This window comes from Acinetobacter sp. (assembly GCF_050285345.1).
Lineage (GTDB): Bacteria > Pseudomonadota > Gammaproteobacteria > Pseudomonadales > Moraxellaceae > Acinetobacter.
This window is the reverse complement of the sequence record NZ_JBLZXR010000115.1, coordinates 1-57,671: the sequence shown is the minus strand read 5'-3', so window position 1 is coordinate 57,671 and position 57,671 is coordinate 1. Positions and strand designations below refer to the sequence as shown.

The 57,671-nt window shown below is 42.0% G+C and carries 50 protein-coding genes and 4 pseudogenes (1 of these 54 running past the window's edge); 18 read left to right on the top strand and 36 right to left on the bottom strand.

The features are described 5' to 3' along the window. The 11 genes in view from ACN6OV_RS09840 to ACN6OV_RS09790 are tightly spaced (at most 58 nt apart) and all read right to left on the bottom strand, a layout consistent with a single transcriptional unit that may run on beyond the window. Nucleotides 1-170, bottom strand: partial view of an outer membrane lipoprotein carrier protein LolA gene (locus ACN6OV_RS09840; protein WP_427952477.1) — the 5' end (the start) only. 475 nt of this gene lie to the left of the window's left edge; only the first 170 of its 645 coding nucleotides appear in the window; the start codon lies at nt 168-170; the stop codon falls past the left edge of the window. A 3-nt stretch (nt 171-173) separates the two neighbouring features. After that, on the bottom strand, nt 174-593 hold the full coding sequence (locus ACN6OV_RS09835) for an acyl-CoA thioesterase (protein ID WP_427952475.1): 420 nt from the start codon (nt 591-593) through the stop codon (nt 174-176). A 15-nt stretch (nt 594-608) separates the two neighbouring features. Further along, nucleotides 609-2,132, bottom strand: a complete 1,524-nt coding sequence (locus ACN6OV_RS09830; protein WP_427952473.1) for an HAL/PAL/TAL family ammonia-lyase — start codon at nt 2,130-2,132, stop codon at nt 609-611. A 5-nt stretch (nt 2,133-2,137) separates the two neighbouring features. After that, nucleotides 2,138-3,052, bottom strand: a complete 915-nt coding sequence (locus tag ACN6OV_RS09825) for an acyltransferase (protein WP_427952471.1) — start codon at nt 3,050-3,052, stop codon at nt 2,138-2,140. 17 nt (nt 3,053-3,069) lie between these two features. Next, the gene (locus ACN6OV_RS09820; RefSeq protein WP_427952469.1) at nt 3,070-3,804 is read right to left on the bottom strand and encodes a glycosyltransferase family 2 protein; all 735 of its coding nucleotides are present in this window, start codon (nt 3,802-3,804) and stop codon (nt 3,070-3,072) included. Continuing rightward, entirely contained in the window at nt 3,801-5,510 is a 1,710-nt protein-coding gene (locus tag ACN6OV_RS09815; protein WP_427952467.1) for an AMP-binding protein, read from the bottom strand. Before ACN6OV_RS09815 ends, ACN6OV_RS09820 begins: the two co-directional genes overlap by 4 nt. A 58-nt stretch (nt 5,511-5,568) precedes the next feature. Next, nucleotides 5,569-6,123 (bottom strand): septation protein IspZ, encoded by a 555-nt coding sequence (locus ACN6OV_RS09810; RefSeq protein ID WP_427952465.1) that lies wholly within the window; start codon nt 6,121-6,123, stop codon nt 5,569-5,571. Beyond that, complete coding sequence (locus ACN6OV_RS09805; protein ID WP_374664749.1) at nt 6,120-6,368, bottom strand: acyl carrier protein; 249 nt, start codon at nt 6,366-6,368, stop codon at nt 6,120-6,122. The genes ACN6OV_RS09810 and ACN6OV_RS09805 overlap by 4 nt, the downstream gene beginning before the upstream one ends. 9 nt (nt 6,369-6,377) lie before the next feature. Beyond that, the gene (locus tag ACN6OV_RS09800) at nt 6,378-6,638 is read right to left on the bottom strand and encodes a phosphopantetheine-binding protein (protein WP_427952462.1); all 261 of its coding nucleotides are present in this window, start codon (nt 6,636-6,638) and stop codon (nt 6,378-6,380) included. Beyond that, entirely contained in the window at nt 6,622-7,434 is an 813-nt protein-coding gene (locus tag ACN6OV_RS09795; protein WP_427952460.1) for a lysophospholipid acyltransferase family protein, read from the bottom strand. Before ACN6OV_RS09795 ends, ACN6OV_RS09800 begins: the two co-directional genes overlap by 17 nt. Beyond that, nucleotides 7,428-8,051: a beta-ketoacyl synthase chain length factor gene (locus tag ACN6OV_RS09790; protein ID WP_427952458.1), complete on the bottom strand. Its 624-nt coding sequence runs from the start codon at nt 8,049-8,051 to the stop codon at nt 7,428-7,430. The genes ACN6OV_RS09795 and ACN6OV_RS09790 overlap by 7 nt, the downstream gene beginning before the upstream one ends. A gap of 192 nt (nt 8,052-8,243) precedes the next feature. Here ACN6OV_RS09790 and ACN6OV_RS09785 point away from each other — a divergent pair. Next, a pseudogene (locus tag ACN6OV_RS09785) lies at nt 8,244-8,916 on the top strand (IS982 family transposase); the annotation flags it as partial. On the opposite strand, the pseudogene ACN6OV_RS09780 reads toward ACN6OV_RS09785, so the two are convergent. From ACN6OV_RS09780 to cysM, 6 genes and pseudogenes are all read right to left on the bottom strand, one after another. Beyond that, nucleotides 8,917-9,208: pseudogene (locus ACN6OV_RS09780) on the bottom strand (IS3 family transposase); the annotation flags it as partial. Between the two features lie 91 nt (nt 9,209-9,299). Further along, complete coding sequence (locus ACN6OV_RS09775) at nt 9,300-9,614, bottom strand: helix-turn-helix domain containing protein (RefSeq protein WP_427952456.1); 315 nt, start codon at nt 9,612-9,614, stop codon at nt 9,300-9,302. A 233-nt stretch (nt 9,615-9,847) separates the two neighbouring features. Beyond that, nucleotides 9,848-12,154: a RelA/SpoT family protein gene (locus ACN6OV_RS09770; RefSeq protein ID WP_427952454.1), complete on the bottom strand. Its 2,307-nt coding sequence runs from the start codon at nt 12,152-12,154 to the stop codon at nt 9,848-9,850. Nucleotides 12,155-12,205: 51 nt separating this feature from the next. After that, nucleotides 12,206-13,576, bottom strand: a complete 1,371-nt coding sequence (rlmD, locus tag ACN6OV_RS09765; RefSeq protein ID WP_427952452.1) for a 23S rRNA (uracil(1939)-C(5))-methyltransferase RlmD — start codon at nt 13,574-13,576, stop codon at nt 12,206-12,208. Between the two features lie 6 nt (nt 13,577-13,582). Beyond that, nucleotides 13,583-14,401 carry a 3'-5' exonuclease gene (locus tag ACN6OV_RS09760; protein WP_427952450.1) on the bottom strand — a complete coding sequence of 273 codons (819 nt, stop codon included), beginning with the start codon at nt 14,399-14,401 and terminating at the stop codon, nt 13,583-13,585. 32 nt (nt 14,402-14,433) lie between these two features. Continuing rightward, nucleotides 14,434-15,354: a cysteine synthase CysM gene (gene cysM, locus ACN6OV_RS09755; protein WP_427952448.1), complete on the bottom strand. Its 921-nt coding sequence runs from the start codon at nt 15,352-15,354 to the stop codon at nt 14,434-14,436. A gap of 153 nt (nt 15,355-15,507) precedes the next feature. On the opposite strand from cysM, the gene ACN6OV_RS09750 reads away from it, so the two are divergent. The 5 genes from ACN6OV_RS09750 to rsfS all read left to right on the top strand — a co-directional run bounded on the left by ACN6OV_RS09750 (nt 15,508) and on the right by rsfS (nt 21,434). Further along, nucleotides 15,508-18,315 carry a GacS-like sensor histidine kinase gene (locus tag ACN6OV_RS09750; protein ID WP_427952446.1) on the top strand — a complete coding sequence of 936 codons (2,808 nt, stop codon included), beginning with the start codon at nt 15,508-15,510 and terminating at the stop codon, nt 18,313-18,315. Between the two features lie 110 nt (nt 18,316-18,425). Continuing rightward, on the top strand, nt 18,426-19,214 hold the full coding sequence (locus ACN6OV_RS09745) for a crotonase/enoyl-CoA hydratase family protein (RefSeq protein ID WP_427952444.1): 789 nt from the start codon (nt 18,426-18,428) through the stop codon (nt 19,212-19,214). A gap of 33 nt (nt 19,215-19,247) precedes the next feature. After that, nucleotides 19,248-20,117 carry an NAD(P)-dependent oxidoreductase gene (locus ACN6OV_RS09740; RefSeq protein WP_427952442.1) on the top strand — a complete coding sequence of 290 codons (870 nt, stop codon included), beginning with the start codon at nt 19,248-19,250 and terminating at the stop codon, nt 20,115-20,117. 44 nt (nt 20,118-20,161) lie between these two features. After that, nucleotides 20,162-20,944, top strand: a complete 783-nt coding sequence (locus ACN6OV_RS09735; protein WP_427952440.1) for a hydroxypyruvate isomerase family protein — start codon at nt 20,162-20,164, stop codon at nt 20,942-20,944. Between the two features lie 88 nt (nt 20,945-21,032). After that, on the top strand, nt 21,033-21,434 hold the full coding sequence (gene rsfS / locus ACN6OV_RS09730; RefSeq protein ID WP_427952438.1) for a ribosome silencing factor: 402 nt from the start codon (nt 21,033-21,035) through the stop codon (nt 21,432-21,434). A gap of 324 nt (nt 21,435-21,758) precedes the next feature. Here rsfS and ACN6OV_RS09725 read toward each other — a convergent pair whose 3' ends face one another. Genes ACN6OV_RS09725 through ACN6OV_RS09715 form a run of 3 tightly spaced genes read right to left on the bottom strand, consistent with a single transcriptional unit; the run spans nt 21,759 to nt 24,676 of the window. After that, on the bottom strand, nt 21,759-23,213 hold the full coding sequence (locus tag ACN6OV_RS09725) for an NAD(P)(+) transhydrogenase (Re/Si-specific) subunit beta (protein ID WP_427952436.1): 1,455 nt from the start codon (nt 23,211-23,213) through the stop codon (nt 21,759-21,761). A gap of 3 nt (nt 23,214-23,216) precedes the next feature. After that, entirely contained in the window at nt 23,217-23,537 is a 321-nt protein-coding gene (locus ACN6OV_RS09720; RefSeq protein ID WP_409510829.1) for a proton-translocating transhydrogenase family protein, read from the bottom strand. Nucleotides 23,538-23,548: 11 nt separating this feature from the next. Next, nucleotides 23,549-24,676, bottom strand: coding sequence for a Re/Si-specific NAD(P)(+) transhydrogenase subunit alpha (locus tag ACN6OV_RS09715; RefSeq protein ID WP_427952434.1), 1,128 nt, complete (start codon nt 24,674-24,676; stop codon nt 23,549-23,551). A gap of 1,052 nt (nt 24,677-25,728) precedes the next feature. On the opposite strand from ACN6OV_RS09715, the gene ACN6OV_RS09710 reads away from it, so the two are divergent. Further along, the gene (locus tag ACN6OV_RS09710; RefSeq protein ID WP_427952497.1) at nt 25,729-26,922 is read left to right on the top strand and encodes an MFS transporter; all 1,194 of its coding nucleotides are present in this window, start codon (nt 25,729-25,731) and stop codon (nt 26,920-26,922) included. A 53-nt stretch (nt 26,923-26,975) separates the two neighbouring features. Here ACN6OV_RS09710 and ACN6OV_RS09705 read toward each other — a convergent pair whose 3' ends face one another. Beyond that, entirely contained in the window at nt 26,976-27,620 is a 645-nt protein-coding gene (locus ACN6OV_RS09705) for a hypothetical protein (protein WP_427952432.1), read from the bottom strand. A 337-nt stretch (nt 27,621-27,957) separates the two neighbouring features. On the opposite strand from ACN6OV_RS09705, the gene ACN6OV_RS09700 reads away from it, so the two are divergent. Then, nucleotides 27,958-28,659 (top strand): IS1 family transposase, encoded by a 702-nt coding sequence (locus tag ACN6OV_RS09700; protein WP_427952430.1) that lies wholly within the window; start codon nt 27,958-27,960, stop codon nt 28,657-28,659. Between the two features lie 132 nt (nt 28,660-28,791). Here ACN6OV_RS09700 and ACN6OV_RS09695 read toward each other — a convergent pair whose 3' ends face one another. The 10 genes from ACN6OV_RS09695 to ACN6OV_RS09650 all read right to left on the bottom strand — a co-directional run bounded on the left by ACN6OV_RS09695 (nt 28,792) and on the right by ACN6OV_RS09650 (nt 40,734). Next, nucleotides 28,792-29,202 carry a hypothetical protein gene (locus tag ACN6OV_RS09695; protein ID WP_427952428.1) on the bottom strand — a complete coding sequence of 137 codons (411 nt, stop codon included), beginning with the start codon at nt 29,200-29,202 and terminating at the stop codon, nt 28,792-28,794. 10 nt (nt 29,203-29,212) lie between these two features. Further along, nucleotides 29,213-31,519 carry a fimbria/pilus outer membrane usher protein gene (locus ACN6OV_RS09690; RefSeq protein ID WP_427952426.1) on the bottom strand — a complete coding sequence of 769 codons (2,307 nt, stop codon included), beginning with the start codon at nt 31,517-31,519 and terminating at the stop codon, nt 29,213-29,215. Nucleotides 31,520-31,536: 17 nt separating this feature from the next. Continuing rightward, nucleotides 31,537-32,241, bottom strand: a complete 705-nt coding sequence (locus ACN6OV_RS09685; protein WP_427952424.1) for a fimbrial biogenesis chaperone — start codon at nt 32,239-32,241, stop codon at nt 31,537-31,539. A gap of 123 nt (nt 32,242-32,364) precedes the next feature. Further along, a complete protein-coding gene (locus tag ACN6OV_RS09680) occupies nt 32,365-32,889 on the bottom strand; it encodes a hypothetical protein (protein ID WP_427952422.1) in 525 nt (174 codons plus the stop codon). A gap of 842 nt (nt 32,890-33,731) precedes the next feature. Further along, a complete protein-coding gene (locus ACN6OV_RS09675) occupies nt 33,732-34,544 on the bottom strand; it encodes an XAC2610-related protein (protein ID WP_427952420.1) in 813 nt (270 codons plus the stop codon). Nucleotides 34,545-34,954: 410 nt separating this feature from the next. Next, nucleotides 34,955-35,971 (bottom strand): ketol-acid reductoisomerase, encoded by a 1,017-nt coding sequence (ilvC, locus tag ACN6OV_RS09670; protein ID WP_427952418.1) that lies wholly within the window; start codon nt 35,969-35,971, stop codon nt 34,955-34,957. Nucleotides 35,972-36,080: 109 nt separating this feature from the next. Continuing rightward, the gene (gene ilvN, locus ACN6OV_RS09665) at nt 36,081-36,572 is read right to left on the bottom strand and encodes an acetolactate synthase small subunit (protein WP_427952416.1); all 492 of its coding nucleotides are present in this window, start codon (nt 36,570-36,572) and stop codon (nt 36,081-36,083) included. After that, a complete protein-coding gene (locus ACN6OV_RS09660; protein WP_427952414.1) occupies nt 36,569-38,296 on the bottom strand; it encodes an acetolactate synthase 3 large subunit in 1,728 nt (575 codons plus the stop codon). Before ACN6OV_RS09660 ends, ilvN begins: the two co-directional genes overlap by 4 nt. Nucleotides 38,297-38,968: 672 nt before the next feature. Further along, nucleotides 38,969-40,123, bottom strand: coding sequence for an RNA-guided endonuclease InsQ/TnpB family protein (locus ACN6OV_RS09655; protein ID WP_427952412.1), 1,155 nt, complete (start codon nt 40,121-40,123; stop codon nt 38,969-38,971). Next, the gene (locus ACN6OV_RS09650; RefSeq protein ID WP_427952410.1) at nt 40,120-40,734 is read right to left on the bottom strand and encodes an IS607 family transposase; all 615 of its coding nucleotides are present in this window, start codon (nt 40,732-40,734) and stop codon (nt 40,120-40,122) included. The genes ACN6OV_RS09655 and ACN6OV_RS09650 overlap by 4 nt, the downstream gene beginning before the upstream one ends. A gap of 222 nt (nt 40,735-40,956) precedes the next feature. Here ACN6OV_RS09650 and ACN6OV_RS09645 point away from each other — a divergent pair, with 222 nt between their 5' ends. From ACN6OV_RS09645 to ACN6OV_RS09615, 7 genes are all read left to right on the top strand, one after another. Next, complete coding sequence (locus ACN6OV_RS09645; RefSeq protein WP_427952408.1) at nt 40,957-41,286, top strand: DUF4124 domain-containing protein; 330 nt, start codon at nt 40,957-40,959, stop codon at nt 41,284-41,286. Between the two features lie 130 nt (nt 41,287-41,416). After that, nucleotides 41,417-44,053, top strand: a complete 2,637-nt coding sequence (leuS, locus tag ACN6OV_RS09640) for a leucine--tRNA ligase (RefSeq protein WP_427952406.1) — start codon at nt 41,417-41,419, stop codon at nt 44,051-44,053. A gap of 235 nt (nt 44,054-44,288) precedes the next feature. After that, nucleotides 44,289-44,822: an LPS assembly lipoprotein LptE gene (gene lptE, locus ACN6OV_RS09635; protein WP_427952404.1), complete on the top strand. Its 534-nt coding sequence runs from the start codon at nt 44,289-44,291 to the stop codon at nt 44,820-44,822. A gap of 9 nt (nt 44,823-44,831) precedes the next feature. After that, on the top strand, nt 44,832-45,818 hold the full coding sequence (gene holA / locus ACN6OV_RS09630) for a DNA polymerase III subunit delta (protein WP_427952402.1): 987 nt from the start codon (nt 44,832-44,834) through the stop codon (nt 45,816-45,818). A gap of 151 nt (nt 45,819-45,969) precedes the next feature. Next, nucleotides 45,970-47,304 carry a MacA family efflux pump subunit gene (locus ACN6OV_RS09625; RefSeq protein WP_427952400.1) on the top strand — a complete coding sequence of 445 codons (1,335 nt, stop codon included), beginning with the start codon at nt 45,970-45,972 and terminating at the stop codon, nt 47,302-47,304. A gap of 2 nt (nt 47,305-47,306) precedes the next feature. Continuing rightward, on the top strand, nt 47,307-49,286 hold the full coding sequence (locus ACN6OV_RS09620) for a MacB family efflux pump subunit (protein WP_427952398.1): 1,980 nt from the start codon (nt 47,307-47,309) through the stop codon (nt 49,284-49,286). A gap of 10 nt (nt 49,287-49,296) precedes the next feature. Continuing rightward, complete coding sequence (locus tag ACN6OV_RS09615; protein WP_427952495.1) at nt 49,297-50,700, top strand: efflux transporter outer membrane subunit; 1,404 nt, start codon at nt 49,297-49,299, stop codon at nt 50,698-50,700. A 61-nt stretch (nt 50,701-50,761) separates the two neighbouring features. On the opposite strand, the gene ACN6OV_RS09610 is transcribed toward ACN6OV_RS09615, so the two are convergent. The 4 genes from ACN6OV_RS09610 to ACN6OV_RS09595 all read right to left on the bottom strand — a co-directional run bounded on the left by ACN6OV_RS09610 (nt 50,762) and on the right by ACN6OV_RS09595 (nt 53,843). Further along, nucleotides 50,762-51,829: an RNA-guided endonuclease InsQ/TnpB family protein gene (locus ACN6OV_RS09610; protein WP_427952396.1), complete on the bottom strand. Its 1,068-nt coding sequence runs from the start codon at nt 51,827-51,829 to the stop codon at nt 50,762-50,764. Between the two features lie 246 nt (nt 51,830-52,075). Then, nucleotides 52,076-52,495 (bottom strand): acyl-CoA thioesterase, encoded by a 420-nt coding sequence (locus ACN6OV_RS09605; protein ID WP_427952394.1) that lies wholly within the window; start codon nt 52,493-52,495, stop codon nt 52,076-52,078. Between the two features lie 19 nt (nt 52,496-52,514). Continuing rightward, nucleotides 52,515-52,946, bottom strand: a complete 432-nt coding sequence (gene trxC / locus ACN6OV_RS09600) for a thioredoxin TrxC (RefSeq protein ID WP_427952392.1) — start codon at nt 52,944-52,946, stop codon at nt 52,515-52,517. Beyond that, complete coding sequence (locus ACN6OV_RS09595; protein WP_427952390.1) at nt 52,947-53,843, bottom strand: alpha/beta hydrolase; 897 nt, start codon at nt 53,841-53,843, stop codon at nt 52,947-52,949. Between the two features lie 124 nt (nt 53,844-53,967). Here ACN6OV_RS09595 and ACN6OV_RS09590 point away from each other — a divergent pair, with 124 nt between their 5' ends. Both ACN6OV_RS09590 and ACN6OV_RS09585 read left to right on the top strand, forming a co-directional pair. After that, nucleotides 53,968-54,303, top strand: coding sequence for a TIGR01244 family sulfur transferase (locus ACN6OV_RS09590; protein WP_427952388.1), 336 nt, complete (start codon nt 53,968-53,970; stop codon nt 54,301-54,303). Further along, nucleotides 54,296-54,718, top strand: coding sequence for a beta-lactamase hydrolase domain-containing protein (locus ACN6OV_RS09585; protein ID WP_427952386.1), 423 nt, complete (start codon nt 54,296-54,298; stop codon nt 54,716-54,718). Before ACN6OV_RS09590 ends, ACN6OV_RS09585 begins: the two co-directional genes overlap by 8 nt. A 158-nt stretch (nt 54,719-54,876) precedes the next feature. Here the strand turns inward: ACN6OV_RS09585 and ACN6OV_RS09580 are convergent. After that, nucleotides 54,877-57,528, bottom strand: a pseudogene (locus tag ACN6OV_RS09580) (hypothetical protein); the annotation flags it as partial. A gap of 47 nt (nt 57,529-57,575) precedes the next feature. Between ACN6OV_RS09580 and ACN6OV_RS09575 the strand changes: the two are divergent. Continuing rightward, nucleotides 57,576-57,671: pseudogene (locus tag ACN6OV_RS09575) on the top strand (IS1595 family transposase); the annotation flags it as partial.

The window sequence follows — 57,671 nt, the reverse complement described above, 5'->3', positions numbered from 1 at the left end:
AGTTTTTTCTGCTGTTCAAAATTGGCGCGCACCACGGGCACTGCGCCCAGTTGGCTGAAAATCTGCTTGAGTTCCATATTCTGCGCCTGTGCCGCCGGAGCAAACAGAGCTGCAGCCGTCACTGCGCAAAACAATAGCGATGAAATAGACCGATTGTGCTGAAGAAACATATTCTACTCCGCTTTAAATTCAGGCCATGCCTTCAGGCAATCGAACAGCACTTGCGGCGATTGATAGCACATCTCACGTGTTGCCATCTGCACCGCTACTTGCGTGGTATAGCCTTTGGTTAAACGTTTGCCGGACGCTGCATCAAAAATCTGATATTCAATTTTCAGGCGGTTTTCCCATTCTTTTAAAATTGCCCGCACACGGATTTTCTGCTCGAACTCAATGCCCTGCACATAGCGCACATGGCTTTCAATCACGGGCCACGCATAGCCGGAATCACGCATTTGCGTATAATTATAATGAAACTGATCCAGCAGCTTGCAGCGCGCAATTTCAAAATATTTTAAATAATGCCCATGCCATACCACATTCATGGTATCCACATCATGAAAGGGCACATCAATAATCACATCTGCATGCATCGCTCTATCCTTCGCTTATACAGCCATGCTGTTCAAAAGTTCTAAATCTTCAAAACGGTCCACCAGCGCCTTCAGTTCGTTTTGCAAAGGGCGATCTTCCTCTACATAGTTGAAGCTGCGAAGCACCCATTGTTGAAATGCTGTTAATACAGGACTGAGTTCTGTATCCAGGCCTTTCAGTTTGACCGCCTGTACCGCAGCGCAGCTTAAGGCCGCCATCACTTGTTCAGTCAAGGTGATCACGCGGCTGGCATCCCGGGCTGCAATGGTGCCCATGCTGACTTTGTCCTGATTGTGACATTCGGTCGAACGGGAAAAAATCGACGCCGATAAGGTCTGTTTCAGCGCTTCCGCCGTCCATGCCGACACCCCGATCTGCACGGCTTTAAAACCATGATTCAACGGCAGGCGTTCTGCGCTTGAACCGGTTAAATTGCGCGGCAGGCCATTATTCATTTTGTAGTCGACCAATTGCGCCAGCTGACGATCCATCAGGTCAGCAATATTGGCGATCATGATTTTCAGGCTATCCATGGCCTGCGCAATATGGCCGCCATAGAAATGCCCGCCATGCAGCACGCGCAAATTCACCGGATCAATCAATGGATTGTCATTGCTGGAATTCAGTTCATTTTCAATAAACTGGCGCAGCCACACTTTTGAATCTTCAAATACCCCAATAATATGCGGCGCGCAGCGCAGCGAATAGCGGTCCTGCAAACGCGAGCTTTGATGCTCGGTCTGCACTTGGCTATTCAGCCACACCCGCAATTGCGCGGCAATCCGCTGCTGGCCCAGATGCGGTTTTTGCGCAAACAGCACTTCATCAAAATGACTGGGATTGCCTTCCAGCGCCAGCACATTCAATGCCGTCACCATGGTGCTGGCAAACGAAATCTGCTCGGCTTTTTTATAGTTCAGGCAGGCAATAGCGGTCATAACTGCTGTGCCGTTCATCAGCGCCAAGCCTTCTTTTGGACGCATCACCAAGGGCTGCAGGCCTTTTTCGGCATACACTTCGGCAATCGGCACAATCCGGCCTTGGTAATACACATCACGCTCGCCCACCAAAGCGCCGGCAATATAAGACAAAGGCGTTAAATCGCCGCTGGCGCCGACTGAGCCTTCAGAAGGAATCACCGGGATCACATCTTCATTCAGCATCCACGCCAAACGCTGCAGCAAGGCATGCGATACACCCGAATACCCGCGCGCCAGTGAACACAAGCGCACAGCCACCACAGCGCGCGCGGTGATTAAATCCAGATTTTGCCCCATGCCGCAGCCGTGAAAGCGCGACAAATGCAAAGGCAGCTCATTCACCTGATGCGGCGGAATTTCCACTAGGCAGGAATCCCCATAACCCGTGGTCACGCCATAAATCACGCCTTCATCCTGCAATAACTGATCGAGAAAATCTGCACCGCGCTGGATCAATGCATTCCATTCATCAGACGCCGGCAGCGCCACTTGATGCTCTTTGTGCGCTACAGCCACAATCTCTTCAATGCTGAGCGGTGTTTCCCCAATCGTTAACACAAGACTTATCCTTTATTCCAAAAATTATAAAAATTAAACCATTGATACGGCGCACGCATACAGTGCTGTTCCAGCAATTGCACGTATTGCCGCGTGGTCTGCTGCATAGCCTGCATGCGCTCTTTGCGCGGCCAATTCAGCTGATCCACCACTTTATGGATATGCACTTCAAAATGTTCCTGCACCCGATAACAAAACACCGCCAATACAGGCGCTTTCAGCAGGCTCGCCAAGATCCATGCGCCTTGCGGCCACAGCGCCTGTTCACCTAAAAACTCGACTGACTGCACCCGGCCTGACTGCACCGGTACACGGTCGGCCGCCACAATCACCCATTCGCCTTGATCCAGCTTGTCCTGCAAAATCAGCGCGGTTTCGATGCCAAGCTCATCCACTGAAACCAGATTGACATCGGCATGCGCGTTCAGCTTTTTTAAAAACGCATTAAATTTTGTCGCGTGCTTTTGATAGACCAGCACATTGATTTTTTGTGCATGCTCCGACTTCACAGCGCGCAGCAGCTCAATATTGCCAAAATGCGACACCACAATCACTGCGCCTTTTTGGTAATGCGCGCGAAAATGTTCATGGCCATGCAATTGCAGCTCCTGTTCAACCACATTGCCCAGCCAGCCTTCAATTTTGTCCAGAATGCATTCGCCAAACTGCATCAGATGCGTATAGGTTTGGCCCATCTGCGGTTCAGAAGGAAATGGAGAGTTATGTACTGCAAAATGATGCAGCTTTTTCAGATACAGCAATGACGCTTGGCGCGCTGTATTGGAAAACAGCCAATACCATAAGATCACAAAATACAGCACCAGCCTGCACAGCCAGCGTCCGCCCAAGCGATAAAAGCCCAGCATCAGCATCAGCGGCAGCATGCCGCCGCGCTCTTTCACGGCGCTCCATTTCTGCATATGCTTCTCTATCCGCCTTAGCCTTTGACTTTCTGATAAATCAGTTTCGGGAAACGCAGCAGCATGCCGCCCAATAAGCGACTGTGCGCACGCGCCATGCCTAAATTATCCCGCCAAACATTGAAATGTGAAATGCCATTTTCAGGATAAATCACCCGTGTCGGCACATTCACAAAAGGTACATTCTCCCATTTCAAGCGCACCAAAATCTCGGAGTCAAAACCCATGCGCGGCTGGAATTGAGCGCTGTTCAGCACTTTCACAGTTTGCGCCAGCGGATAGACCCGAAAGCCGCACATGCTGTCTTTAATCTCAAACGATAGGCTGTTGATCCAGACCCAAATATGCGTGGCATAGCGGCCATACAGGCGCTTTTTCGGCACCGAGTCATCAAACACCGGCTGGCCAATCACCATCGCTTCGAGATGCATGGCTGATGTATCTAAAAACTGCTGAACGTCATTCCAATCATGCTGGCCATCTGAATCCAACTGCAAGGCATGGCTATAGCTCTGCTTAAAAGCATGCTGCAGGCCAGTCATCACGGCCCCGCCTTTGCCTCGGTTCACGTCATGCTCAACCAAATCGATCAATGGATTTTCGGCTGCGAGCTGGCGCAGCATGGCAGTACATTCAGCATTGCTGCCGTCATTCACCATAATGATCGGCAATTGAAAAGCATTCAGATGCGCTGTCAGCGCCGCCAAATAATGCGGATGGTTATACACGGGAATTACAAAGCACGGTTTCATTGCACGGCCTCACCTGATGCCTGCCTGGATGCCGCTGCAAACAGCAGCCGGCCTGAAGCTAAAGTCTTCTCTGCGCTTTTCAATTTAAAACTCACTTTATGCGCTTTGCGGCTTAAAGCCAATTCGACACATTGATAAGGCCGGATCAAGTCTTGAAATTTTAACTGCTCAAAACCATTGCACCATTGCAGATCTGCCCAATGCTGCTTGGCAAAATACTGAATGAAGGCGATTTGCCCGACCCCCGGATAAATAGGAAAATCCGGAAAATGTCCCTTAAAGCATTCCAGTTCCGGGCTAAATTCCAGATGGTACTGAATTTGTTCAGACGCGATTTGCACACCCAATACCACTGGCAGCTGCATCGGCTGAAACAGCGATTTGAGGTACTGCTTATTCAATTTGGACTGCGCATTTTGCGGCATTTGGGTCAAGAAACGCCATTGCCGCGGAACCGCAATGCTTTCCAATTTTTCACTCAGCTGTTTTTTCAACTGTGCCGTAAAGACTGCTTTACCCATCTGCTGCAAGCGCTGACGCGCTTCATCACTGAGCACGGCCACGGCAGCCAAAATTTGACGGTGTTCTTTTTCATAAACCAGCACATGGCACTGCAATACAGCATCCAGCTCTGCAATTTTGCTTTCAACCGCATCGAGGCTGAGGCGCTTTTCTTCCAGCTTGACAATCCGGTCTAAACGCCCCAGCAGGCGAAATGGACTCTTTGGATTTCCCGCTTCCATCAACTCAATTTTATCGCCGGTCAAAATCCAGTCCGTGCTGAACGCATGATTAGTTTTGACCGCCAGCTCCTGCTGCGCTGCGGCTTGAATATTCACATTGGCAAAAGGAATCCACAAGGCATCATCTTGCTGACGGTGCGCAATTCCGCCGGTTTCGGAGCTGCCGAACACCTCAGTAATCGAGCTGTTCAGGTAGGGCCGCACACCGGCCTCCAGCTTGCCGCCGGAAGAGTACACCGTGATGCAGTCCTGCAGGCGCACATCGTCCGTCCAGCGCTTCAATAAAGCCGGGCTAGAAATCACATAATTCGGCAGCTGCAAATGTGCGATGTTCTTTTGAATATCGGCTACGTCTTCCGGAAACGCCACTTGCTGCTGATAAAAACTGCGTCCACTAGCTAAAGGCCACAGCAGCTTGAACAGCAAGCCATAAATATGCTGATGGCTGACTGTAGCAATCGCAATGGCCTGTTCCGGCAAATCAAAACTGGCATGCAGGCCGCAGACTTCATTAAACAGCTGCTGCAAGGTGCGCGGAATTTTTTTCGGCTGGCCGGTCGAACCTGATGTATAAAAATACACCTGCGCTTGGCTTAAAAAAGCCTCATCCAAATGAAAAAACTCTTCCAGCGTTTTCTGCTGCAGCTCATTGTTATTTTCTGCAGTCCGCGGCTGACACTGCAGGAAATAGATCTGCTCAGCGGCCAGTTCTTTTTCCAAATCGCTGACCCGGTTCGGCGGCAGCAGCACTTGCTTGCCCGCCTGCAGCGCCGCAAGCAGCAGCACTAAAAACTCATAGCTGTCCTGTTCCCATAATGCCCAAACCGGCGTCTTCAGCTGGCTAATGTACAGCGACTGTTCAGCCACATCGCGCCAAAAATCCTGAAACGAAATTTGCTGCAAATCCGCCTGAATACACAGTATGCGGGAAGAATTTAAATGGTGCTGAAAATGACAAGACATAAAATTTGTTTCTAAACCGTATTTCTCATATCTGGAGTAAATGCTGCATTTGCAACGGCTATTCTTGCATCTGATGCAGCCGCTGCTGGCGCTTGCGCAAAACAAACTCTCCCAGCATCAATAAGCCCATCAGCACATAAGATAAAAAACCGTTATACAGCACCCAGATTTTCATGGGCGTAAAAAAAACCGTGATCAGCGCAATCGCGGCATTCATACAGAAAAATCCGCACCAGACTTTAGTGACCTGACGCGTCCACGCTACGCCTTCCGGCGGCAAATCCGGCTCCGCCAAACGCGCAAAGCGTTCAATCATGGACGGCGGCTTGATCAGCGTTCCCGCAAAAATAATGAAAGCGCCGATGCTCATAAATACCGGATACAATTTCAGCCAGGCATGATCTTTTAAAATCAAGCTAAGTCCGCCGCACAGAATAGCAAAGCCAGTCAAAGGCCACAGCAGCGCATTGCCTTTGCTGAACAAGCGGAGCACGCCCAGTCCAATCAAGACCGCACTGACCCAAATATACTGGCCGTGCGCCAAAGCATAGCCGACAAAAAAGGGATAAAGGATCAAACCGACCACTACTATCCCTTTGAATACTGCGTTCATTCAGCCGACATATGCTGAATGACGGCAACCACATCCTGCACGGTGCGAACATTCTTAAAATCTTCCGGATTGACCTGCTTGCCGGTGAGCTCTTTAATTTTCACGACCAAATCAATCGCATCAATACTATCGACATCGAGATCGGTGGCTAAATTGGACTCGAGCTGGACATCTTCCGGAGCAATTTCAAACAGCTCCTCCATCCATTCACGCAATTTTTCGAGTACTGTTTCTTGTGCAAGCATAGCAACCTCTTATGCTGTTTTCTGTGCTTCAACCAAAGCCGCCAAGCTTTGAATTGATTTAAAATGTTCTTTGGTATCTGCTGACTCGGCATTCAAATGAATGCCGTAGCGTTTCTTCAGCGCTAAACCCAATTCCAGGGCATCAATCGAATCTAAACCCAAACCATCGCCAAATAAAGGCGCTTCAGTATCAATATCGTCAATACTGATGTCTTCTAGGGCAAGCACATCAATAATCATTTGCTTTAATTCATCAGCAAGATTGCTCATTTAAGGATAACTCTTGGTTAAAAAACTGCTGTAATTGTTGATTTAACTGACGCACATTTTTCGGATTAGCAGTGACATCATCCAATACGTCTTCCACTCGGACCGCATCCAGCACCTTTACATGAATATGAAAAGGCTGTTCCGGGATGTGGTACCATTTTTCATTTTTCGTCAGGGTCGATGGCGTGCAAGTCATTAATACTGGCCGAATCGGCACGCCTGCGCGCAGCGCGATATTGGCCGCGCCGCGCTGAAAATCGTTCAACTGCACATTTTTTTCGGTGCGCGTCCCTTCAGGGAAAATCAGCAAAGAAGCGGCTTTGTCCTGCTGCAGCTTGTGCACGCAATCCTGAATAAACTGCTCAGACCCAGCATTCAGAATATAACCTGCACTCTGCACCGGCCCTTTGGTAAAGGGATTGGACCACAGCGCCTGCTTCACGACGCAGTTGGCCTGTTCCATTAAACCGATTAAAACCACCACGTCAATCAGCGTCGGATGATTGGCAATCACCAGCTCCTGCTGGCTGTGCTGCAGCTTGTCTAAGCCTTCCACCTCATAGCTCATAATGCCCAACTTCACCATCATTTCGGTAAAGCCTTTAAAACTATACTTGATCACCTTTTGCGCGCGCTGTGTACGCAGCGCTTCATCTTGGGTGCTGAGTTTCACCAAAGGCGCAATCAGGCCGCCAATCGCAACGCCGCCAATACCGAAACTGGCAAAACTGAATCCCGTCGCGCCGACGCGCCAAGCATAATGGGCTTTTTTCTTGATCTGACTAAGTTTCAGCATTTGCTCCACGCATCACATTCAGTTTGGCTGCTGTCGTGCCAAAATTTGTAAAAATTTAAGGCCTGCTGAAAATAAGCAGCCTCTTGCGCAGCATACCCAAGCTTCAGGGCTAAATTTTCTGGCTTTAACGTTACCATGGCCGCTATCGCAAAGGCTTGAAATAGCTGATGTTCTGCATACAGCTCAGGCAGCGGCTCATCATAATACACCACCAAAGCCCGGCCAGCTTTCGGTGCAGTTTTCAGCCAGGCATACGCTTCTGTCAAGCCATCATTCCATGAACCCGCCACACTGACTGCAGGCGCTGCATCTTGACACAAAATAGAATACAGGCCAGATACAGCATTATGCACTGAAGTCGAAAACTGCGTCGGTGACGGTGTTTCATCATTCAGTACATCTTCTAAAATTTTCAGGGTTTTATGTTCATCGCCATACTGCGAGACCCAAACAATGTAATCTGCATGCTGATCTGCCAAAGCGCGTATCGCGGCGTCCATCGCCAGCTTCGCTATTGCAGACAAACGGCGCCGCTGCATTGCTGGAATTTTTTCTAAGGCAGGAAGTACATCATCTGCCTGGCTGAATGTCAGCCGAGACACATTCATTTGCACCATGCGCTGTATTTTCCTTAGCCTAAAAGCGTATCATAATTGCGCGGATTATAGCATCGCCCATATTTTTTTTACAGAATATATCTTGATATTTTTATATTTTTCAATATCTACGCGAATCTCAACTTTCTAAACTCTTGAAATAAAAAGGACATAACACAATTTAGATTTCGACTAAGAAAACTACCTCATGTTATGTCCATTTACGAATTTATCATTTCTGTGTATTTATTCATAGACTCTTGCTATTCACTTATCGTTACAAAGCCATTAAGAACAAGAGGATTCCCTCCAGCTTTAACCGATACTGAAATAATTACTATACAAATTGTATAGCTGATTACTTAACTCTTCAGTACACCAAAGACCTTAAAGAATGGAATTTTACAGATATTTTTACGTGCTAATATTTTTAGAATTTATCTATAGGTGAATTTTTAGGATTGGATTCTGATAAAAATATCTGGAAATATTTATACACAATTACTTAGAATGGTTTCCAAAATTGGGGTCATATCCTAATTTTTGTAAACATTGTGCAAACTTATGGCAAGTCAATCAGCAAATTATGACCAAGATTAGAAAAACCTTTATGCACGATAACATTCATTTTATTGATGGTTTTCCTATCCCTGTTTGTCGCTATGCCCGAGCAAAAAGACATAAAAACTTCAAAGAACATGCAGGTTTTAGTTATTGTGCAGCTAAACAAGAAAAATATTATGGTTTTAAAGGACATATTGTGATTAATTTCTCAGGAATGATTACAGATTGTACTTTTGCTCCCGCAAACTGCGATGAACGAGATGTTGCACCTGAAATTACACAGAATATTCATGGTTTGCTTAGTACAGATAAAGGGTATTTAACTCTTCAAGGCAAATGTAATCTTGCGATAACCGTATCGTCCTTTATGCTGATGATAAATTGACTTTATTTACTGTTTTAAATCACTATATTTATCATCACGCTTCGCTTTCTGTTGATGATAAAAATACGCGCTTCGAGCTAATTTGGATACACGTAATAGGTGTTTAAGTGGGTAGATTAGCCTTAATTCAGATACCAGTCTTGCAACTACTGCTGTTCGTCAGCTTCCTTTGCTTCCTGCTCCAACCTTAAGGCTCTCCGCTTTTTAAATAAGCGTTCTCCGAACGTATAGCTGATTACTTAACTCTTCAGTACACCTAAAAGACCTTAAAGAATGGAATTTTACAGTTATTTTTACGTGCTGATATTTTTAGAATTTAGCTATAGATATACGATTTCTTCAAGCAGTTGTTCCTGTGTCTTATCACGATCTTCTTGTGAGGTTTTAGTTTTAGGTCGTTGTGGCTTTGGCATCTGTTTTAGCCGTCCTTTGGGCTTAGGTTTTAAGCCATCTATACCGTACGCCTGATATTTGCGCAACCATGTACTAATCATAAAATGCTCTCTCAATTGAAAATGCTTTGCAGCTTCTCTATTTGAAAAACCATCATTAATAATACTGAGAACAATTTTTAATTTAAAATCAATACTGTAAGAGCTTTTTGATTTTTTAACAGATAAGCCTTCTGTACCCATTGAATGGTAAACAGCTACCCACTTCTGAACTGTAGAATAACAAAGATTAAATTGTTCACCTATTTTTTATATCCTACACTATTGGATAAGTAGGTTTGAACAACTTTAAGTTTAAATTCTTGAGAATATTTAGCCATAGAAAAGCACCCTTTAAATTAGACTAAATGTGTCCAACTTTCGGGGTGCAGTTCATGAAGCAGGCTTTTTATTTCAATATTTAAATCAGGAAAATATTAGCTACCCTGTACCAATCGACGTGCGCTGATAATGCCCGGTTGCTGCTCTAAACGTGCCAGCAGTTTTGATAACTGCGCCAAGCCTTTCACTTCAATCAACAACTTCATATTGGCAATACCATCGTTTTCAGAAATCGTATTCACCTGACGAATGTTGATTTGGTCAGAGAAAATGACTTGTGTCAGATCTTTCAACAAACCACGGCGGTCATAAGCCTCCACCACAATTTGTACACTTTGACCGCGTGTTGGCTGCATTTCCCAGTCAGCTTCAACAGCACGTTCCGGCTCTTGATCAATCATCCGAATATAGTCAGGACATGCAACTTTATGGATACTGACACCACGATTCAAGGTGATATATCCCGCAATCGACTCACCATGCACTGGCTGACAACACTGTGCAATGTGCAGTTCCACATTATCCAGACCATCAATCAAAATCCCATGAGCGGACAGCGTATGACTTGCACGCGGGTTCAACGTTGGCTTCAACACCAGCTCAGGTTCATCCTGATCGAGGTGCATATGACGGTTGACCTGATTAATCAGTGCATGCAAGCTAATGTCGCCACTGACCAAACCAATCAAAATATCTTCACCCAGTTTGACATTGAAATGATTGCAGTAATCATTCAAGTCAATACTTTTCGGGTGAATTGCCAAACGTGACAATTCTTTATTTAGAATTTCACGACCGACTTCCAAGTTTTTACTACGGTCTTGCTGACGGAACCAATGACGTAACTTGTCACGTGCACGAGCAGTCTTGATATAACCCAGTGAATTCACCAACCAATCACGGTTCGGCTCACGATCTTTCTTGGTTAAAATCTCAACCTGTTCACCAGTTTTCAGGGTATAGGTCAACGGTACATAGCGTTGGTTTACACGCGCCGCATAACACTTGTTCCCCACTTCAGTATGTACATGATAAGCAAAGTCGAGCACGGTTGAACCACGTGGTAATTCTTTAATATCCCCATCGCGACTGAACACATAGATTTTTTCAAAATCTTCGAACTCTTGAATTTGTTCAAAGTTTTCAGAATCATCATAGTCTTTATGCGCACTTGCATCATTACGTTCTTGATAATGTTCAAGTACCGCCCGTAATGAATGGAGGCGATGATTAAATGAATAATCGGTGGTTTTCGAACCTTCTTTATAATTGAAGTGCGAACACACCCCAAGCTCTGCCTCTTCATGCATGCTACGGGTACGGATTTGCACTTCTAAAGATTTATTTTCAGCAATGACTGCCGTGTGTAATGAGCGATAACCATTGGCTTTTGGATTGGTAATATAGTCATCAAACTGGTGCGGAATATGACGCCAGATTTGATGTACAATCCCCAAGGAGTGATAACACTCAGGTACGCTATCCACCAAAACACGTACTGCACGAATATCATAAAGCTGATCAAAGCTCAGGTTCTTACTTTTCATTTTTCGATAAATCGAATAAATGTGTTTCACTCGGCCATTAATTTCAGCATGAATACCATGCTCAAGCAGTTCTTTGCGTAATTTATCCGTGACGAACTGAATATATTGTTCACGTTCCAAACGCTTTTCATTCAGTAACGACGCAATTTCTTTATAGCGTTCAGGTGCCAGATAACGGAAGGCTAAATCTTCCAGTTCCCACTTTAACTGCGCAATACCTAAACGGTGTGCCAGTGGTGAGTAAATAGTCAAAATTTCTCGTGCCACACGCTCTTGACGCTCTTTAGAAGAGTTCGCCAGTTCACGCAAAGCATAAGTACGTTCAGACAGCTTGATCAATACAACACGAACATCTTCCGTGACCGAAATCAGCATTTTATAAATGCCGGTTAAATGTTCACGCTGGTTATTATTGAAATGATCTTCGAGACGCTTATTCTGTTCAATCAGCTCAGATAACTTACCCATCGCAAGCGCGCCTTTCACTAACGCATGCACTTGGTCGCCAAATTTACTTTGGACTTCTTCTAAACTGGTTACGCCCTCACGAACACTACGATATAGCATCGCTGCGGATAAGGTGTCTTCGTCGGCATACAGATGGGCAAGAATATCCGCCATCTCAATACCGGTATAGAAGGTATTCGAACGATGATTGACCGTGGTTTCAAGTTCTTTCTGTAAGGTGAGATGTGCAACTTCTTTGAGTTTCGTCAAAGGAGCTCCGTCAAAAATGCCGCTTACACGCTCAAGCCATTCGGCTAAGTCATGCTGCGCTTGTTCGGCATGTTCTACAGTCGTTTCCTGCGACAACTCATTGAGACGTCCAGGCAATTGTTCACGTACTGTGACCATACCCTACTCCTACTTTTTTACACTTCATATCTTTTAATCGTGTATCTGATTTTATTTTTCGAACAAAGCAATCGATTCGACATGCCCTGTATGGGTAAACATGTCCATGACACCCGCTTTTTTCAAACGGTAGCCTTGTTGTACCAACAGTCCTGCATCACGCGCGAGAGTTGCTGGGTTACACGACACATAAACGATTCTTTTTGCACCAAATTTAGGCACATAATGCATTACTTCTTCCGCACCAGAGCGCGGTGGGTCTATCAATAATGCATCAAATCCCTGTTTTGCCCAAGAATGATGCGAAAAATCTTTTGTTAAATCTTGTGAATAAAACTTAAGTTGCGAAAGGTCATTGTTTTGCGCATTTTCCGCACCACGCTGCACCATTTCCTCACTTCCTTCAACGGCAACCACTTGACCCCTTGTGCCTACACATGTAGCTAATGGTAAAGAAAAGTTGCCTAAACCACAGAACAGATCTAAAACACGCTCGCCCGACTGTAACTGAAGCAATTCACATGCCAGCTTCACCATTTGCGGGTTAATGCTTGAATTTACCTGAGTGAAGTCTTGAGGATTAAAGCCAAATTCCACCTGAAAGTCACTTAGACCATAGTGCAGACGCATCGCGGCATCAGAATCATCCACACGATGCAGACTGTCTGGACCTTCCGGTTGCAGATACAGTTGCCATCCCTTCTGTAACGCAAATTTGATTAATTGGTTGACATCCTCTGCACAAAGTTCAGCCGTATGACGAATTACCAGAGCAATCTCTTGATCCCCCATCGCCAATTCCATATGACCAATATATGCTTTACCTTGCAAGCCCTGTAAAAGCTGCTTTAAACGGGTAATCGAACCAAATTCACGATCGAGTACCATGCAGCGGTCAATCGAAGTGAGTTTATTCGATTGGCTTTCACGAAAACCCACCACCAATTGGTCTTTTGCGGGTAAATAACGCACGCCAATCCGCGCTTTACGGCGATAGTCTTCACGCTGCGAACGAAGCGGTTCAAGCCATTCATCCGGCTGTATCCCTGCAAAATGTTCTAAATGCGATTTTAAAACGTTTTGCTTTAATCGGATTTGCTCGTCGGGGTGAATATGCTGCATGCTACAACCGCCACATACCCCATAGTGTGGACACGCCGGTTCAACCCGTGAACTAGATGGTTCACTGAGCAGCTCCAAACTATCCGCTTCTTCCAAGCGTTTCACCACATTGGTAATTCGCGCACGCACCGTTTCACCCGGTAAGGCATAACGAATAAACACTTTTTTACCGTGCTTTTCAGCAGGATGTGCAGGATCAGTTCCAAAGTGAGCAATACCACGCCCCTCATGTGAAAGCGACTCAACCTGAAATGTATAAATGGGCTGTTGGGCTTTTTGGGGCTTGGTTCTGTGTTTCATGCGGACCTAATGTGTAGAAGATGGGAAATCGGATTGGGTGAATTCGGTACGTTGTGAGGTCTGTTGCCATACCGATAAAAAGTCAGCGTGTTGCGGCTGAGTCTGTAAATATTGAATCGTGCTTTGAATCAAATGCTGATGATCATTCAACAGTAACTGCCCTTTGAGTAACAGCCAGCGCAAATAAATCAACCAGGTATTCAGCACATCACCCTCACAATAGCTGGTGAGTTCGGTCCATTGTTCTTCACGAACATAGACTGGAACATGATAACCACCATCACCGCGCTTACCCGGAAAACCGAGTAAATGTGCAGCATCATCCAGTTTCTGAAAATGACGGCCATGGAACATCGCCATCACATCCATCAAATCGACATGACGATGATGGTAACGATTCTGGTAGTTATTATAGCGCTTTTGCGTATCAATCTCGCCCTGATCGAATAAACTTGGTGCAGACAGCCCGTGATACATACAGCGGAACAAAATCACGGGCAAATCAAACTGTGAACCATTCCAACTAACCAAGGTTGGGTGACGCTTTTCAAAAATCGAGACAAATTTTTTCAGAATTTCTGCTTCTGTATGTTGCTCACGGCTAAATGAAAACAGCTTCATGCCATTTTCATCAATCCAAAGCCCTGAAATACAGACAATTTCATGCAAAGACAGACGTTGAAAGTCAGTCCCTGCTTCTTGGCGACGCAGTTTGGTCAGTGCAACATCAAGATCTTCTTCTGGCAAATCCAGACCATACAAATGCGCCCCAGACTTTAAGTCTGTCAATGTTTCGATATCAAAAGTTAAAACAGGTAAACGCATCTATACTCACCAATGCCGCATCGCAGCACAAATTATTCAGGATCAACAACAGAGAAAAGCCCTGTCGATAAGTAACGGTCACCACGGTCACAGACGATACAGACAATCACCGCATCAGGGTTTTCTTCGGCCAATTTTACCGATGCCCATACGGCACCGCCCGATGAAGTGCCTGCACTGATGCCTTCTTTACGCGCCAGACGGCGTGCAGTTTTTTCTGCTTCAATTTGTGGAATATCCATAATTCGATCCACACGTGATGGATCAAAAATTGTCGGAAGATATTCTTGTGGCCAACGACGGATCCCAGCAATATTTGAACCTTCAGACGGTTGTAAACCGATAATTTGAACCTCAGGGTTCTGCTCTTTTAGGTATTTAGAAATTCCCATGATGGTGCCTGTCGTGCCCATTGAGCTGACAAAATGGGTAATTTTACCGCCAGTTTGTTGCCAGATTTCAGGCCCTGTAGTCAGGTAATGTGCTTCCACATTGTCTGGATTACCAAACTGATTGAGCACCAAACCCTTGCCGTCTTTTTGCATTTGCAGCGCAAGGTCACGTGCTTGTTCCATATTTTCAGACTCGATTAGCTCAGCCCCATAAGCACGCATCGCGTCTTTACGTTCTTGACTTGAGCTGGCTGGCATAATCAAGATCATTTTATAGCCGCGCATCGCTGCAACCATCGCCAAGGCGATTCCTGTATTTCCGCTCGTCGCCTCAATTAACGTATCACCCGGTTGAATCTGACCACGCTTTTCAGCTTGCATAATCATATTGTAGGCAGGACGGTCTTTTACCGAACCCGCAGGGTTGTTGCCTTCTAACTTGGCCAATACCGTTGCCTGAGTGTGACTTGCCAGACGCTGTAAACGCACTAAGGGAGTATTTCCGACGTAATGGTCTAATAAAAAATCGTCTGCTTGAAAATCAGGAGTTGTGTTACTCATTATGTGCACCTATATCGAGGTGCGCCTATTGTATGAAAAAATGCCTGTGCCTGCACCCATTTGACCAGCTTTTTCGTGAAAGTGATTAAAGCGCAATCAGTTTTAAATAATCCATGCTAATATTCGTGGCATAAGGAATAAACTGCTTAAACCATGTCAAATATCAACAAAAAGCTTTTTAAACGCCTACACTTAAATCACGCTTATGGTCAGTTGATTGCACTCATTTTTGTGCCGATCACCATTTTGGCCTGTGTCGGCGCAGCGTTGGTAATTACTGAAACCTCAAATGCTTCCAGAGCACAACAACGCCAAATGGCGGTGGCGATCTTAACGCGTTATCAACCGACTGCTGAATCTGCGATAGATTTACTCAATCAGTATCCTTGGCAGTTTGATCAAGCGCGTAATGCCATGCAAAACATGCTGAATGAAAAGCATTTGATTCGTGCTGCCATTTTAACTCCTACAGGCAAAGATCGACTCAGTATTGGTTTTCAGGATCAAGATATCTGGCCGAAGTTAACCAGTAAAAACTCATTTGTTGGCCCAATTGCACACAATAAAAATCACGTTTATGCCCTTAAAATTAGTGATGCCAATCAATCCCCCGCTTGGTTGGCCATTGAGGTAGACAATCAACCGCTACAAATTGCTCGCTATCGCGTATTAATTGTTTTGATTGCCACAGGGTTACTGACCTTATTATTACTTTTACTATGTTTGAATTTTTACTCGCGTCGCTGGATTGCGCCAATGTATGAAATTCGCATGCAGTTACAGCGCTTAAATGCTGACACGCTTGATCAGCACATGATCATTAACAGTACTGGTGAACTACGCCTGTTACAGCGTGATATTGCCAATGTGGTGAAACGTCTGCACTTTAGCTTTTTAGAATTACGCGAACATACCGAACAAACTGAAGACGATTTACGCCGCACACTCGACACTCTCGAAGTGCAAAACATCACTTACCGTCAAGCCCGTGACCAAGCGATTCAAGCCAACCAATCCAAATCGGTGTTTTTGGCCAATATTTCACATGAACTGCGTACACCTCTGAACAGTATTGATGGCTTTATTCATCTGTTACTGCGTCAAGGCAATCTGAGCAATGAGCAAAATCTGTATTTACAAACCATTCGTAAATCCTCCGCTCACCTACTGGCACTGATTAATGACGTTTTAGACTTTTCTAAAATTGATGCTGGGAAACTTGAGCTTGAAACGGCTGAATTTGATTTAGAAGAAGCCGTGTTTGATGTAATGGATATGTTGTCGCCTCTAGCCGCACAAAAACACATCGACATGACCTTCTACTATGCCGACAATGTACCGAAATTTGTGGTTGGTGATGCACTGCGCTTTAAGCAAATTTTGACCAACTTAACCTCCAATGCCATTAAGTTCACTCCAGATGGTGAAATTATTGTGCGCGTCCGCATGGAACACGATGACATTGGACAGTGTCTATTACACTTCAGCGTACAGGACAGCGGTATTGGCTTAAGCGGCACCGACCGTAAAAAACTGTTTGAATCCTTCTCCCAAGGCGATGCCTCGGTTACTCGTCAATTTGGCGGCACAGGACTCGGGCTTGCCATTTCCAAACAATTGGTCAGCCTTATGCATGGTCAAATTGGTTTTGAAGACAACCAAGAACGTGCACCGACAGAAAAAGGTTCTACCTTCTGGTTTACCGCACGCTTTGTGGTGGATGATGAAATTGAAATCGCGCATCCACAGTTTAGCAATCTGCAAGTGGTGTCTTATTTGGCGCATCCTGCAACGGCCAATGTGCTACGTCATTACTTAGAAAACTATGATGTTGACCATATTGAAACACAGTCGATTTTGGATTTATTCAGCCGACTCAATCAGCTAAAAACCGATGAAAACACATGGTTGATTGTCGATCACAGTGGTGATTCTGAAGCCTTGCTCAAAGAAATCCGTACCCGTTATAGCGGTAATTTGGCGGTCTATGGCTACCAAATGATGCTTGACCCGAATATGCTGAATGAATTCCGCGCACGTCCGCTACATCAACCGCTCAGTCGCACCGCACTCATTCAACTGCTGAGTAATGAGCCATGGTTTGATCATGAACAACATGAGGAATTTAATGGTCAAGGTTTGCATGTCTTGGCGGTGGATGACCATTTACCGAACTTAATCGTCCTTGAAGCACTGCTGTCTGAACTGAATGTTAAAACCACCAAAGCCCTCAGTGGACAGGAAGCCATTGAAATTATTCAAGGCCGTCATGAACAAGCTTTGACAGCCTTTGATTTAGTCTTTATGGACATTCAGATGCCGGTCATGTCAGGAATCGATACCACTCGCGCCATTCGTTCGCTTGAATCCACTTTTGAAGAACATAAACGTCTGCCGATTATTGCTTTAACAGCGCATGCCCTGTCGGATGAAAAGCAAAAACTACTGCAAAGCGGCATGGATGACTATGTCACCAAGCCAATCCAGATGGAACAGATTATTCAAATTCTGACCCAGTGGACCACAGAAAACTTCAAAAAGGCGCAGGTGATTGAACGCACAACGGTGATTGAGGCACTCGAACCAAGTATTTTGGATTGGCAACAAAGTTTGCAATTGGCTGCCAATAAAGAAGATCTCGCAGTCGATTTACTCAAAATGTTGGTCGATAGTTTTGAGCAAGAACTGAATGAAATGGCGCAACTAATTGAGGATGAAGATTTCCCACAATTAGAACATGTGCTGCATCGTTTATATGGCGCAACCCGCTATGTCGGTGCCCCCACCCTACAACAGGTTTCTGGGCATTTTGAACAATTTGTCTCCACCTTGCGTAAGGAGCGCCGCAAAGCCGATGAAGCTTTTATACAAGAAACCTTAAAACGTTTTGATGAATTAAAGGATGTGATGGCTCAAGTAGAACATGCTGCACAGCAAATTTTATTGAAACAAAATAATTAAGTTCAACTCGACCAAAGTCAGCGCCGCCCATCTTCTGTTGTGACTGCGCTGTCATGTATCCTAAAACACTGCATGCTATGCTCGGTGCTGAAAAAATAAGAGTAAATTCCATGGCTTTATTACGTGTAGAAAAAAATAATGGCATTGCAACGGTCTATCTGAACCGCCCAGAAAAGCGCAATGCGATGAGCTTTGCCTTGTTAAAAGAACTGGTCAGCACTGCAGAAAAACTGAAAAAAGACCGTAGTTTAAGATGTGTGATTTTAACCGGTGAAGCAAACGTCTTCAGTGCAGGCATTGACTTAGCAGACCTGAATAATCCCAAAAACCGCGCCTATGCCGCTTGGGAATTGTTAAAACCAGGCCAAAGCCTATTTCAAAAAGCCTTCCTGATTTGGCAACAACTGCCTGTACCGGTGATCGCAGCACTTGAAGGTTTTTGTTTTGGTGCAGGTATGCAACTCGCTCTTGCAGCCGATATTCGTATTGCTCATCCCAAAACGCAAATGTCGATCATGGAAAGCCGTTGGGGCTTAGTGCCCGACATGGGACTGACACGCTCACTTAAAGGTGTGATTGGGCTGGATCTAGCAAAAGAGCTAACGCTGACTGCACGAATTTTTGATGCTGAATATGCCAAAAATATTGGTCTGGTGACACATTTAAATGAACAACCTTTGCTCCAAGCTCAACAACTCGCCGAAGAACTGAGCCAACGTTCACCCGATGCTTTGGCTGCAGCCAAACAAGTTCTGGATGCGATGGAACATAGTCCAAATCATTCACTCCGCTTGGAAAAAATGTGGCAATTAAAATTATTACTGGGCAAAAACAGCCAATTGGCACGTAAAAAAGACAAGAACCCTGAGGTTCAGTTTTTGCCTCGTCAATACAAGTAAACTAAGACCGACAGGATAGATTGAGTACCGCATATGGCTTTTGATCGTAATACAAAAATTGCATTCCTTGGTATGGGCCTGATGGGCAGCCGAATGGCAGCGCGTCTGATTCAAGCCGGTTTTGAGGTCGCGGTATGGAATCGTACTGCATCTGCATGCGATGAATTAATTGCCATTGGGGCAACGGCGCTCAAACTCAAAAATATTACCGACTATCCTGTAATCTTATGTTGTTTAGCCGATGATCATGCGGTTCATTCGATCTATCAACAAATTTCGCCTTATTTACAAGCAGGTCAAATCCTCGTGGATTTCTCTAGTTTATCCGTGAATCAAACCACGCAATTGGCCGCACTGGCGCAAGCACAGAACGTAACGTGGATTGATTCTCCTGTGTCAGGGGGAACTGCGGGTGCAGAGCAAGGAACATTGGTCATATTTGCCGGCGGTGATGCACAAACCATTACAGATTTAAGCCTGATCTACAACGTGCTTTCACAGCGTGTCACACGTATGGGTGAAACAGGTACGGGCCAAGCCACTAAAATCTGCAACCAACTGATTGTCGCTGCAAACAGCACCTTAATTGCAGAAGCGGTTGCACTGGCTGCACAAGCTGGTGTCGATACCAGCTTACTGGCCCCCGCCCTTGCCGGTGGTTTTGCCGATTCAAAACCGTTTCAGATTTTAACTCCTCGCATGGCCAGTCATCATTTTGAACCGGTGCAATGGAAAGTTCAGACCCTTGCAAAAGATCTCAATAATGCGGTGCAATTGGCTGCACAATTTGATCTCAAGATTCCTGTTGCCAGTTTAGCTTTATCTCAACTCAAAGCCCATCAGGACAATGGCTTTGCAGAAAAGGATTTAGCAACTGTCATTCAACATGTCGAAAAACACTAGTACTCGTTTATTTTTAGATTCAAATTGCTACAAGGAAGATGTGCATGACTCAGCTCGCGGTCAATTTATCCATGATTTTTACTGAGGTTCCGCTGCTCGAACGCTTTCGCTTGGCGCGTGAACATGGATTTAGTCATGTCGAAATTCAGTTTCCCTATGAACTGAGCATTGAGCAGATTCAAACCCAACTTACCGTCAATGATTTAACTCTTTGCTTAATTAACGTACCCGCGGGTGATTTAATGCAAGGTGGTGATGGACTTGCTGGTGTACCGGGACGTGAAAATGAGTTTCATCAAGCACTTGAATTGTGTATCCGCTATGCCTCCGCATTGAATGTGCCCAGTGTCAATATTTTGGCCGGTAAACAACCACAAGATGCCGACCTTCTACCTTGCTTAAATACCTTGTCGACCAACCTAAAATTAGCCTGTCACATGTTGTCTGAACATCATATTCAACCGGTATTTGAAATGATTAATGGCACAGATATGCCACGCTTTTTGGTGCAGAACATTGCTCAAGCACAGGAAATGTTAGAAGCCGTGCAACACCCTCATTTAAAGATACAATATGACTGCTATCACATGGCGATGATGGGCGAAGATATTTTGAGCACTTTAGCTGAAAATATCCATGATATCGGACATATACAGTTTGCAGACTGCCCGGGCCGTCATGAACCCGATTCTGCACAAATCCCATTTGCAGATATTTTTAAATGGCTAAAACACAGCGATTATCACGGTTATGTTACTGCCGAATATCGGCCACGAACCAACTCGTCGTATTCTTTTGCGTGGAAAGACAAGTACTTCCCAAACTAAGCTTTCAATCCCAAGCTTGTTGATTTGAAATTCAGCAATAAAACCGCTATATTAGAACATGTAAAATTGTCAGGAAATCATACCCTCTATGAATTTAGAACCATCGCCCAGCGCTTCTAATTCTCACGATCTCGCAAATACGATGAAAGTTAAAGATTTACAGGCTTGCTTAGCTGTTGTACGTGAAGCACTTGAAGATGTAAAAGCCAAAGATATTGTTGAACTCGATATCAGCACAATCAGCAACGTAGCAGATGCGATTGTAATTGCGAGTGGTACTTCAACTCGTCACATTAAGTCTCTTGCAGACAACGTGGCAGAAGAAGCACGTAAAGCTGGATTCCGCCCGATTGGCGTTGAAGGTGAACGTGATGCAGAATGGATCCTGATTGATCTCGGTTTTGTAGTGGTACATGTGATGTTACCTACAGCACGTAAATTCTATGATCTCGAAAGCTTATGGCGTACAGCTCCAGAAACTGTAGCTTAAGCTTCCACAAAAAAGCGACCTAAATAGGTCGCTTTTTTTATGTGCTCAAATTAATTTTTAATACATGGTATTGCTCATAAGAGAGTCGCACAATCTTAACATTTAAGCGAACCAACTTAAATCTCAACCACACCAAGACAACTCAAATGCAATCGCGTTGCTTATCAAATTTAAAATCAAAGATTTAGAGCTTTTTCTGTTCTTACGCTTTGATAATGAATACTTATTGAGCTTGATCATTTGAAGGGCATAAAAAACCACCCGAAGGTGGTTTTTAATCTTCTTCCGCCCCTCGTTTATAAAGAGGAACTTGGAAAATAGTTCTTAGTGACCACCGCCATTGATGGCTTTGGTCATGTCTTCTACCACTTTCTTCGCATCACCAAAGATCATCATGGTCTTGTCATTATAGAACAAGTCATTGTCTAGGCCGGCATAACCGGTTGCCATAGAACGCTTGATCACCATAATGGTACGTGCTTTATGTGCTTCCAAAATTGGCATGCCATAAATCGGTGAGCTAGGATCATCTTTTGCCGCAGGGTTGACCACGTCATTCGCACCAATCACCAGTACCACATCTGTTGCAGGGAAGTCTGAGTTGATCTCATCCATTTCCAGAATATCTTCATACGCAACGTCTGCTTCTGCCAGTAATACGTTCATGTGACCCGGCATACGACCTGCAACTGGGTGAATCGCAAAACGCACTTTTACACCCTGTTCTTTTAAGATTTCACACAATTCTTTCACTGCGTTTTGCGCACGGCCTTGTGCCATGCCATAACCCGGTACAATCACCACGCTATCGGCATTTGACATCAAGAAGCCCGCATCGTCTGCTGAACCAGAACGGTGATTACGCTGTGCTTTTTCACCATTATCCGCAGCAGCCACGGCTGTACCACCCATGGCACCACCAAACAAAACGTTGATGATTGAGCGGTTCATGGCTTTACACATGATATAAGACAGAATTGCACCTGATGAACCCACGAGCGAACCCGCAACGATCAGCATGTTGTTCTCTAAAGTGAAGCCAATCCCTGCCGCAGCCCATCCTGAGAATGAGTTGAGTAGTGACACTACCACTGGCATATCACCACCGCCAACTGGCGCAATCCATACCCAACCAAATGCCAACGCAAGTACAGTCATTGCCCAGAATGCATTCATGTTACCTGTGGTGAAGAAATAAATACCACATGCCAACATTGCAAGGAAAATCAATGCTTGAACTGGTTTTACCCAGCCACCCGAAATGGTTTTTGCCCATTTTTTTGCAGCCAACTTACCATAAGCAAATACGGATGCGGTAAAGGTAATCGCCCCGACAAAACAGCCCACAAACAATTCAAATAAATGAACTTTGCTCATGTGTGCATGTTCAACACCAACAGCCGTTAATGCCGCTTCATTTTCAGCAAATAAAGCCGTCAGTTGGTTATTGTGTAGAATCGCAGCAATTGCAATCAATACCGCTGCCAAACCGACCAATGAGTGCATCAATGCCACAGTTTCAGGCATTTGCGTCATTGGGACCGTTTTTGCACGTGCAATACCCACAACTGCGCCCAGTACCATCGCACCACCAATCATCCAAATCACAGGATGATCAGCAACAAAGAATGTGGTCACGACAGCAATTGCCATCGCGATCATGCCGTAACGGTTACCTGCAATTGCAGTTTTAGGACCAGATAAACCACGTAACGTTAAGATAAAGAGAACGGCACCAATCAGGTAGAACCAATCCGCATAGTCTCGAATAAATTCCATCAATTAGCCCTCTTTTTTCTTTTGCTTAGGTTTGAACATTTCCAACATGCGCGCCGTTACAGCGAAACCACCAAAAATGTTAATACTTGCAAGGAATACCGCAATCGCACCCAAAACACTCACTACATTGATGCTTTGAAATTGAACACTTGCATCCACAATGCCCGGAATACCGACCGTTTGAATCATCGCACCAACGACAATAATCGAAGACAATGCATTGGTCACCGCCATCAAAGGCGTATGTAGTGCTGGCGTTACGCCCCAAACCACGTAGTAACCAACAAAAATTGCTAGAACAAAAATAGTAATCGTTTCAACCATGATGATTCTCCTTAACCACGTTTCAGCAGCACTTGGCCGCCATGAGTGACAAGTAGTGCTTTTTGAATTTCTTCTTCAGGATTAACTGCGAAATTCTTTTCGCTATCAAACATTGTATCAATGAAATTCAGTACGTTACGCGCATACAGAGCCGACGCTTCGGTCGAAACTGTCGAAGGAATATTGGGAATACCAAGAATTTTTACACCATTGGCCGTCACGACATTTTCACCACATACAGAACCTTCAACGTTACCACCAGATTCAACCGCCATGTCTAAAATGACAGAACCTGGTTTCATCTTCGCTACAGTTTCAGCTTTGATTAAACGTGGCGCATCGCGACCCGGTAACAATGCTGTGGTAATCACGATGTCGGCATTTGATACGGCTTTATCGACAATAATCGCTTGATCGCGGATGTAGTCTTCGCCCGGCATCCAGCCATAACCATTTTTCGCTGCATCTGCGGCTTTTTGTTGTTCTTCAGGCGACATTGGTACGTCTAACCACTTACCACCTAAAGATTCAACTTGGTCACGTGCTGTAGGGCGTAAATCTGTTGCTTCAACCACTGCCCCCAAGCGTTTTGCTGTGGCAATTGCTTGTAAGCCTGCAACACCCACACCCATGATCACCACACGTGCAGGTTTTACTGTACCTGCCGCGGTCATCAGCATTGGGAACATACGTTGATATTCTGCTGCGGCCAAAAGCACCGATTTATAACCAGATAGGTTGGCTTGAGAAGAAAGCACATCCATGTTTTGCGCACGCGATAAAGTACGTGGCAAAAGTTCCAAGGCAAATGCAGACACGTTTTGTGACGCAAATTGGTCAAGTTCGGTGTTGCGGTATGGATCAAACATGCCAACAACGGTGGTTCCCGCTGCGAGCTTTTGAATTTCGTCACCTTTTGGCGCACGAACTTTCAAAATAATTTGACTACCGGTATAGGCATCATCCGTAATTTTGGCACCAACTTGTTCATAGGCGCTATCGATGTAAGCAGCTTTAACCCCTGCTCCACGTTCAATAACTACGCTATGACCAGCGCTGATCAACTTCTTTACTGTTTCAGGCGTCGCAGCGACGCGATTTTCACCGACAACAGTTTCGGCTGGAATTCCGATCTGCATGAGCGTTCCTCAAGCTAATTTTTCTTAAGTAAACATCGCAGCCTGCGATGTCTCCCCTCAGGATGTATTTTTGTACAATTTTTGGAGTTTAATTGAACTTTGCTAAAATACTACCCACTATTTATTTAATAAATATCTATATTTTGAACTCATGATTCATAAAAATAATGCGGCAATATTTCATATATCCTGATTTAACGTTTAATTTATATACATTTTTTTATGGGTTATATAACTTATACAAATACAAAGATGATTTAATCATCAGTTTTTATTAATATCTCCAACCCAATTGACATGGCAGTTGATGATTTTGACAATGATGCAGAGATTTATTTGCTGAAAACTAACAGCTCAAATCCGCGCAAAGTGCTGTCACACTGCATTTTAAGTTTTAAAGCAGTGTAGAATTGGCTTTTCTGACATTTTCAAAGCGAACGTCTCATGTAGGAACAGATCAGTTTCTACCCTAAACGGACAGAAAAATTAAAGCACGAGTAAATGCTCTTGCAGCAGCGACCCACGTTTCATTGCAGTCACTGTTCTTGATCGGCAATCTTCTCTAGAAACCCCAGAATTATTTTTTTGAGATTTAAAAAAAATTTCGACAACATTTAGCATCATGATACTAACCGTGAATATTTCGGTTTTAAAAACCACTTATGCTTCTTTTTGGTGCAAATTTATATATTCAATTTAAAGATAAACATGGGTTCACTCGATCAGTTATTTTATAAAAGAATAATGTGTTGCGGCAATTTGGCTCATTTTCAAACAATACACGGTCTTTGTTCATTCCAACCAAATCAATTTGAGAAATTGTCCCTCTGCTTATTTAGAAGTTTTTCATATAAATTCTCCTTTTTTTAAATACCGCTAACATCATTTCATCAAACCCGTACATCCTCCTAATTCACACTACAATCGGTCATCCAGATACTTTCACAGAGAAATACTTTAAGACTGGAGATTTTTTTCTTATAGTGGCACCAATCTCTGTCATAGAGATCAACCTGTAAAGGTTGTCCTCTCTAGCTCAATCTGGAAAAATGATGAATGCTTCTCTCGACATCAGTCACAACAAAGCACTTTTGTGGCTGATGGCTGCTGCATGCGGTTTATGTGCTGGTGCCAATTATTATTGCCAACCCCTGATTGCATCCATTCAACAGAGCTTCCAGATCCCACAATCTCAAGTTGCACTCACGGTCACCTTTGCTCAGGTTTCCTATGCGCTGGGCTTACTGTTTATTGTGCCGCTTGGGGATACGGTGAATAAGGCCAAATTTATCCCTATCCTCATGCTCGGTGCAGCATTTGGTTTAGGGTTATGTGCACTTTCCAACAATATTTATATGTTATGGATCGGGACGGTGATTACTGGTTTATTTTCCGTGGCAGCTCAAGTACTGATTCCATTGGTCACTGTTGCCATTCGGCCTGAAAAAATTGGGGCGGTCGTGGGCTTTTTAATGAGTGGACTTTTAGTCGGTATTTTGTTGTCAACCAGCCTTTCTGGGCTGCTGTCCAATCTGATTCATTGGAAATCCATTTATGTGCTGAGTGCGGTTTTAATGTTGATCTTAGCGGTCTTGCTCAAAAGTCGTTTGCCGATTGTCAGTATTACCCGCATGCACTATCTCCAGATTTTTCAATCCATGGGACAACTCCTCAAACAAGAGCCTCGCTTGATTTATCGTTCCCTGATTGGTGGCTGTGTTTTTGCGGCAATGAGTATGCTGTTTTCCACCATTGCCATACTGTTAACTCAGCCCCCTTTTGAATTGGCAGATGTCTGGGTCGGGATTGTGACTTTGGTCGGCGTGTTCGGTGCGCTGTCAACCCAATTGATTGGTCGCTGGGCAGATCGAGGCTATAGCCGAATGCTGACATGGTTCGGTTGCAGTATTCTAGCTTTGAGTTGGGGTTTGCTCTATCTCGGTGGACAGGTATTAATTTTTTATATTTTAGGCTATGGGCTGATTAGCTTAGGCCTTGCTATGGTGCATAGCTGTAACCAAAATATTATTTTTCGGCTCAACCCGATTGCCCGCTCGCGAATTAACTCTATCTACATGACCTTTTACTTTATTGGTGGTGCCTGCGGTTCTGCATTAGGGGTCTTTGCTTGGCATCATGGTGGTTGGATTACTACATGTTTCACAGGACTTGCACTGGTGATTGCAGCAGCAGTATTTATTGTGTTAGATCAATTATATACATCTCGATCTAAAGTTCATTCCTAAACAGTCTATATAAAAGAAGCCTCAGAAAAGAGGTCTTTTTTTTTGATCATCAATTAACACACTTGGACTACCGGATAAAAAGGTTTACCTAAATCCAGTGTTGCGGCATTTTCCAATAAAATAAACAGAAAAACTGGCAGTAAGGCCAACAGAATAGTGCAGGCATCCTGAAGCTGCTTGCGATTGACTGAACTCTTGTACGTCGCACCACCATGCACCAACTGGTTGCGTAAGGTATACATGCGGTTAAACAGCACCATTAAAATATCGACTGAATCTTTATCGCTCAAAGCACGTAATACTTTTTGCTTTTCTTGAGCCAGCCCTTCACGGCAGGCATCGTGACTAATTTTCTGATTTTGATAATCCCAAAAACCTTGATAAACATAGGGATTATCTAAAAACAGACGAATAGGCTGACTAAAACGCTCCCATAAAAGGTTATAAATTTTATGCTCTGCATCCTTTTGACAAATCAAATGAATAAATTGTCTTAAGCTTTGTTTGTCCTGTGAGGTCTGTAAATCTTGTGCATACATCGCGTTGAAAGACACCCACAGGCTAATAAATTGCAAATCTAAATCACCCTGCAAATCAATAGATTTTCTCAACCAACTTAAGCCACGATGGACACGCAAATTAAATCGGTCGCTATATTCTACCTTTCTGCTTTTAAATATTTCTTCGAGAAGCATCATTCGCTCTTCATTCCAATAGTTTATTTGTTTATTTTTCTAATAATTGAACTTACCGCAATCGTCGACTCAGATGCAATAGAAATACCTGATCGTTCACTTATTTTTATGCTTATAAAAAAACTTTAAAAGATTCAAACCACTTTTTTGAATTAATGAATCCCTCAAAGTCGAATGACTGGTTGATTTGGATAAAAAAAACGATACTGTTCTGCCATAAAAAACCACAGCAGAAACTTAAACTTACAGCGCATTATTTGGTAGTTTCTTGGGTTAAAAATGGGGAGTGTTTCAAAAAGTATGCTAAAAAAAACAGGTTGAATTTTGATAAAGTAGAGAAATGCAAATAACTCTAAAAATCAAATGTCCAACCTGCCTCAGTGACAGTATAAAGAAAAATGATCTCAAAGTAGATGGGAAACAAAATTATCAGTGCAAAGACTGTAAACACCAGTTTATTGGTGACCATGCTCTCAGCTACCTCGGATGTAATTCAGGTATGACTCGTAAAATATTACAGTTCATGGTCAGAGGTAGTGGTATACGAGATATTGCTGAGGTTCAGCGTATCAGTATTGGTAAAGTTTTACGGACTCTAACTGAATCAACATATCAAATTCAACCTAAACAAAATCATTATGACTCTCTCGAAGTAGATGAATTTTGGACTTTTGTCGGGAATAAGAATAACAAACAATGGCTTATTTACGCCTATCATCGAGAAACAGGTGAGATTGTTGCTTATGTTTGGGGTAAAAGAGATTTGGCTACAGTCCAACGACTGAAAGCAAAGCTTAAACAATTAGGTATTCACTATGCTCGAATTGCAAGTGATCATTGGGACAGTTTCATAACAGCTTTTAAAAACTGCAAGCAAAGTATTGGTAAATTTTTTACTGTAGGCATTGAAGGTAATAATTGCAGAATAAGACATCGAATTAGGCGCAGTTTTAGAAAGAGCTGTAATTTTTCAAAAAAGCTTGAAAACCATTTAAAAGCCTTCGACCTAACCTTCTTTTACATGAATAATGGTTTTATTTAATGGCAGCATACTTTTTGAAACACCACACAAAAATGATAATAAAAAGCCGTCAATGTTTAAAATTGGCGGCTACTGATCACTAGAGCTTAATTACAAAAAACTTTGCTTTTAAACCAGTCCATAAAACAGCAGTTAAAAAATCAAGCTAACATATAAATCATCGGTATAGTCACCTGCTGGTGTTAATGCATTAGGACGTTCGACTAGTTGAACAGTAACTGTATATTGATTTGCACCAGATGCACTCATAGGCGAACCCCAACGCGAGCTTGAACCTCCCGAAACATTCATTTGCGTTTGTAACCGGCCTAAGCGGCCATTGGTTAAATAGCTTCGACCCGATGAACCTTCAGCATTGCGCGACCTAAACTGAATAGCATATTTTTGGTCGCAATTTACTTTAATCGACAACGCTGTACGGGTTTGTGTCGTAGCATTGAGCTGAAGCTGGCTTGAGCTCATTCGATCAATTTGACATTGCTGTGCATGTCCACTCACTGCCACCATCATTCCTACTAATCCTAGGAAATAATTCATTTTCATCTCATCCTCCTTACTCACAGACAACACGCATCGGTTGAGCATTGGCTGTGGAATCTTTAGCTTCTTTCTCTGTGATATTCAAATCAAATGAACATGTTGAGTTATCACCATAAAGAATTGTCATTTTATGAGTTCCAGAGGTCACACCATATAAAGTGACTGAACCATCTGATGTAATTGGATAAACATCACCATTCTCAAGATGGAGTTCTGAACCTGGCTTAAAGCTTGTCCCATTTTCATCTTCTGGCTGTATGGTCAGCATAAAAGTATGCTGAATAGGAAAATTCACCACATATCCGCGCTGATTAAGTGCAGTTAAAGGTTTAGATGAAGCATCATATTTTTCTTCAATCGGTAACTGATTTTCATCAAAACCAATATCATATTGAATATAAGGCACAATATCGTGCACAAAGGCATAACCCTTTTTATTGGTTTTTTCGACAGGATTTAAAGCACTAAGCACGTCAATATTTGCATAGTCACCCACCTGTACAACAGCAAAAGCATTACTAATCGATTTAGTAAAATTCACTCGCCCATCTAAGAATGCAATAGCACCGCTATAACCAATAGTTGAATCACTTTCGTGCTCATATTGATAATGCTGTACACTCAAGTCACCAGCGCGGGTTTTAGCCACTGCATTAAAATTGGCAATATTTTCTTCCTGTCGACGGTTAACGCCAACCGCATAGTCCAATCCAACTTGCCTGCCGCTATCATGCACATATTGCAAACTAGCATTTTCATCATTCGATGCATAATTCAAATAGACTTTATTTCGTGTATCGAAATTATAGGTAGCACTTAAAATCCCACCGCTTTCCTTAATTTCACCAAAACGTTGAAAATACCCCAACCCCAAGGAAATGTTATTTCCAATTAAACGACTAAAACCGATATTGAAAACTTTGTCATCAGTAAATGGGGTATTACTATCCTGATAATATTTTTGTTCTGCATAACTCACATTTATATTTTGAAAAAATGGTACTTCACTAAATGTCAGATAGGCAAAATTTTCAAATTTAGGTACAGCATTATCCAATAATGGATCATCTCCCACATATCTAAAATTTTCTTCCGAATATTTAGAACTCATACCCATGGACATACGACCAAATTCTTTACTTAAAGATAAACCATATAAAAACTTTGAACCCTCATTTGAATGAGCATTCAAAATAAGAGTATCCAAAACTACAAAATACGGTAGTCCCTGAGTCCAAGTAATCCCCATATTTTGTAGATCTTCTGTATAGGAAATATTCGTCCCCAAAGAAGTCGTTTCCTTAATCCCTTTGCGGTAATAAAAATTCGCTAAAAAATCACGGTAATCATCACTAGAGGAGTAGTAGTTATAGCGAAGTTTACCCAAGGAAATATTGTATTCACTCAGGCCTTTACGTAACAGTTTATTATTGATCAAAACAGGTAATGTTCTAACACTTCGATTACCTAGCACATCCTCAACCACAATTTGTGCATTACCTGTGTAATTAACCTGAGATCCCGTCTGTAGTACATAATCGCCAGGACTTACTCTTTGATTATAAATTTTGACGCCATTCATATACAGTTCTACTGTCGATGGTAATCTAGCAGAGCCCTGCAACTGAGGCGTATTCCAATAAACAAAACCAGGACGCTCTAAATAGTTTGTCCCCCAGTTGATCCCAGCAAAACGCAATGTATTAAAAAAAGAATTGGATGCCGTTGTTGTATCACCCAAGGTGAGTTTGGTTAGTTTATCAGGAAAGTCGATATCTAAACTTGTACCCAATCGTACTGTTTTTTCATCCATCGACTCACTGTTATACAACATAGAGTTTTTAAAAAACCAGAAATTTTTAAAAACTCCTAAATCCACTAAACCATTATATCCTTTCAAAAATTCTGAGTGGTTATATTGCATTTCATAATTGATAAATCCACCTAAACTCGCTTTTTGTGGGCGATCAAACTCATAATCACCATAACGCCCAGTTAAAAAGTATTGGCTTGGAATTGTTAATTTAATAGATTGACTTTCTTCATCAAAATCAGCCAACATTGGGTCTTTTGAAACTAGACAATAATCGTTAGCGCTATCCAGTTTAACTAAGCTTTTTGTATCAATATTACGATTAGTCAATAAAGTACATTCAATATAATAATTTGAATCACGCTTGATTAAGGTTGCATCTACATTTTGATTAAGATTATTTATCCATAAATTGGTAATGAAATTTTCACTTGTTAATTCATTTGCATTTGCACTCATAACCAAGAAAACATTCATTATGACTATTATTTTTTTGTTTATAGCCATATTAACTCTCCCAATTGTTAGCTAAATAATTTCATCTCAATCGCTTTTTTCGAGTTATTTGTTTCAAGTACAACGTTGTATTTTTTGACATTAGTTAAATCAACATTATCTAAATCATAAAACATTTTTTGCTTAGCCAGAACATATGCCATGGTTTCACTACTGAAAACTACTTTTTTCTGCTCATCTAATATTTTCAGTTTAGTTACTTGCACATGAGAATTAGCTAAATTATTCAAAACCAATTTATTATTTTGCACTTCAAAATTAACTTTAACATCATCCTTCTTACCAACAAATACAGGTAAATTAAAATTTACTAAAAATTTAACCATAGTCTGATTACCTATTGGAGTAATCTCATCGATAACAATTCGCCACGCCTCTTCAGTTTTAGTGTTTAAAGTGGCTGCTATAGATGGTGTAAAACCCACACGAATAGCTTGTCGTTTATTTGGCTGTAAAATAAAGTTTTTAGGGTTGATAATAATATTATTATCCGGTTCTAAAACATTTTCACCTTGTGCATTTTGCGTCCACTTAAATACCTTAACTTCAAAAACCCTTTTTTCTGTTTCATCAACAGACTCTAAGGTTAATGTCGTCGACTTTTGCTTATTAGGATTCTCAATAAACATCTGTACAGGCGAGACTGAAACCCCAGCAAAAATATTGAAGGTAAACAGCAGTGACGTCATCAAAACCAATAATTTACTTTTCATTATCTAGCTCTTTTTAATTGTAATTAATCTGACTCATTGCTGACAACAAGCCAGATTTTATATTAAATTTTCTTTTTATATGTCACTGAAGCATGCTGTTATTTATTAACAGCAGTTTACAGTTTAGTAATACACACGGATTTTGTATGTATCAGTATAATCACCAGCTGCTGTTGTTGCCGGCACAGCTGCTTTAGTACGGGCTGTTACAGTGAAGTTATCGACTGATAAGCCAGCATAGTTATTGTTACCCCAAGATGGAGTAGATGGACCTGCGCTGCCTGAGTTTTTAGTAGTTGTAATTACTGTACTGATTTTATTCCCACTACCATTTTTAACAAATGTGTTTGGATCAGTACCAGCATTTGCTGTACTTAAGTTCAGAATATAATGCGTATTTGTTGTTACGCTATAAGTTGAAGTAGCATTACTTGCATCTGTTTTTAATACTAAATCTTTTGGATCAGAAATAGTACATTTTTTAGGCATATGCAATTTAATTGGAATATCTTTGCTACAACCCATTTCTGTACAGCCTTTCCAGCGGTCATTATTACCACCTGATTTTGCTGCCTCATCTGCAAAAGCGCCTGCTGAGCATGCACCGAGTACTAATGCTGCTAAAGCAGCTTGCGTCATCTTATTCATAATACTTCTCCATTCTCATTTGAGATTTATTAGTATGCGCAGCAAAGGGTTTTATGTAGAAAAACTACTTAATTCATATTTCCCTAAGTGCTGACCCATTCTTAACCAAGTAAAAATAAAAAAAACCCATTAATGATTATTCATATGAAAATTCATTTAAATTATTTTTTCCTTACGTTAAAAATATATTATTGTTTTTTAAATAAATTTATAATAATACTGATTTTAAATTTTTCTATCCCTATCCCAAATTCTTGGGATTTTACAACTATCCCTATTTTTGGGGATATTTTATCTTATTGTTTTTATACTAAAAAGTAGGCATCCTTCAAACATAGAATGTTACATCTTTCGCAAATAATTTATAAAATAGCTCAAATTAAAACTTAAATCATTTTTTATTAGTTGATAATTCAACCAATAAAATAGAATAATTCGATCAAAAATAAAAATCGATCAAAAAAAAGAATATACAACCCCTAGTTTTAGGTATGTCTTTTATACATAAAAACATGAAACACATCACAAACTATTATTAGTTTGCAACAAAAACCTATTTCCACTTAACTCTAAAGTATCAAAAAGAATAGTAATATTACGTTTATATAAATTTCGATTAACTTATTTACCACTCGTTTGATGATTCTCAATTTCTTAGTAGTCTTTCTAATTACACGATTTTTCACATATTGACATTAAAATATGCCCTATCCACCAACAATTTTCTAATCTTTTTTTATTCACAAATTTATGATTTAACTTTATCTATCACATTCATGATTAAGTAAAATATATAAATAAAAAAAGCCTCAGATTTCTGAGGCTTTTATGTGTTTTTATTCTTAATTTATACGATACAATAAACCTTGATCTACAAGATAGATTTGCCCTTGGCCAAAATCAATGTGTTGAATCTCCCCTTTTAACGTTGGAAAACCCACTATTTTTTCTAATTGGGGTGCTCTTTGAAATTGGTGAGTTTTCGGATTATACATCCAATAAATAAAACGCTTATCTTCTATTTTTAAGCCATCAGATGTATCTGATAACACTACATCATAGTAACCATCAAAATTTACATCCAAGAAACCAATACTATTACCAAAAGCATTAAACCCTTCCAGTGTCTGCATGACCTGTCCATTATTTTTATTTATCACATCTACACGTTTTATAGAACGCCCATAAGGTTGATCCTCTCCTTGCACCCCATAAAACTTAAACAACAAAACTGGCTTATCTAAGGCCTTAAATGCGGGCTCAAATTGCAATGATAAAGATGCACCTTGTTCAATCAAAGTCACTTTGAGCGCACCAGTATTCGCATTTAGCACCCCTGTCAGTTGATAACTGCTATTTACTGGCGGCTCTGCCTGAACAGCTATAGACTGTAGATTGAGTTGATCACCTTTTTGTATGCCTTTAAAGCTGACACGTTTTGGGTTTTGTAAATCAACAAGCGTGCCATGTGGATTCCAAATGCCCGCATACAAATCTAAAAAATAACGCCCATCGGTAGATTTCAGCATACGTTGCATGGAAATACGTACATCAGATAAGGGTTTAAGTGACTCCTGCTCAAGCTGCGGCGTTTCAGCAAAGCTGAATAACGGAATAAATAAAGATACAATCAAGGAAATTTTTAATGTTTTCATTTATAAACCACACCTCATTTATTATGAATTACGCCCACTCTATCACAACATAAATACAGCACAGCTAAAGTCAATATAGGAGTTTTGCAACGAAGCTTAAAATCAATTCAGCATAAAAACCTATATATTTTAAAGCAATTCAGGCCACATCTCCTAGCTCTTCTTATTAAAATCCAAATCTAAATGATTATTCCTATAATAAAAACCCACTCATTTTGAGTGGATCTTCGCCTTCAAATCAATTGATTCGAGAAATTAGTTCTTTTCTTTATCCACGATTTTTTTCACTTAAATCCAAGGTACGAAAAGAAAGGAAAGCTCTGCTTTCCTTTCTTTGAGGCACGTAACTTTAGACATTAAAAAACCCACTAAAAATGAGTGGGTTTTTTCAAATCAATTTATTCGAGAAATTAGTTTTTCTCTTTATCAACGATTTTGTTTGCTTGAATCCAAGGCATCATCGCGCGTAATTTGCCACCAGTCACTTCGATACCGTGAGCTGCGTTTTGACGACGACGAGCTGTCATTGATGGATAGTTCAATGCACCTTCGTTAATGAACATCTTCGCATATTCACCAGATTGAATACGTTTAAGCGCATTACGCATCGCTTCACGAGACTGTTCGTTGATTACCTCAACACCAGTTACGTATTCGCCGTATTCAGCATTGTTCGATACTGAGTAGTTCATGTCCGCGATACCGCCTTCGAACATTAAGTCAACGATCAATTTAAGTTCGTGTAGACATTCGAAGTATGCCATTTCTGGTGCATAACCTGCTTCAACCAAAGTTTCGAAGCCCATTTTAACCAACTCAACCGCACCGCCACAAAGAACTGCTTGCTCACCGAATAAATCAGTTTCAGTTTCTTCACGGAATGAAGTTTCGATAATACCCGTACGACCGCCACCAACGCCTGAAGCGTATGAAAGCGCAACGTTACGTGCATTACCAGAAGCATCTTGATGCACAGCAATTAGATCAGGTACACCTGAACCACGTTGGAATTCTGAACGTACAGTGTGACCAGGTGCCTTCGGTGCAACCATGATTACGTCAAGGTCAGCACGTGGAACAACTTGGTTGTAAAGTACAGAGAAACCGTGAGCAAATGCGAGAGTCGCACCTTCTTTGATGTTTGGCTCAATTACATCACGGTAAAGTTGAGATTGGAATTCATCTGGAGTTAGAATCATTACAAGGTCAGCTTGAGCTACAGCAGCAGGTACTTCTGAAACTTTAAGACCAGCATTTTCAGCTTTTTTCCAAGAAGTAGAGCCTGCACGTAAACCTACAGTTACGTCAACGCCTGAATCTTTAAGGTTAAGCGCATGTGCGTGACCTTGTGAACCATAACCAATGATTGCTACTTTTTTGCCTTGGATGATAGATAAATCTGTGTCTTTATCGTAAAAAATTTGCATTGCTGTCTCCGCTAAAATGCTTTTGTTTCCTTTCACTGAACACGGTGATGTTGTGTGCTTATTCACAGTGTTCAGCCCTCATCCGAAAATGAAGTAAATAAATTTTAAATTAGATGGTTAAAACTTTTTCGCCACGTGCGATGCCAGATACGCCTGAACGCACAACTTCAAGAATTGTATTTTCAGCCAAAGCATCAATAAAACCATCAATCTTTTCAGTTGTACCTGCGATTTGAACGGTATAAGTCGTTGGCGTTACATCAACCACTTGTCCGCGGAAAATATCCGCAGTACGTTTAATCTCAGCACGTGCTGAACCCAATGCTTTGACTTTAATCAGCATCAGTTCACGTTCAATATGCGCACCTTCAGACAAATCTACAACCTTCACAACTTCAACCAGCTTGTTTAATTGTTTGGTGATTTGCTCGATCTTGTGGTCATCGCCATACGTTGTCAACGTTAAACGTGACAACGTTGGGTCTTCAGTAGGTGCTACGTTCAAAGTCTCAATGTTATAACCACGTTGAGAAAACAAACCCACTAAACGTGAAAGCGCACCTGCTTCGTTTTCCATGAGTACAGAAATAATGTGTCTCATTGTGTACGCTCCCCTTTGCCTAACCACATATCCTTCATAGACTGACCAGCAATCAACATTGGATAGACGTGCTCAGTACGGTCAACCATCACGTTAATAAATACGCATTTGTCGTTAATTGCCATGGCTTCTGCAAGCTTAGACTCAAGCTCATCTGCATGGTTAATTTCAATGCCTACATGACCGTATGCTTCCATCAATTTAGGGAAGTCTGGAAGTGACTCAACATAAGAGCTTGAGTGGCGACCTTCATAGTTCATATCTTGCCATTGCTTCACCATACCGAGTGCACGGTTGTTCAAGCATAGAATTTTTACATTTAAGCCATATTGCTTACATGTAGAAAGTTCTTGGATACACATCTGAATCGATGCTTCACCTGTAATACACACCACTTGTTGATCTGGGAATGCCAATTTTGCAGCCATTGCGTATGGTAGGCCCACACCCATCGTACCTAGACCACCTGAGTTGATCCATTGACGTGGGCGCGTGTATTTGTAATACAACGCACCAAACATTTGGTGCTGACCCACATCAGAAGTAATGATCGCTTGGCTATTGGTAATTTTGTCCAATGCTTCCACCACTTGCTGTGGCTTCATGCTGCCATCAGTTGGCTTGTCATAATTCAAACCATGAACTTGACGCCATTCATTAATTTGTTTCCACCAAGCCGCAATATCTTCAGGATTTGGCTTAGATACATTTAACTGCTTCAACTGTGCTAACATTTCTGTCAATACAGGTTCAACTGCACCTACAATTGGAATATGCGCCATAATCGTTTTTGAAATCGTCGCAGGGTCAATATCAATATGAATGACTTTGGCATTTGGACAGAATTTCGCAGGATTATTGGTCACACGGTCATCGAAACGCGCCCCCACACACAGAATTACATCTGCATTATGCATGGTCATGTTCGCTTCGTAAGTCCCATGCATGCCCAACATACCGATGAATTGTTCATCGTTACCCGGATAAGCACCCAGACCCATCAAGGTACTGGTTACTGGGTAGCCCAATAAATGCGCCAACTCAGTCAATTGCGCTGATGCATTACCCTGAACCACTCCACCACCTGAATAAATGATTGGACGTTTTGCATGGATTAATTCATCAATCGCTTTACGAATTTGACCTGAGTGACCACGATGTGGCGGTTGATACGAACGCATCTTCACTTTTTCAGGATATTCGTACGCAAATTTTTCCGCTGGGTTTGTCGCATCTTTTGGAATATCAACAACTACAGGACCCGGACGACCTGATGAAGCAATATAGAATGCTTTTTTAATGATCGCAGGAATTTCGCTTGCATGACGTACTTGGAAACTGTGTTTTACGATTGGGCGAGAAATACCAACCATATCCGTTTCTTGGAACGCATCCTCCCCGATAAGATGGCTTGCAACCTGACCAGACAAAATCACCATTGGGATTGAGTCCATATATGCCGTTGCAATTGGAGTTACGGTATTTGTCGCACCCGGACCAGATGTCACAAGGACCACACCGGTCTTACCCGTTACACGTGAGTAAGCATCAGCCATATGACCTGCGGCTTGCTCGTGGCGCACGAGGTAATGATTGATTTTTTCTTGTTGAAATAGCGCGTCGTAAATATGGAGTACTGCGCCGCCTGGGTATCCAAAAACATGTTCAACGCCTTCGTCCGCTAAAGCGCGAACAAGCATTTCACCACCAGATAAAAGTTCCAACGTGATTCACCCTAATCTTTTTTCACGCACAAATGGAGGGCATTTGTCGTGGTTAATTCATTAACTGTGTGCTCTGTTATAGCACACAAATTTCATAGTTTTCATAGCAATAAGAAAAAAATCTGACCTGCTTGCTGTTTGAGCAATATGGGGTCTAAAACATGTTGGGATAAACATATTTTGTTGGCTTTGTTCAACTTCTCGGCTAGAGAAGAAGTCCATTGCTAAAATGTACTTATTCGAAGGGTGATCGATCTAAGACATATAAAACTAAAGACAGCATTTTTGTAGTTTCAAACACTAAAGTCAAGTTTAAAAATCGGCTTTTTTCTGATTAATTACAGACCGTTTGTTTTTTAGGCATTGTGCGACACTTCACATTCTTTATAGTTGAATGACTCATAACTGAATATTCGCATTCCCATAAAATACTTTTATAAATCTAATAAATAAATTAAATGATTCATCCCTATTTATTCCAACATGAAATATCGTTCTGACTTGACGGTGTCATTTTGCAGTTAAACCAACCGTTATTTAAAACCTACTCAAACCTACTTACGTGGGTTTGATGTTTAATTCCTACTTCATCGTTAAGAACCAATTGCTATTGCTTTTGGGATTACCTCAACTCCATAGGCTGTCACGGTGTAACTCACCGCCATTGGTAACTTAGATAGCTACCAATTCTTTATCTGCATATCTTAGAATATTAATAGCAGCATTAATATCCCTGTTGTTAACGGTGTTACATGAACACCTCCACTCACGCATTGATAGTGTTAAGTTTTGATTTAACTCACCACATTGTGAACACATTTTACTACTTGGAAAGAATCTTCCGACAGAAAGGATGGACTTTCCATGTTGTGCAGCTTTATAGATTAATTGTCGCTTGAACTCATGAAACCCCATATCTGATATGGCTCTTGAGAGTTTACGATTTTGCACCATACCCTTTACATTTAAATCTTCAACTGCAATCACATCGAATCGCTTAACCAAATCTGATGTAATTTGATGAAGATTGTTTTTTCTTAGGCATGATATTTTGTAGTGCAAACGAGAGAGCTTGGTTTTCGCTTTTTCTCTATTTTGACTACCTTTCTTTTTACGGCTAAAAGACTTTGATAGCCTTCTTAGCTTGGCAAGTTGTTTTTTTAGTGGCGTACTTGATGGGATAACCTCACCATTGGATAAGGTGGCTAGATTAGAAACACCTAAATCAATACCAGTAGACAAACCTGTTTTTGGATGCAACTTTGCAATTTGATTTAACTCAACAGTAATCGAAGCAAACCACTTGCCTCCATGTTTGAATATTTTTGCAGATAATATTTTCCCTTGATAACGCAAATCCTCAGTCATTTTCACCCAACCTAAATTTGGGATACTGATTTTTCTATCTTTAATGCGGAATTGGTCGTTTGACAATGAAAAGCGATCATCTATACCTTTTTTTCTAGGTCTAGGATATTTTGATTGACCATTAAAAAAACGATTAAATGAATTACCTAATTGTTTGATAGCAAGCTGTGGAGCACATTTAGTCACTTTCAGCATAAAAGGGTATTTATCACGCTTAAATGAATTTAGGTGCTTTCTGATTTTAGCTTCGGATGGTTTGTTTAGGAGTTTTTTATCGACTTCAACGCCATAATATTCACATTGATCTCGATATTCTTTATCCGCTTTATATTGGCGTTCCCACTCTTTTAAAGCCCAATTATACGATAAACGTGCAACACCACTTGCTTGTGCAAAATGGCTTGCTTGCTTATTATTTGGCATCAATTGGATTACATGCCCTCGTATAAATTGGCTCATAGTGCGTCTTTAACCGCCTGTATTAGCTTTTGATTTTTCTTGCTACGGCTACCATACAACCTTGCTGAAAACACAGTGATAATCTCCAAAACATCTTGAGCAAGTTCTTCCTCAAAAGATAAATTTTCACCTTTATTTAGAATAACGATTTCAACATTTTTAGCTTCACACAATGCGAAAACCAATTCAGCTCCAAAACGCAATAAACGATCCTTGTGAGTTAAAACTAAACGCCCAATTTCGTCATTCATAATCGCTTCAAGTAGCTTATTTAAACCTTTTTTCTTGTAGTTCATACCAGAACCCAAATCAGAAATTAATTCAAACGTCCAACCTTGATTTGCACAGTACATTTCAAGAACTTGTTGTTGACGAATTAAATCTTCCTTTTGGTCATGACTAGATACCCTTGCGTATGCAATGGTTTTTCTTTGGTGTTGACTGTCGAGCTTATGTATTTGCTCAGGCGTAATCTTACTCAGATCATATCGTCTGTGATTTTTAGGGGTTCGATCTGCAACCAAAGTGCCTTCCTCATCCCAACGTCTTAATGTTTGAATGGAAACACCTAGGGTTTTAGCTGCAATGCTAATACTTACATATTTACTCATACTGTATATATTAATGCAGATATAGGTAGATTTCAATTAGCAGTTACCAACCCTCTTTTATGTCTGTATTTTAAACACTTAACTTTGCTTTTACGTTATATTTTAATCCTGCTAATGATCTATCTATTCTTGAGAAAAACATAGATTCTGTGCATAAAAAAGTGCAAAATTTTAGATATTGATTGACCATATTCATTAGAATAATTTAGGGGTTTACCTGTGATGAAAACCGTATTTACTCAGCCAGTTTGTTTACTATTTTCAGTTGCTGCTTTGATCTGTTCGAGCCAAGTGTCTGCCAAAGAATATTACAAATGGGTCGATGCCAAAGGCTCAACGCATTACACCACAACCCCACCACCCAAAAATGCACAGCGCAAAGGTAAAGTGAATACTTATGGTGGCAGTCAATCGACACAGACAACTTCTGCGAAAAGTGCTGAACAGGTTTCACGTGAAGCGGAGCATGCTGAGCAGCAACAAGCAGAGCAACAACGTGAAGCCAATGAAGCATTGCGCCAAGGGCAAGCGGTAGCAGCGGCACCGCAATAAGAATCAATTTATAGTTTAAATGAACTGATTTATTTACCTCAGCTCACCGCACAAAATTCACTATTGGGGTGATTTTGCGCTATGCTGTAGCACAAACTTTTTTTCAACTGTTATTATTAAATTTACGTTTATGACTACTCACATTGACCCTGAATATCAAGCCAGTGCGATTGAACCAACAGTCCAAAAAGACTGGGAAACTCGCAAAGCCTTTAAAGTTGCCGACCAAGTAGAGGGACCGCGTCGTTATATCCTCTCGATGTTCCCTTATCCAAGCGGCAAACTGCATATGGGTCATGTGCGTAACTACACCATTGGTGACGTAATCAGTCGTTTCCACCGTTTACAAGGTGAAACTGTTCTACAACCAATGGGTTGGGATGCTTTTGGTCTACCTGCTGAAAACGCTGCGATTGCCCATCAAGTTGCGCCTGCAAAATGGACTTTTGAAAATATCGCTTACATGCGTGACCAATTGAAAAAATTGGGTCTGTCTGTCGATTGGGATCGTGAATTTGCCACTTGCACCCCTGAATACTACCGCTGGGAACAATGGTTATTCGTTCAGCTGTATAAAAAAGGCTTGATCTACCGTAAGCTTTCTACCGTGAACTGGGATCCAGTCGATCAAACTGTTTTGGCGAATGAACAAGTTGAAAATGGTCGTGGCTGGCGTTCAGGCGCATTGGTTGAAAAACGTGATATTCCAATGTACTACTTCCGCATTACCGATTATGCACAAGAGTTATTGGATGATTTAGAAACGCTTAAAGACGGTTGGCCACAACAAGTTTTAACCATGCAACGTAACTGGATTGGTCGCTCACAAGGGATGGATATTACTTTCCCTTCAGCAAATCCAGAGGTTTATGCAGATGGCTTAACTGTATTTACTACACGTGCCGATACCTTAATGGGTGTGACCTATGTTGCGGTTGCAGCGGAACATCCAATGGCGTTAAAAGCAGCTGCTATTCAAGAAGCCGCAGGCAATCCTGAATTGGCTGCATTTATTGAAGAGTGCCGTATGGGTTCTGTTGCAGAAGCTGATTTGGCCACTGCTGAAAAGAAAGGCATGGCAACAGGTTTATCAGTTAAACATCCTGTGACTGGCGAAGAAGTTCCCGTTTGGATTGCCAACTACGTATTGATGTCTTACGGTTCTGGCGCGGTGATGGCGGTGCCTGCACACGACGAGCGTGACTTCGAATTTGCCAATAAATACGGCTTAACCATCAAGCAAGTGATTGATGCCAAAGGCGCAGATGATAGCGATTTTAATGCAAGCCAATGGCAAGAATGGTACGGCTCGAAAGAAGGAAAATTGGTCAATTCAGGTGAATTTGATGGCCTAGAGTTCCAAGCAGCTTATGATGCCCTCCTTGCAAAATTAGAACCAACTGGTTTAGCAAGTTCTAAAGTTCAATTCCGTTTACGTGACTGGGGTGTATCTCGTCAACGTTACTGGGGTTGCCCAATTCCAATGATCAACTGTGAAAAATGTGGTCAAGTCCCTGTTCCAGAAGATCAATTACCTGTGGTATTACCGACGGATGTTGTTCCAGACGGTTCCGGTAACCCACTAAACAAAATGCCTGAATTCTACCAAACCACTTGCCCATGCTGTGGTGGCGAAGCGCGTCGTGAAACCGATACGTTAGATACCTTCGTAGAGTCATCTTGGTACTATGCGCGCTACGCATCTCCAGATTTTACCGATGGCTTGGTCAAACCTGAAGCAGGTCAAACTTGGCTGCCTGTGAACCAATATATTGGCGGTGTAGAACACGCGATTCTGCATTTACTGTATGCGCGTTTCTTCCACAAATTGATGCGTGATGAAGGTGTAGTTCAAGGCAACGAACCATTCACCAACTTGTTAACGCAAGGTATGGTGCTTGCAGATACTTACTACCGTGAAGCAGATTCTGGCAAGAAAACATGGTTTAACCCTGCCGACATCGAGCTTGAACGTGACGAAAAAGGTCGCATTACTTCTGCCAAATACCAAGGTGATGGTCAGGAAGTGACTGTTGGCGGTCAAGAAAAAATGTCGAAATCGAAAAATAACGGTATCGACCCACAATCAATTATTGACCAATACGGCGCAGATACTGCACGTGTGTTCATGATGTTTGCCGCACCACCAGATCAATCACTTGAATGGTCAGATGCAGGGGTTGAGGGCGCGAACCGTTTCTTAAAACGTGTATGGCGCCTTGCTGCGAGCTTCCTTGAAAAAGGTAATGCTGCGACTCAATTTGATGCTGCGAAACTTTCAACAGCGGCACAAGATTTACGTCGTAAAACGCATGAAACCATTCAAAAAGTGGGTGATGATATTGCACGTCGTCATGCCTTTAACACTGCAATTGCAGCGATGATGGAATTATTGAATGCAAATAATAAGTTTGAAGCAAACGATGATAGCGATGTTGCCGTTGCACGTGAATCTATCACTACGCTTTTAATCTTGCTTGCACCATTTGCACCACATTTAAGTCAGACTTTATTGACTGAGTTTGGTCTGGACTTAACACAAGTGCAATTCCCAACGGTTGATGAGTCGGCATTGACACGCAATACACAAACCATTGTGGTTCAAGTGAATGGTAAGCTTCGCGGTAAATTGGAAGTATCTGTCGATGCATCTAAAGATGAGATTCTAGCTCAAGCTAAAGCATTGCCAGAAGTTCAGCAATTCTTGACAGGTCCAACCAAGAAAGAAATTGTCGTGCCAAATAAACTCGTGAATTTAGTGGTTTAATTCCTTATAGCTCCTTTTCCCTCTGGGATGAGGAATATATTCCGCAAGGGGATGAGGGATATTAAAAATAAATAAACCTCTCCCCTTGCGAAACAGTGTTTCTCATCTCCTAAAAGGAGAGGGAATTAAAGGATTTCACAATTCCCAAACAAAGCCCGTTGCCAGTCAGCGGGCTTTGACTTTACAATCCACACAGGATTTCAAAATTACCCCTTCGGGAAACAGAGGACGCTCTATGCATTTGGTTCAACGTGTTGCTGCAATTGTATTAACTATGGGCCTGAGTGCAGGCATGGTCGGTTGTGGTTTTCATTTAAAAGGCACCAATCCTACTTCTGTACCCGTAGCCTATTCAAAAATGCGTTTGGCACTCCCTGAGAATACCGACGATTTACATGAAAAATTAGCCATTTACCTCGGTTCTGCAGGCGTACAGCTCAGCAATAATCCAGACGCCTATGTTCTTCATGTTTTGGACTATAAACCGCAGCGTTTAGAGCTGAACGGCAAATTAGTCGAAACATTGCTGCGCCTGAATGTCACTTTCCGGATTGAAGATGCACAAGGCAATCCTTTAACCGAACCACGGACTTTAGTGGCAACGCGTAGCTATCAATATGATGTGGCAACAGTAAACACCGATGACCAAGAAGAAAAATATTTAAAACAAGTCATTATTGATGATATTGCACAGCAAATTGTGCGTCAGATTTCATCTAACCGCTTACCCAAAGCCAACCCACTGACTGCACCAAGCAAAGCTGAGTAATTTCGATTTATGAAACTTGACTACCTTCAGGCATTAAAACGTGTTGATGACGCTCAAGGTGCCTGGGTGTTACATGGTCAAGAACCGCTGCTTGAACAGAACCTGCTCGATGCCTTCCGCAAAAGCTGGAATGCGCGTGAAATTGAGCGGCAGCGTTATGACATTAGCTCAGTGTCTGATTGGAAAAATGTCTTTAATGCCTTAAACAGCTTGTCCCTATTTTCCAGTCAATTGGCTGTTGAAGTACACGGCAATATTAAACCCGATGCCAATGGCTTGAAGTTGCTGAAAAGCTATTTGCAGCACAATGAAAGTAACTTGCTGTTGGTGGTGATGCCCAAACAGGACAGCGCCAGCCTCAAAACCAGTTTCTTTCAAACTATGGATGCCAACGGGGTCAATGTTGCTCTTACCGCCAACTACCCCAAAGATCGACAACAAATTTTAGCGGTCGAAGCACAGAAACTTGGCATTCAACTGGCCAATGATGCTTGGCAATGGCTAGAACAACATCATGAACATAACTTGCTGGCAGCAAAAAATAGTTTGATGCGTGTTGCCGACACCTTCCCTGAAATTGATGTAATTCAAATTGATCACTTATATTCGTGCTTACAAGATCAGTCTCGCTATACCACCTACGACCTCAATGACGCGATGTTGCAGGGCAATTTGGCGCAATCGATTAAAATTTTTCAATACTTAATCGCTTCTGGCGAACCGATGTCGCTGATTTTATGGAGCATCAGTAAAGAAATGCGTTTACTGATGCAACTGTTTGAACAGCCACAAAATGCCCTTCAAATTGGGATCTGGAAAAACAAAATTGGCTTATATCAACAAGCGCTACGACGTTTAAATGCCAATGAGTTTTTAACTTGGCCTGCCCTATTGTTACGTTTGGATGCTTCGATCAAAGGTCTAGGGCAAGAAAATCCGGAACATTTGGTGCAACAAGCCATTGCCAGCTTATGCGGGCGTAAACTTTTTTATTAATTTAGACAGATCTCATTTATATCTAGATTATTTTTAAGCACCATCAGCATGAAAAGAATAATTATCATTTCCATTTGTTCAAAAAATTCACAATTTATCCGTATTTAAATCATATAATTCAGCCATCTTTCTAAATTCACTTCTGCCAAACATGCCAAAAATAAAACCAGCAAAATTGATCGTTGCCATCATCGCTGCCCTCGCGATTGCTGTCACTGCATGGCATTTTTTCAAACCGAAAGACGTACAACCCCAATACATTAGCGCCGAAGTGAGTCGTGGCAATATTGAAAACTCTGTACTCGCAACCGGTGTACTTGAAGCAACCAAAATGGTCAGTGTCGGTGCGCAGGTGTCTGGTCAAGTTAAAAGAATGTATGTGCAGCTAGGCGATGAAGTGAAACAAGGTCAACTGATTGCACAAATTGATTCGGTGCGTCAGGAAAACGATTTAAAAACAGCAGAAGCCAGCATTAAAAATCAACAAGCACAGTTGGCAGTCAAGCAAGCAACTTTGGCAAAAGTTGAAGCAGAATATAATCGTCAACAGGCCATGTACGCACAAGATGCAACCAGCCGTGCCGAATTAGAATCGGCATTGGCCAGTTATAAAACAGCACAAGCGGACATTGCAGCAATGAATGCTCAAATTGAACAGTCACGTTTAACTTTGGCTACCGCAAAAGAAGATTTAGGCTACACCCAAATTGTGGCACCGATGGATGGCACCATCGTGGCGATTGTGACCGAAGAAGGTCAAACCGTAAACGCCAATCAAAGTGCACCAACCATTGTCAAACTGGCGAAGCTTGACACCATGACCATTAAAGCTGAAATTTCTGAAGCTGATGTCATGAAAGTCCAAGAAGGTCAAAGTGTTTACTTTACGACTTTGGGCGACAGTGAAACAAAACACTATGCTACCCTGCGCCAAGTTGAGCCTGCACCAAACTCAATTAACACCGAAAGCAACAGCAACACCTCTTCGTCTTCAAGTACTGCGGTTTACTACAACGCCTTATTTGATGTTCCAAATGAAGATGGCAAATTGCGTATTGATATGACCGCTCAGGTTTATATTATTTTAGATGAAGCGAAAAACGTCTTAACCATTCCTGCTGCTGCGGTACAAAGCTCGAATCGCCCTCAACGCAAAAGAACGGAAGCCAATGCAGATTCAACAAATCGGGCGCGTAGCGACCAAAAAGAAGGTACGGACAATGCCAACCATCCAAAACGCTTAGAATTAACCACTGCTGAAAAAGCCTTAGTGAAACAAGGTAAAGCCACGGTATCAATGGTTCGTGTACTACAAGCCGATGGTTCTGCACAACCACAAGCAGTATTAATTGGTTTAAATAACCGTGTCACGGCTCAAGTCATTCGTGGTTTAAAACAAGGTGACAAAGTCGTCATTGCCGACGGTTCAGACACTAGTAATGATTCTGCAAAACGCAGTAATCGCGGCGGCCCAATGAGAATGTAATCATGAGTCAAAATCAAACTCCTCTACTTGAGGTCAAGGATCTGACTCGTGAATTCCCTGCCGGCGAAAGCACAGTCCAGATCCTAAAAGGAATTAATCTTGAGATTTATCCGGGCGAACTTGTTGCGATTGTCGGTCAGTCCGGTTCAGGTAAATCTACCTTAATGAACATTTTGGGCTGTTTAGACCAACCCACCAATGGTAGTTATAAGGTCAAAGGATGCGAAACACGTGAGCTCGAACCCGATGATCTTGCCCAATTACGTCGTGAATATTTTGGTTTTATCTTCCAGCGTTACCATCTCCTTGGTGATTTAAATGCTGCAGGTAACGTTGAAGTGCCTGCCATTTATGCCGGCGAAGATGCGACCGAACGCAATACACGTGCAAAACAATTGCTGACAGACTTAGGTTTAGGCGATAAAACCCAAAACCGTCCGAGTCAGTTGTCGGGTGGTCAACAACAACGCGTATCGATTGCCCGTGCCTTAATGAATGGTGGTGATGTTATTCTTGCCGATGAGCCGACAGGTGCACTCGATAAGAATAGTGGTATTGAAGTGATGCGCATTTTGCGTGAACTGAATGCCAAAGGTCATACTATTATTTTGGTCACACACGATCACAATGTGGCCAAAAATGCGACACGGATTATTGAGATCAGTGACGGTAATATTATTTCTGATCTACCCAATGTTCCTGAAACAGATGATGAGCCTTTAGAAAAGCAACAGCTTGCACCTTCTACACAGAAGAAAACTTCAAGTTGGCGCTCTGCCGTTGACCGCCTAGGTGAAGCATTCCGTATGGCAATCCTGGCGATGAATGCACATCGTATGCGGACTTTCTTGACTATGCTCGGCATCATCATCGGGATTGCATCAGTGGTTTCCGTGGTTGCGCTGGGCAATGGGTCACAAAAACAAATCCTTGAAAACATCAGCAGTCTTGGCACCAATACCATTACGGTCTATCAAGGTCGTGGTTTTGGTGATAATTCCAGATCATCGCAAACAAAAACCTTGATTCCTGCGGATGCGACTGCCCTATCAGAGCAGCCTTATGTCGATGGCGTCAGTCCTTCGGTCAATTCATCTGTCACAGCACGTTTTAAAGATATAGAAGCTTCGACCACGGTGAATGGCGTGAGTGAAGATTTCTTCTATGTCAGAGGAATGAACTTCGCTTCTGGTCAGCCCTTTGATAAAGAAAGCGTGACTGAACAAGCGCAAGATGTGGTGATTGATAACAACACCAAAAACACCTTCTTTGCCGATGGCACCAATCCTGTCGGCCAAGTGATTCTATTGGGTAGTGTGCCGAGCCGTATCATTGGCGTGATCGAAGAACAAAAAAGCATGATGGGCAATTCAGACAGTCTGAATGTGTATTTGCCGTATTCAACGGTCATGAGTCGTATGTTAGGTCAATCCAATGTGCGAAGTATTATTGTCCGTATTAAAGATGAGTACCCGAGTGCTGCTGCTGAAAACGCTATCTTAAATTTGTTGGTTCAGCGTCATGGTGCGCAAGATGTCTTTACCCAAAACTCCGATAGTATCCGTGAAACCATTCAGCAAACCACACAAACCATGACTTTACTGGTGTCAGCGATTGCGGTGATTTCATTGATCGTCGGCGGTATTGGCGTGATGAACATTATGTTGGTTTCGGTGACTGAGCGTACTCAAGAAATTGGAGTGCGTATGGCCGTAGGCGCACGTCAAAGTGACATTCTGCAGCAGTTCCTGATTGAAGCTGTATTGGTGTGTATTTTAGGTGGTGTACTCGGTGTCATGCTTTCTCTTGGGATTGGACAATTAATTAGTCATTTTGCTGGCGATACCTTCCAAATGGCCTATTCAACGACGTCAATTATTGCCGCTTTTGTCTGCTCAAGTATGATTGGTATTGTGTTTGGCTTTATTCCTGCACGTAATGCCGCACAGCTTAACCCTGTCGATGCGCTTTCTCGCGAATAAGGAAATAATGATGCAAATGACGTTAACTAAACTTGCAAGTGCCTTCATTCTCGGAAGTAGCTTAGTCGGCTGTGCCGCTGTGGTTAAGACGCCTTATGAAGCCCCTGCAACACAAATCCCGACGCAATTTCAAAATGCGAAAGCCATGAGTCAGCAAGTTCATGCCGATACTTATGCTGACCAATGGTGGACATTGTTTAATGATGCTCAATTAAACCAGTTGGTGAATCAAGTTTTAGCGGCCAATACAGACCTTGCTGTAGCAGGTATTAATTTACAGCAAGCTCGACTACAAGCAGGTTTGGCTGAAAATAAACAAGGGCCACGCGTGAGTTCAAGTGTTTCAACTGGACATAACTTTGACCTTAACTCAGGTGATGACTCATCAAAAGGTGTATCACTCAGTGGTGGCGTTAGTTATGAAGTAGATTTATTTGGTCGCTTGGCCAGCCAGACAGAGGCAGCAAAATGGGAAGCTTTAGCAACTGAACAAGACCTGCAAGCCACTGCTCAAAGCTTGATTGCGACAACAGCAAACCTATATTGGCAACTTGGCTATTTAAATGAGCGCTACAGTATTGCGCAGCAAAACTTAGCCAGTACGCAAAAAACCTATGACTTGGTCAAGGTGCAATATAAAGCTGGCGCTGTGTCAGGTTTAGATCTAACGCAAGCGGAACAGTCGGTCCAAAGTCAAAAAGCGACCTTAAGCCAAATTGCCCAACAAAAAGTGGAAACACGTACTGCATTGGCTGTGTTATTGCATCAACCTGTGCAACAACTGAATATTTCAGAGCCGCAGCGTTTACCTCGAATTGCATTACCGACGATTGCAGCAGGTTTACCTGCCGAGTTGTTGTCTCGCCGTCCAGATTTACAAGCGAGCGAATTAAGATTACGTAAAGCTTTGGCAAATAAAGATGCAACGAAAGCCAGTTACTATCCTTCAATCAGTTTAACTGGCAGTTTAGGTTCGAGTAGTACGTCTTTGAGTAATTTATTACAAAACCCTGCTTTGGCTTTGGGTGCAAGTTTGAGTTTACCTTTCTTGCAATATAACGATATGAAGAAAGACCTCGCGATTAGTGATTTAGATTATGAAAAATCTATTATTCAATATCGTCAGACCTTGTATCAGGCTTTTGCCGATGTGGAAAATGCACTATCCAATCGTACTGAGTTAAACCAACAAGTTGCTTTGCAAGAGCGTAATGTACAGCTTGCAGAGAAGACTGAACATTTAACAGAAGTACGTTATCGTTATGGTGCCATTGCGTTGAAAAACTTGCTTGATGCACAGGAAACCACACGTAATGCCCGACTGTCTTTGGTTCAGACCAAGCAAAATCAATACAATGCTTATGTGACCTTGATGCAGGCTTTGGGTGGTAGTCCGATTCAGCAGTTGCCTTAAGTTTTAGATGAACTTTGTTTCACTTGCCGCTTGAATCCGCTCACTTGACATCCTCCCTGACCTAAAGGACAGGGATTCCTACAGCTAGACGCTTATGCCCAAGCGCAAGAATGTTCTTTGCAGCATTAATGTCCCGATCATTTAGACTGAGACATTTTTCATTACTGCACTGCCATTCTCTTATTCGCAAATCTATCCTACCTTTCGGACTACTTGCGGTGATCTCACCGCAACACGAACAGATTTGGGAGGTGAAACTCTCATTGACTTCCTCAAACAATACGCCTGCGTTCTCGCATTTATACTTGAGCATTGTTTTTAGTGCCGAAAATCCTGTGTCTAAGACAGATTTCGCCATTTTAGTTTTTACGAGTCTCTTGGCACTGAGATCACCAACAACAATCAGTGCATTTTCCTTAACAAGCATGGTGCTTGCTTTGTGCAAATGATCTTTACGACAATTTGCAATCTTAGCGTGTAATGCACGTACACGCTTCTTGTTGTTTGCTCGTTGAGCAATAGCTAGTTTCTGTTCATATTTTCGATAGAACTTAGGATTTGAAATCACTGTGCCATCTGAACAGGTAGCAAGATCTTTTAATCCTAGATCAATACCTATGGCTTTAGTTGAAGTCGGTTTATCTTGCTTTGCTGTATTTACCACAAGGCACACATACCAACGCCCACGGCTATCCTCAACAAATGAGCCTGTTCTAACGCTGTATTTGCTTAAGCCGTAGCTATCCCAAATTTTGAATTGATGTTTACCATATTGAACATATCCATCAGCGTATTTGATCGCTACTTTCTTAAACGGTATCCATCCAAGTGATCTTCTTGCAGATTTCTTGTTACTCACACGCCATTTAAGTTTGGCTTTTTTGAACTGCTTTCTGCGTGTGACTAATTCTTCGGTGACAGCCTGAATGGTTTGGCTGTGCAAATTAAGCAGTTTTGATGCGCCTTTGGTGTATTGAGCAATATCAAATGCAGATAGAAATCCACCTGTTCTTTTTAGGTGTTTAAAGCTTAAATCATTCACATAATTCCAAACAAAATTCACCTCAGATGCTAATTGAATCAGCACCTTTGCATGTTGGTCTTTTATGCGAAGTTTAAGTGTTTTCATGAGATTTACTGTAACAACAAACCTTTATTTAATATACGGCAGTGAGAATATTAACGACACAAAATGTCGTATCGCTTAGGCGATTTACTTATATCCATGCCTTAAAAGACATGGTTTTACGCTCGATTTGATAAAATATCAAAAGTATTGAACATTGACATACACCACATAACATTTTTAAATCACGGAATAATATTCAAAATGAAAAAAGCCACGATATACGTGGCTTTTTGAATCAAACAACCATTAGTCTTGTTTAGCAGCAAATTTTGCTTTTACATCTGCCGGAATTTGACGTTTTGAGCCTTTAACATCCACAGCAACAAAGGTAAATACCCCTTCAGTAACGCGTGTTGGATCACGTGAACTATCATGGCTATCCCAGACTTCAATTTGCATTTGAATAGAAGTATTGCCGACTTTTAAAATTTTCGTATACACACTAATGACATCGCCCACTTTTACAGGGACCAAAAATGTCATTTGGTTAATCGAAATGGTTGCACAACGTCCCTGACTAAAACGTTCTGCATGAATCGCACCGGCTAAGTCCATTTGTGACACAATCCAACCACCGAATACATCACCACTCCAGTTGGTGTCTGCGGGCATTGCGATGGTTTGTAGAGAAAGCGTTCCTTCAGGTTTTACATGAGTTTCTGACACTTTAGCTCCTAGTGCTGACTTATTGAGGTTGATTTAACTGCTGATTGAGCCACTGCTGTAACTCGCCAGCGCGCATGGCACCGCTTATTCTAGCAATTTCGGTGGTCTTATTCATCAAAACTAGGGTTGGAATACTGCGCACGTTAAATGCACCACTTAAACGTGGGTTCGCTTCCGTATCAATTTTAGCAAACACAACGCCAGGATTTGACTTTGCGACCTGCGCAAAATGCGGTGCCATCATCTTACATGGTCCGCACCATTCTGCCCATAAGTCAATCAGAACAGGGAGATCACTATGACTAATGAAATTGCTGAAGTTCTGTTCATTTAACTCAATTGGCGCCAAAGGAATCAATGCTAGATGGCATTGACCACAGGCTGGCCCCACATTTAACTTCTCTGCTGGTACGCGGTTTTTAGCACCACATTCAGGACATACAACGATCATTTAGCTGACTCCAATATGTTGATGTAAAAATTCTAATTGGGTTGCGATGGCTTTTTCAAACCATTGCCCATGATAAATATCAAAATGCTTCATTTCCCACTCATAATATTGCACATATGGCGCAATATTGGTCGCCGTTTCACGGCTTGATTCAATCGGGATTAAACTATCTTCTTTTGCAGCAATAAAAAGTACCGGCACATTAATTTTCCGTACATCCTGAATTGGACGATAACGCATTAACTTAAAAAATGCCCGAGCTGGAATTTCACCACTCCAATAATAATCTGGATGGACAATCGACAAATAACCCTCATAGCTATCTGGAGATTGTAAAAAGCATAATCGATGCGGATCGACCACGGGCAATGTCGTTGGACTCATCCCCACTTTGGATCCCATATAGTCCTGACTCGAAAGTTTCAGCGCTTTCGGCAGCTGCTGTAAGGGATACAGTTTGGAACTCTCTGCACCATCCACAAACGGAACTTGTACCATCACCGCTTTAATAGTTTTAATTTGAGCCGCCAAAGTAAGTACATACCCACCACTTAAATCCGTTCCCCATAGAATGATGCGCCGCGAATCAATCAACTTACGCTGCTGCATATGCTCAATCATGGTTTGCCAATCTTCAAGTTGAGCTTTGAGCTTGACCAACTCTCGAGGTCGACCTGTACTGCCGCCCCAATAACGATAATCAAACAACACGACCGCATAGCCTGCTTGAGCAAAACGTTTGGCATATTGGACTAATTTAAATTGGCGTAACGCAGCTAAACCATGCGCCATTAAAATCACAGCTGGTTTCTCAACAGCCTTAGGGCGATAAAAATCTGCGGCAATCACTTCTTGGCCGCTTTTTACATACAGTGGCTCTACTGTGTAGGCGTGCATACGCGCTCCGTTGCGTTATTTTATGGTTGTAATCGCTTATAAAAATTGAAGAACATTCAGCTCATGATTCAGCTTAATGCTATCATAAAGCATAAATCTATGAATTAAATTATGGAGTGACTCAATGAGCGAAAATGTTGGTTTTGCAGGTCAAATTGGCCCAGAGCATGTAGCACAAGTTGTTGAGAAAGGCTTTAAATCCATCATTAATAACCGTCCCGATATGGAAGGTGGTCCTGATCAACCGACGAGTGCTCAAATTGAAGAAGCTGCTCGCAGTGCGGGTTTAGATTATGTTCATCAACCTGTTGTCGCAGGCCAAATTTCTGAACTTGATGTGCGTAACTTTGCCAATCATTTTAATGAACTGCCAAAACCTGTTCTAATGTTCTGCCGTACAGGCAACCGTTCAAACAACCTGTACCAATTGGCAAAACAAATGGACCTCTTGGATGACTAAGTCATTCATTCAAAAAACGTTATTGGTTTTAGCTTTTACCTGTTTAACAACAGTATTTGCACAATCAAATAGTCAGGTCCTAAATAGCAAAGTCAGTGTTGCAGGACAGATGACTACTGATAAGTTTTCAAGTTTATTAAAACAATCTCAGTTTAAATCGGTGATTGTTAACCGTCCGGATGATGAACAAGGCAATGAGGTAACTGTGTTGCAGCTACGTAGCATTGCTGAAAAGTCGCATGTCAGCGTTGTGTATCAACCTGTGCTCAGCAGCAAAATTTCTCAAACAGACATACGAGAATTTGCAAAATACTATAATGAGCTTCCGAAACCCATTTTGATGATTTGTCGTAGCGGTTCTCGTTCGACAACTCTTTTCAATCAAGCTCAGGCTCAAGGTTTGCTCAATGAATAAATTTGTGTTTGCCGTTTTATTTACAACGTTGTTGCTAACAGGGTGTAATTCTATGAATGTATGTCCAACTGTTGGTGTAAGTGTCGGGACTGCACTTTGAATTGAACAGCCCCTCTAATAAAAAACAGCGCCGAAGCGCTGTTTTTTTTATTTACTTATTAAGGACAACCGCTCAGACCGTTCAGACCGTACGGACTTTTTAAGTTTGGACCAAAGGTACCATTTGAACTATAGTCAGTTGTTACTGATGGTAAGCCCAAACCATAGGTTGTACGTGTAGGTAAAGTTGCAACTTCAGACGATGCACCAATTTGTACATTTAACCATTGTGCATAAATTTTCGGATAACGAATTGTAAAGTCAAATTTACCATCCTTATCAGTCGTGTAAGTCGCTGTAGCTCCTTGACCTAGGAAAGTTGGCACCTTAACAGGAGTATTACCTACTGGCGTACCTTCCGGTGCTGCAGAACACGCTGCAATTGGATTCGTAGTTGGCTCGATAACCACATCATCCGATACATCATTTGGGGTACCCTTGTTGTCCATTGGAACACCATCATCATTGTAATAGATATTGGTATTTTTTGGATCCACATCATAATAGCTTTCGCCAGCTGCAACCCACTTAACTTTCGGGCTAGGTGATCCAATTTCAGGTGCTAATGCCCAAATATATTGACCTTTAAAATATGTAGTAGGCGTAATATCCATTTCTACTTTTTGATTAGCTAATGGTTTCCCATCAAAATCAACAACACTTACTGACAAGTTACGAGTGTAATAAACACCATCATTTGATACACCTATCTCAGTTGGATTAACCCCAATCACAATTGAAGCAACAGGATTTTCAACAGCTGCCTGTACGATATTAACCATACGGACTTGTGTTGCATCCATAAAGCCAGACTCTTTGAATGTAGCCGTTAAACGTAAATTATCATCATCAAAATCTACAGCTAAATACCCACTTGAACGAGAATTTTCATCAACTTTTACAGTAAAAGTTGCTTGACCATTAGCATTCGTCGTTAAACCTGAAGGTCCCTCAATAATCGCACCATTAATGAGCTGATCAATAACGGCCAACTCAACATATTGATTTGCTACACCACCGCCATTTTGATCTACAAGCGTCACTGTAACTTCTGTACTATCTTCACGTACATTTAACATCTGTTTATTTGTAGCAATGCGCAAACTATACTGACTAGGTTGTATCTGCGGTGGTAGTGCAATGTTTTTAAAAACCTCTAAACGCTGAATTTGTGTAGCAATTGCACCGGATTCATCTGTATGTGTTGCGGTTAACTCAATACCACTTGCTATTAATAAGTCTTCATCAACAGTATCTCCGTCTATTTCCACAGAGAAGAACGCATTACCATTTGAATCTGTCATCACAGATTGAGGCTTACTGGTATTGGTTGAATCACCACCACCTGGGTTTCCAATAATAATTGAAGCCGAGTTATTTGCAGCCAAAGTAACAAATTGATTTCTAACAGGCTGTCCATTAACATCTGTCAGTTGCACTGACACAATTGATCGATCGCCCTCAACATTCAAACGTCCTTTTGATGGTGTCAATTCAAGATTATTAGTATTAATCGCCTCATAAACTGTGAAATTAAGGAGTGCCTCTAATTTCTCACCTTTTGGATTCGTAATCGAACCTTTTACTTGCACACCAACGGTTAATAAAGCTTGCTTAGCAGCATCCGTTATTTCTTTTGGCAAAGTGATTGTTACTGGCACTTGACCATTTGCCGAAGTTAATACTGAGTCGGCACTGAGTTTAACACCTGCTGCTAGTGCTTCATTATTTAATGTTAGATTAACTGGATAGCCTGTATTTGCACCCAACTCATCTTTTACTGCAACTTGTAACTGGTAAGATTTTCCTAGCTCTAAGCTAGAATTATCTGATGTCAAACGTAAGTTCACAGAATCCTTAGGAATCGCAACCTGAATGGTTCCGGTTTGCTGGATACGGTCGCCATTACTTGGACTCGTACCAACAACAGCAAATGTAATGCCATTTTTAATTAGGCTTGCATCATATTTACCTTCTGACACACTCACTGTGAACTCAGCTTCACCTTTACTATTCGTTTTTAAAGTAGTATCTGATAGTGAAACACGAGAACCTGCTAGTGTAGAAAGCGCAATGGAAAGCGAAGTATTTGGAATTAAGTTCCCATCGGTATCTTTTGCCTTAACCTTAACCTTAACCTCACCACCCAGTACAGAAACAGTTTGCATATCATATTCAAGCGTAAGATTTGCAAGACTTGGCAACACAACAACAGGAGCACTTACATCAATTTTTCGAGTTAATGTATAAGTAGATCCATCTAGACGATTTCCACGTACAGCTACAGTAATACCATTCGCAACTAAATTAGCCGCTTCAGTTGCATTATTCGCTTTTACTTTTAAGCTAAATACTGCATTACCATTAGCATCAGTTGTAATCCCTGAAGCCGATGTAAGTGATACCCCATTACTCAATGCTGCATCATTAAGCCCCAAACCAACTTTTTGATTTGCAAATGCCTTACCATCTGTACCAATTGCTTTAACGGTAACTCGTAAAGTTTGTTCAGTAGCACCTGATGAAACAATTATCGCACCTGGCATTTGAACATCTAGATAGTCTAAATCTACTTTATTTTGTTCTGTTGGCGCTTTAAAGTTTAACGTGATTGATTGTTGCGCACTGCTCACTGAACCAGCAGTTGCAGTCAAAACAATACCATTTTTTAACAACTCTAACTGACGATTACGATTCGCATTATTTACTTTGGGGCTTAGGAAGTAAACATATACAAAATGTATGGTAACTTCCTAATATGAAAAGTAAAAATAGATACTATTCTCGTTCTAAAATCAGTGAAGCGAAATTCCGGTCGATTATTCGCTTTTTTGCCATGGATTTTACTGCCACC

Coding starts and splice junctions, on each gene's coding strand:
- ACN6OV_RS09835 (WP_427952475.1), bottom strand. CDS start 593: ATGCATGCAGATGTGATTATTGATGTGCCCTTTCATGATGTGGATACC.
- ACN6OV_RS09825 (WP_427952471.1), bottom strand. CDS start 3,052: ATGCAGAAATGGAGCGCCGTGAAAGAGCGCGGCGGCATGCTGCCGCTG.
- ACN6OV_RS09820 (WP_427952469.1), bottom strand. CDS start 3,804: ATGAAACCGTGCTTTGTAATTCCCGTGTATAACCATCCGCATTATTTG.
- ACN6OV_RS09815 (WP_427952467.1), bottom strand. CDS start 5,510: ATGTCTTGTCATTTTCAGCACCATTTAAATTCTTCCCGCATACTGTGT.
- ACN6OV_RS09810 (WP_427952465.1), bottom strand. CDS start 6,123: ATGAACGCAGTATTCAAAGGGATAGTAGTGGTCGGTTTGATCCTTTAT.
- ACN6OV_RS09805 (WP_374664749.1), bottom strand. CDS start 6,368: ATGCTTGCACAAGAAACAGTACTCGAAAAATTGCGTGAATGGATGGAG.
- ACN6OV_RS09800 (WP_427952462.1), bottom strand. CDS start 6,638: ATGAGCAATCTTGCTGATGAATTAAAGCAAATGATTATTGATGTGCTT.
- ACN6OV_RS09795 (WP_427952460.1), bottom strand. CDS start 7,434: ATGCTGAAACTTAGTCAGATCAAGAAAAAAGCCCATTATGCTTGGCGC.
- ACN6OV_RS09790 (WP_427952458.1), bottom strand. CDS start 8,051: ATGGTGCAAATGAATGTGTCTCGGCTGACATTCAGCCAGGCAGATGAT.
- ACN6OV_RS09775 (WP_427952456.1), bottom strand. CDS start 9,614: ATGGGTACAGAAGGCTTATCTGTTAAAAAATCAAAAAGCTCTTACAGT.
- ACN6OV_RS09770 (WP_427952454.1), bottom strand. CDS start 12,154: ATGGTCACAGTACGTGAACAATTGCCTGGACGTCTCAATGAGTTGTCG.
- rlmD (WP_427952452.1), bottom strand. CDS start 13,576: ATGAAACACAGAACCAAGCCCCAAAAAGCCCAACAGCCCATTTATACA.
- ACN6OV_RS09760 (WP_427952450.1), bottom strand. CDS start 14,401: ATGCGTTTACCTGTTTTAACTTTTGATATCGAAACATTGACAGACTTA.
- cysM (WP_427952448.1), bottom strand. CDS start 15,354: ATGAGTAACACAACTCCTGATTTTCAAGCAGACGATTTTTTATTAGAC.
- ACN6OV_RS09750 (WP_427952446.1), top strand. CDS start 15,508: ATGTCAAATATCAACAAAAAGCTTTTTAAACGCCTACACTTAAATCAC.
- ACN6OV_RS09745 (WP_427952444.1), top strand. CDS start 18,426: ATGGCTTTATTACGTGTAGAAAAAAATAATGGCATTGCAACGGTCTAT.
- ACN6OV_RS09740 (WP_427952442.1), top strand. CDS start 19,248: ATGGCTTTTGATCGTAATACAAAAATTGCATTCCTTGGTATGGGCCTG.
- ACN6OV_RS09735 (WP_427952440.1), top strand. CDS start 20,162: ATGACTCAGCTCGCGGTCAATTTATCCATGATTTTTACTGAGGTTCCG.
- rsfS (WP_427952438.1), top strand. CDS start 21,033: ATGAATTTAGAACCATCGCCCAGCGCTTCTAATTCTCACGATCTCGCA.
- ACN6OV_RS09725 (WP_427952436.1), bottom strand. CDS start 23,213: ATGGAATTTATTCGAGACTATGCGGATTGGTTCTACCTGATTGGTGCC.
- ACN6OV_RS09720 (WP_409510829.1), bottom strand. CDS start 23,537: ATGGTTGAAACGATTACTATTTTTGTTCTAGCAATTTTTGTTGGTTAC.
- ACN6OV_RS09715 (WP_427952434.1), bottom strand. CDS start 24,676: ATGCAGATCGGAATTCCAGCCGAAACTGTTGTCGGTGAAAATCGCGTC.
- ACN6OV_RS09710 (WP_427952497.1), top strand. CDS start 25,729: ATGAATGCTTCTCTCGACATCAGTCACAACAAAGCACTTTTGTGGCTG.
- ACN6OV_RS09705 (WP_427952432.1), bottom strand. CDS start 27,620: ATGATGCTTCTCGAAGAAATATTTAAAAGCAGAAAGGTAGAATATAGC.
- ACN6OV_RS09700 (WP_427952430.1), top strand. CDS start 27,958: ATGCAAATAACTCTAAAAATCAAATGTCCAACCTGCCTCAGTGACAGT.
- ACN6OV_RS09695 (WP_427952428.1), bottom strand. CDS start 29,202: ATGAAAATGAATTATTTCCTAGGATTAGTAGGAATGATGGTGGCAGTG.
- ACN6OV_RS09690 (WP_427952426.1), bottom strand. CDS start 31,519: ATGGCTATAAACAAAAAAATAATAGTCATAATGAATGTTTTCTTGGTT.
- ACN6OV_RS09685 (WP_427952424.1), bottom strand. CDS start 32,241: ATGAAAAGTAAATTATTGGTTTTGATGACGTCACTGCTGTTTACCTTC.
- ACN6OV_RS09680 (WP_427952422.1), bottom strand. CDS start 32,889: ATGAATAAGATGACGCAAGCTGCTTTAGCAGCATTAGTACTCGGTGCA.
- ACN6OV_RS09675 (WP_427952420.1), bottom strand. CDS start 34,544: ATGAAAACATTAAAAATTTCCTTGATTGTATCTTTATTTATTCCGTTA.
- ilvC (WP_427952418.1), bottom strand. CDS start 35,971: ATGCAAATTTTTTACGATAAAGACACAGATTTATCTATCATCCAAGGC.
- ilvN (WP_427952416.1), bottom strand. CDS start 36,572: ATGAGACACATTATTTCTGTACTCATGGAAAACGAAGCAGGTGCGCTT.
- ACN6OV_RS09655 (WP_427952412.1), bottom strand. CDS start 40,123: ATGAGCCAATTTATACGAGGGCATGTAATCCAATTGATGCCAAATAAT.
- ACN6OV_RS09650 (WP_427952410.1), bottom strand. CDS start 40,734: ATGAGTAAATATGTAAGTATTAGCATTGCAGCTAAAACCCTAGGTGTT.
- ACN6OV_RS09645 (WP_427952408.1), top strand. CDS start 40,957: ATGAAAACCGTATTTACTCAGCCAGTTTGTTTACTATTTTCAGTTGCT.
- leuS (WP_427952406.1), top strand. CDS start 41,417: ATGACTACTCACATTGACCCTGAATATCAAGCCAGTGCGATTGAACCA.
- lptE (WP_427952404.1), top strand. CDS start 44,289: ATGCATTTGGTTCAACGTGTTGCTGCAATTGTATTAACTATGGGCCTG.
- holA (WP_427952402.1), top strand. CDS start 44,832: ATGAAACTTGACTACCTTCAGGCATTAAAACGTGTTGATGACGCTCAA.
- ACN6OV_RS09625 (WP_427952400.1), top strand. CDS start 45,970: ATGCCAAAAATAAAACCAGCAAAATTGATCGTTGCCATCATCGCTGCC.
- ACN6OV_RS09620 (WP_427952398.1), top strand. CDS start 47,307: ATGAGTCAAAATCAAACTCCTCTACTTGAGGTCAAGGATCTGACTCGT.
- ACN6OV_RS09615 (WP_427952495.1), top strand. CDS start 49,297: ATGCAAATGACGTTAACTAAACTTGCAAGTGCCTTCATTCTCGGAAGT.
- ACN6OV_RS09610 (WP_427952396.1), bottom strand. CDS start 51,829: ATGAAAACACTTAAACTTCGCATAAAAGACCAACATGCAAAGGTGCTG.
- trxC (WP_427952392.1), bottom strand. CDS start 52,946: ATGATCGTTGTATGTCCTGAATGTGGTGCTAAAAACCGCGTACCAGCA.
- ACN6OV_RS09595 (WP_427952390.1), bottom strand. CDS start 53,843: ATGCACGCCTACACAGTAGAGCCACTGTATGTAAAAAGCGGCCAAGAA.
- ACN6OV_RS09590 (WP_427952388.1), top strand. CDS start 53,968: ATGAGCGAAAATGTTGGTTTTGCAGGTCAAATTGGCCCAGAGCATGTA.
- ACN6OV_RS09585 (WP_427952386.1), top strand. CDS start 54,296: ATGACTAAGTCATTCATTCAAAAAACGTTATTGGTTTTAGCTTTTACC.